Below are 57,121 nucleotides of genomic sequence, written 5' to 3'. Positions count from 1 at the left end.
GCAACCATCCTCAAAGCCAGACATAGTCTGTTCTGCAAATTTTCGGACAAGTCTATTTTAACCATGCCTGAAAAATAATTAATGACTATCCAGTCGTTTAGTATGATGAATGGCTCTACCGTAAGCGGACGGACTATCACTTCGCTATGCTTCGCGGCTCGGTTTCACTCATCAGCGCCCATTCGGACTGCTGTACCTCATGAGTCTCAAGGGTGGGGAATTGACCCGTAGCGATTAAGAAGCTTGAATTAATGTTAATTCTTCAAGGCATTGTCGCTGATATCTCAGATGGTTCCTTAACTCAAGCTTCAGCTCAGTAAAAAGCTTAAGCAACTGACCTAAACAAGAATTCAAGCAGCCTAACCACATATTCAACGTTATATGTGCTGGATAAACACCTATCTTGTCAGGATTTATCCAGTGCATTTGCGTGTTAACACCTGCTTCTTAGGGAATTAAATAGAAAATTTGCGGTCTAAGTCTGGGTTTTGGGGCGTTATTTGTCATACGTGAGGGTTAATCCTGGAGAGTGGGGTGCTTATTTGTTATTTGCACAATAGCACCTCAAATGTCGGCATTCTCCCTCACTTGCCAATACCGCAACCTCCCTCCCCGTTTACCCGATCGCCCCTTCCCCAACTCTCTATCCCAAAAACACAAACAAACTTGTGCCAGAAAGAGCTTGACGATCGCCCCTTCTCTCCTATATTCTTATCCGCTAAGGTTGCTTTCTCGTATTCCTGCGCCAGCAGCCTTAAGTCACCCAAAAACCTCTGGCGAGGTATGAAGTAGTGCCACCTACAACATACCTCTAACCTTACAGACCGTACAGGCAGTCCGTAGGGCTTAAGTTAGTGTAGCTTTCTGGTTACACTCCTTGGCGCTACTTGTTAATCGATCGTGAGTAGCCATGTTTTTGGGGTTCCTTCTCGTTTCGCTTTGCAAACGAGATCTCTACAAGCGAACCCAAAACACAAAGGAGTAAATAACATGACCGGAGAATTCAATTTCTTCCAGCATCCCGCGTTGCAGCCCGAAGATAATCCCAGTCCCGAACGAGAACTCATTCGTGTGATTATCTTTGCTTCACGCGACGCGGTAAGAGCGACGATTCACGAATCCCATGTGCGAGGATTTCGGACGATCGATACTTGGAGTCCCTTGTTACCTACCCCTGACCCACTGAAATTTATGGCGATCAGCACCCACTATCGCCCGACCAACGACTAAGAAAGGGCGATCGCCCAGATGTAGCGGATGGATGACAGCACCCGTCCTCCGCTACTTACTCAATTTTCAGGATATTTTACTCGATCGCACCCCACAAAAACTTCCTGCTCCCGCCGTCTAGGCTGGGTTTTATTGGGTTTCGTTAGACTCAGCCCACTGTTTGTCTGCAAGTTCCTATAGAGTTGGTACAAGCAAACTGGCGATCGCTACAAGTACCGCTACCGCGAAACTATTTAAGGTTAGCTAAGTCTCGGTTCAGGTAATTCTACTTCGTCATAAATTGCTGCTAGAGAACACTGAAAGTCAATGCTGGTGAAGTGAACCAAAACTGATTCAGCATCCTGAATAATATCATCGGCAAAGTAAGCCGTTAATTCCCACTTATTTTGACTATTTAATTGAAAGCTCTCCACCCCCATTGTCTCAGCATTGACTAACACATACTCTTTGAGGGTTTCTAGTCGCCGATATTGCCTAAATTTCTCTCCGCGATCGTAGCCTTCTGTCCCTGGCAAGAGTACCTCAATAATTAGACAGGGATACTGCACCATCGTCTTAGCTTTGACATCGCGATCATCACAAGTCACCAAGACATCTGGGTAGAAGAATGGGCCGCTCTCACTCAGTCCCACTTTCGCATCCGCCATACGAACTTTACAGCCTCGACCTTTAAGGTAGCTTTTCAGGAGCGTGGTCAAGTTGACAGCTAAATCGTTATGCGGCAAAGTCCCTCCTGTCATAGCATAGGCTTCGCCATGGAGATATTCATGGCGAAATGCCTGTTGCTCTTCCCACGCAAGGTACTCATCGGCTGACATAAATAGGCGATCGGTGCTGGCGAGCATTGGGGAACCTCTCGACTAGGATAGGATTCTATTTCCAGTGTATGGGGTGAGGGAAAGGCTAAGCTCAAGTCTAATATTGCTCATGCGCTGGCGATCGGCCTATCTATAAAAGCTGCATACCCCTGAGTGAAGATTGTTTACCCACAGACGTGCTTCTGTGGAAAAAGCGGCACCTTAGTTTTAAATCCTGTTAGCTTAGAAGAACACAGTGTCCAGGCAAGATTAAAAGATATACTTCTTCAAGGATTTATTAGCGTTCTGTGGCAATGTTGCATCTGGCTCAGGTAAAGAAAAACCTTGAGGGCAAGGTAATGTTACGGTTGCTTGCTCAGCAAAAAGCCGAGTATGCATGGCTTTTATTGCCTGAAGAAAGCGATGTTCTTTGGGCAAATGCGGCAGACTGCATTGAAGGGGCGCTGGTTCTCGCTGAGATTTCTCCAACTCAACAAGTTCAAGACATTCAGGACGTAACCTCCTGGGTTTTAGATATTGTTAAGAAATATCTCAGTACGGGCATCACGCCTGAATTTTTGCAAGAAGAGGTTCAACGTGCCGAACAGTGGCGGCAGTCTCTCACCCTACAGAGCCAGGAACTAGGTAGGCGCGCGCTGGAAATGGAGGCTCGTCGAGACCAGATTCAGGAACTCGAAGAAAACTTAAAGCAGGAAAGGAAAAAGCTGGAGCTAATGGAACATCAGCTTAAGGCAGATATTGCCGGGGAGCTGTCAGAGGATGTCTGAGAAGTGTAATTTGCTACCCGAACCGCCCCCTAAATCCCCCAATTCTGGGGGACTTTGAATAAGAACTGGTTCGAAAGTCCCCCAGAATTGGGGGGTTGGGGGGCGAATGCAGAACATTTGATACTTTTCAGATATCCTCTCAGACCCAGATGCACTTGCCTGAATCAACGATCCGGTGCAGAAGCCCGATAGACAGTAACTTGATGAAGAGCTGTAAGCAGCTTGGCTGGGTAGCAGGCTGCTTTAGCGATCGCTTAATCAAGCACTAGCCCAAAGCCTTACTTAAAGCCCTACTTATTGATCCTTACCTTCACTGCTGATGAAGCCTCGTTTCACACGATCTCGTTCTGTTCAACCTCGATTTTTCAAGACATTGAAGCGATCTGCTGTTTTGGGGGTAGGGGCGATCGCCCTTATTTTCTGTAGCCTCATTTATGCCTACAAAATTGAGCCGAATTGGACGCAGATTGCCTATGTTCCTATAGAGATGCCTCGGCTGGCACCCGCCTTTCAAGGCTACCAAATTGCTCAAATCAGCGATGTTCATGCCGATCGCTGGATGACTCAAGATCGCTTGCAGCGTATCGTCAGGCTGATCAATTCTCTTCAGCCGGATGCGGTTGCCCTCACGGGTGATTTTGTGACGCGCGATGCCGATGTTTATGAATCTAGCTTAGTTGCAGCCTTTAAGGAGCTAAAGCCCAAAGACCTGACTGTTGCTGTCTTGGGCAACCATGATCAGTGGACAAGCCCGGAGGTGATTCGCAGAATGCTGAAGCGCAGCAATATCGTGGATGTCAGTAACTCTGTTGCGACTGTTCAACGCCAAGGCAGCCTCCTGCATCTGGCGGGCGTAGATGATGTCTGGACACAGCACGATCGCCTTGACCTAGTGCTCAACCAGCTTCCCGCCGCAGGAGCCGCCGTTCTCTTGGCACATGAGCCAGACTTTGCAGACACCAGCGCTGCCACCGGACGGTTTGATCTGCAAATTTCAGGTCACTCTCACGGCGGACAGGTGACATTGCCCTTTTGGGGCGCACCTCAACTGCCCCCCTATGGCAAAAAATATCCTTCGGGATACTATCGGGTCGGCAATATGGTGCAGTATACAAACCGAGGGATTGGTATGGTGAGTCCACGGGTGCGGTTTAACTGCCGCCCTGAAATTACAGTTTTTGTGCTGCAAACGAGTCGCGCCAAAGCCTAAATTGCCTTGTATGGCGCGACGCGCTCAGATCCAATGAGTTATTTTTTGAGAGCCGCGTGGAGCGCGGCTCTCAAAAAATAACTCGTCCTAACTCAATTACGTCATGCTACGGAAACTATTGCAGACACTATCGATAAGCTTGAATAGACTCCACCTGAAGCTGAAAAAATCCGGGTTGAAAATGCGGGTTGAGCGCACCGTCATATTCAAATTTGCTTAGCATCAGCTGCATGGCCGTGATGTGATTGGGAGCGATCGCCCTCCCCTCCACCGTCTTGGCGCGAAATACGGGAATCATAGCCGAGAAGGGAGCCTGAATCGTCACCCACTGATCGACTGAAGTATCAAATGAATAACAGTAGGCGATGCCATCCCAGCGATCTTCTGTCCGCAGCATAAATTTGTAGCGATTGCCATCGCCTTTGACTCGAAGTTCAATCCCTGTGTATTCAGACAAATCCAGAGGCGGCTCAAAGTTGCGAGTGCGGACGGATGCAAACCCCCCGGAGTTGGCGATCGAAACTTGCCCTGAGAAAGAGGCGGCTGTGGAATCAAACTGAATGCCGCTCTGGCTCACGCCCCCCATTACCACATCATCCAGTGCGCCCCACACCTGTGATAGTTGATCATGTGACTGATTAGCAGATTGCGTAAAATCAAAAATCAGGCGATGGGTGTCCGAACGATTCATCATAGGAAATAGGGCTTCAAGGTTGACTTGAGGATTGGGACGATTGCCAAACCACTGCTGGAACCAATCTATATTGCTGAGAAAGGGAATGGCGCCAAAATAGGAAAGCGTCTGAACAAACCTGCCCAGATCCCACTGACCTGAAGGGCGCGGGTTGAGATCACGCTGGCTAGGGGTTGGCTGAGAGTTTTGTTGACTCATGAGGAATAATGGATGTGAGGTTGTCTCTGAATAGTGCGGGTAAATTTGCTGATGCATCACCCCCTGAGACACTATTATCTAATTCTGGAATATTTAGCTCTGGAATATCTAGTTCTGGAATCATATCCATTCTTAGACTGACTTCCAAAAATATCCGAAATGCAATTCTCAGCTCAAGATCTAGGCAGGGCAAGATCTATGACCTCATCACAGAAGCTGTCGGCAGGTCTAGCGGCGCTCAAGCAGAAAGATTACGCAACAGCGATCGCCCAACTGGAGTCGGTCGATCCGTCTGAGCCTCACACCGTCCAGGAAAAAGCTCAGGCAGCACTGGTCAAGGCTTATGCTCAGACGGGGCAGGTGAATCGCGCGATCGCCCTCTGTCAAACCCTAGCCCAAAGCCCTAATCCACAGGTTCGCGATTGGGCTTCGCAAACCCTGAGTCATCTTTCTCAGCATTACTCCAGCAAGACGGAAGATGAAACCGGGTTTGTGCCGCTCAATTCTACGCCAGGGCGATCGCTCGATCAGCATGACCCAACTGGATTTGTGCCGTCACAAACTTCTCAGGATCGAACTTCTGAAGGCTCGAATCACCCTCGTAGCCAAACTCCTAGAGAAGTGATTCGGCGTAGCGTGGCGCTTCCAGCCGTCCAGTCTTCAGAAGCCCAGTCTTCAGAAGCCCAGTCTTCAGAAGCGCAGCCGCCAGAAGCTCAAACTGTCGTAGAATCGCTGTCTATTCCCTCAGAAGCTCTGGTTCTTCGATCGTCGCTGCCTGTGCCACCGCCCGCTACAACCTGGAAAAATGCTGCTAGAGCGCAAAAATGGGGTAGCTTAGGCACTGTCGATCGCTCCACCCTATGGGCTGTTACTGCCGGGACAGCGCTTGCCCTAATGTGGGTAATTCGCACCCTGCCCATGATGATGCAGGACAGCCTCTACTGGATTTGCTTCCAACTTGCGGCAATGACTCCGCTGAAGCAGTTTGTCTTTTGGGTGACTCCGGCTAGCGACCCGTGGCTGGGGGTCGCGATCGCCCTCCTCCTCTTATTTGCCGTCTCTCCCTGGCTATTGGATAAGCTATTGCAGCAGTTTTATGAGCTGCGATCGCTGAGGCTTTCAGCACTGGAATCCCATAGCCCTGAAGCCGTGAGGCTGCTCAAGCGCGTTTGCCAGCAGCGTCGTCAGCCGTTGCCTACGCTGGGCCTGCTGCCTACCGATGCCCCTCTGGCGCTGACCTATGGCTATCTGCCCCGCAATGCACGGATTGTCGTCAGTCAGGGATTGCTCAGTCAACTAGAAGATGAGGAAATTGCCGTCATCTATGCGGCTGAACTCGCCCATATTGCCCACTGGAACTTTGGGGTCATGTCCTGGCTGACGCTTGCGGCTCAGCTCCCGTATCTGCTCTATTGGCAAGCCTCAAATTGGGGAGATCGCCAGAGCGATCGCGTTCTACAAAGCCTTGCTGTCTTGGCTTCTGCCTTCGGCTACGGGCTTTTCTGGATCTGCCGCCTCCCTGGACTGTGGCTGTCTCGACTGCGGCTTTACCACAGCGATCGCACCGCATCAGAGCTTACGGGCAATCCCAATGGGCTGACGAGAGCGCTGCTAAAAGTGGCGATCGGCACAGCTCAAGTCATTCAGCGTTGGGAACACACGAGCTTTTTGTTGGAAAGCTTTGAGCCACTGACTCCCGTTGGATATCGCAGTGCCTTAACCGTGGGCAGTCTGTATTTGCGGCAGTCGGCATCGCTGGAGTGGGATCGCAGCAATCCCTATCGCCGCTGGCTGTCTTTACTCAATGCCCATCCGCCGCTGGGCGATCGGCTTCAGCTTTTGGCGCTCTATGCCAAGCACTGGCGGCTGACCCCAGAGCTAGATGCACAGACCCAAAACCAGCAGACCCAAAACCAGCAGACCCAAAAACCAGAGGCGAAAGCACCTTCAAATTCTCAACGCAGATTTTTGCTGCAAGCCGCTCCATTTGTGGGCAGTTTGGCAGGGCTGGCGATCGCGCTCATCCTTTGGCTGTTGGGCGGGCTGGCAGCTCGACTCAACTGGCTAGAGTTGAGCTGGCTCTGGGGCGATCGATCGGTGTTAATTGGCTCGATGCTGATCGGCTTCAGTATCGGTATGTTCACTCGAATTAATCTCTTTTTCCCAGACATCAAGCGATCGAATCTCTCAGTTAATCCCTCTCTTGTAGACCTGTTGCAATCTGATGCTAGCTTGCCCATAGACAGTCAGCCGCTACGTTTGCAAGGCAAGCTTTTGGGGCGGCGGGGTTTTGCCAACTGGCTACATCAAGACTTAATGCTGCTGACTGAAACAGGTCTGATTCGATTGCACCACACCTCGCGCTGGGGATTTCTGGGAGATCTGCTGCCTCAAAAACTGCGTCCTCTAGCTCTTATGAAGCATCCGGTGACGGTGACGGGCTGGTTTCGGCGAGGCGCAACGCCCTGGATCGATGTCGATACGATTCAGGGAAAAGGAGCTTTCTTGCAAAGCCAGCACCCGCTCTGGTCAACAGCTTTGGCGATCGCCTCAGCTTTGCTGGGTGCCTTTATTATCGTCCGGGGTGGTGCTTAAGCAGAGCTTCTCTACCTTTAGAGTGATTTTACCTTCGGTAAAACTAATTACATTTCACTCCTCAGATTGATTTGCTCGGTAATCGTCTGGCGGTAAAACTGTAGAGTGAAAAGCAGAAGAGTATGGTTGGGTTAAGAAATTAGCTCGACGAAATCTCGGTCAAATATGGTATCAGCCAAACAGTGGAGCGAATCGATGAAGCTCAGAAGCATATTAAAAAGAGCAGCCCTAATCGGCTGTGCTTTACTGGCGTTCTTAGGTCTACAGACAACATCTTTAACGGGCGGAGTTGCGATCGCGTCTCCTCTAAGCCAAATAGTTGCAGATAATCACATCAGCGGCAATGCTCCTAACGACAGAGCAATGGTGAACAAAGTTAAAGAGGATGTTAAATCAGCATTCGATAATGTTGCTGGCTCTGGTTCAGCAAACAGAATTGAAGGAAAGGCTCAGAAGGACTACGGTACCGCCCAGAGAAACTTGGGTAACGCCAAGAATCAAGTTCAGGGCGCTGCTAAGCAAATCCAAGGCAATGCTAAGCAGGCTACTGGCAAAGCTCAAAATGCTGTAGAGAACGCAACTGAAAGCGTTCAGGATAAAGCCAGTGACGCAATTGATGCGGTCAAAGATTTTTTCAATAAGTAGTAGTTCAAAATAAATTCTGGAGTAGTAGAAATGAATTTCACCAAAGTCAAATCAATTTTTTCTAGCTCGATCCGCTTTGTGGCGATCGCCTTTGCCTGCACGCTCATTCTGTTTTCCAACGGGGTTCCTGCTTTCGCGGGTGGCACACCTACCGATCCTCGTGAAGGCTCTGCTCGTCTAGATAGCCTCCAGCAGAAAGCTGAAGAGATTCTCCAGAAGCCCCCCATTGGCATGAAGGAAACGCAAGCTGAGGCAAACAAAGGTATTAACGAGATTCAAGGAGACTCCGACGCAAATGACATGAGCCGTCCTAGCAACTCTCGTCAAGTTAAGTCTGCCGCAGAGAGAGTTACGGAAGCGTTGGAAAAGGTGACTGGCAAAGAGTAGGTTATTACTGAAATCTGCAAGGTCTATTGGGTTGGATTTAATAATTAGCTCATAACGGAGAGACATAGCCTAGCTATGTCTCTCCGTTATTTTTAGCTACAGCAGCCTTGCTGAGAGGGCGGCACATCCAGCGCCGGATTGGCGGTGAAAAAGCCTACTGGCTTTAGCATGAAGCCAGAATAGGCAGTCGGCATTACCGGGTGATCTTCAGGACGAGGAATATGGTGATGTCCAAAGACGTACCAAACCACGACATCCCTATCGGCAATGGGGCGATCGGCTGCTGTCCACTTGGGCAACCCTTCACCTCCAGGGTGCTGATTGGGGTAATCTCCTGCCGGATAGCGTTCCGAGGCTTCATAGGGTGTTACCCACAGGTGCTTGGTCATAAAGCGGGCGCGATTGAGGATAGGGGAATCCGGGTGGGCGAAGGGCAAAACGTTTTCACCCGGAATGATTTTGTAGCCGACAGGTTGCCCCAAGCGATTATGAACAGCAGGGTTGACGACTTTCCAGTAGCGTGCCGAGAGCGGATTAACGATTCTCTGTGCCGATCGCTCGGTTTCTAGCAGCTCAGATTTGGCGAAGAATGCATTGCCGTAAGGATTTGTTTCTCCCATAGGTTCTGCTTCTGAGTTGACTTCGTATACCGAGTTGTTCACGCCATCGATATCAAAGTCGAGTCGCATTCCAAAGAAATGCTGGTGGTTAATAGCATTCAGTTCTGGAGCAACCACGGTACCAAATTTGGGGAAATCGGACAGCGCTCCGCACAGCAAAATTCCTGTTAGCTTGATTTCATATTGAATTGTGCCATCCTGATAGAAGTACCAGAAAAAGCCGTACTCATAGTTATCCACCGTGGCAATGAAGGAGAGGACAAGCCGACGCGATCGTCTCACCTCCACCGCATCAATCCGCCAGTCCGTATGCTTCCAAAGCATGCCATAGTCTTCTTCATGCAGGCAAATCGCGTTTTCTGTGACCGATACCTCTCCCCGACTGTTGGTGAGAACGCCATCAAAGTAGTGGATCTCCCCCACACAATCGCAGCCCAATGTCAGGGAATTGGCTAAAACGCCTACGCCATGTTCGCCCAGGTCAAAGGCATTTTTGCGGAAGTGCTGCACGCGCGGATCGCCGTAGGGCACCACCATTTCTGCCATAGAAGCCCGGTAGAGAATCGGACGCACTTTACCTTGCTCTTGCCCCTGATCTTCGTAGCCTACCTGATAGAGAACTAGCCCTTCGCGGGGTGTAAAGCCAACCCGCAAATCCCACTTTTGCCAGCGAATGTGATGTCCGTCTACCTGGAAGCTGGTGCCCTGCGGCTGTGTGATCTGTAGCAGCTTGATGTCTTGCCGCATTTCTGATGCAAACTTCTCGCCATATTCGCTAGGTTCGGGCGGGATGGGCACCACGCCCAAGTCTTCAATACGCAACACCTGCATGGTGTTGAGGTCTACAACTGGAACTAAGCCATCGATCGGACGAGCGTAGAAATTGCCGTCGGGTGTTGCTCTCAAATAACACAAGCAGCGCGACAGTCGAATGCCTTTTTCGTCCTCAAAGCCAAAGTTGCCGATCGCCCAGGGATCGACCACGACTAGCGCTAAATCTGTAATCCCCCGCTTGTTTATGGCTTTCACAAACTCTGGATGCGCCTTGACTGCCGCCTCGCACTCCACCAACTCATCCGGCATGATGTTGGGCTGCACGTTGGGAATATGTGTCCAGGACACCCCCTGCTGCCGAGTTAGAGAGACGATCGCCTCATAGGTGTTGCCCGTGGCATTGTCTAGCAAGATTAGGAAGGCTTGGCGATCGATCGCATCACCGGGCTGAAAGCTCAAGACTTCTGCCTTGGGCGGTTCATGCAGCGTAACGCAGGGAAAGCGAAACTGATTGCTAACATTTTTTTCGCGCCGGATAATTGCTACAGCAGCTTCCACTTCGGCGACGGTCAACGGTTCTAGAGGATGGGTTGGCTGAGAGTGGGGCGATCGGAATAGCTCAGGAGTAGTCATAATCAGGGATTATTAGAATCAAGGGTCGTTATCAGCGCTCTGGTGCAGGAGGCATAAACTTTACCATGGCACATGAAGGCGCTCATGATATTACAAACTGTAATATTTCATGCCTACCTCTGGGGCATCGCGTTCAATAGGAGAACAGTAGGAAAACGGCTCAGAATCAGAACAATTTAGGAATAATCTGGGTTCTCTTCCGTAACCCCGCCGTTCTGTTATGGCTGTCGCCAGTTTGCTTAGGACATTTATTTATGCGGAGCGTTCTCGCCCCGCACAAATATCCCCGTCCTAGCCGCCTTGGCGGTTGCTATATGTCATAATCTCCTGAGATTACTCTGGGAGATTCGTTTAGTGTCAGACATCTTCGTTATGCTTCGCAATCAAGACAACATTGCGTTAACGTCGATCGACGGCATCCCGTTTGTTACTTTATTGAGGCAAAATGAGTGGACTGTTGCTGAAGAAATTGTTGAGCTAATTTATGCCGATGCTGGCTTTGATGACTTACCGTTAGGGAAATACATTGTGGTTGTACGGCATAAATCTGTGGAGCCGCTAGAGGTGAAGTATGAAGTGACGATCGCAGATGAAGATGAGGTCGTTTTCTTGACGTTCGTGTATCTGGAGCCAGAGCGCGTTTTTCTTAAAGTTAGTGCTTCCACAGAAATGAGGTTGTAACGCATGACAGCTAAGGTGATTCCGTCTAGTTCCATTAAGGCATTTCGCTATCGGGTTCATGCCTTAGAGCAGCATCTCTGGAACGAGAAAGACCCCACCCGCCGCGCCAATTTGGCTCTCCAACTCGCCGATGCGGCTACAACGCTGGCACGGCTAGAAATGTGTGCTTCTCAAAAATCTCAGCAAGAAGATTTGCCCTGCTAGGTAATGCCCTGCTAGGTAATGCTAGCTGTCCACCAGCATCCTGCTTTGCAACTGATGCAGGAGTCGGGTTACTTTCGCCAAATCCTTGTCACCTGCCGATTTCTCTACGCCACTTGAGACATCAATGCCGTCAGGATGGATCTGACTCACAGCCTCCAAGACGTTATCGGGTGTGATGCCTCCAGCTAGCAGCCAAGGGCAAAAAGGGCGAAAGTGCTTGAGACTGAGCCAATCTAGCGTTCTTCCGGTACCGCCATACATTCCAGCATGGGAGGCTTGAGGATCGAATGCATCTAGCAGCAAGGCATCGATCGCCCCTTCATAGCTCTGGGTTTGCTGCAAAGTTTCGGCGCTCTGCACCCGCAGGGCTTTGATGATTTCCGTATGGGGGAGCGCCTCACGCAATTTCCGGCAAAACTGAGGCGACTCGCTGCCATGAAGCTGGACGGCGCTGAGCTGACCGATCGCCGCTGTCCCAACAATTTCCTCGATCGCGGCATCCACGAATACTCCAACGCGATCGATCGGACTCGTCGGCAGATTTTCCACCACAGCTCGAATTTGTTCTGGGGTGACGTAGCGGGAAGACTGCCGTACACAGATAAATCCCAGAGCGGTTGCACCCAGTTGGGCGATCGATCGTCCTTGGTCAGGCTGAGTAATTCCGCAAATTTTAATCCGCATGAGTTAGAGAGTTTGTGAAGATTTCACCATAGCGCGATCGGTAGCTTATTGTGTTGATCCATCTTCTCCCAAGACTATCAAACAGTCCAATTTTCTAGCGCTAATCCTGGCACTTTTTCAAAGTCGCTGATATTTCGAGTGAGAAGCACCAAATTTCTTGAAAGCGCGATCGATGCAATTCTTAAATCCATGGTTGAGACGCGCACTCGTTGCTCTCGTAATTCATTGAAAATTGCGATCGCCTCTGCATCAAGCTGTAAAACTGGAGCCGCTGAAAAGCCTTGGAGCGTCTCTAGTAAAAGCGTGTATCCACGGATTACGTCAACTCTTGTCCGGGCGCGATTGATGAAATTGTGAGCACCCAATATCTGTTCATGAAAGCTGATAATAGACAAACCAAAATCTGCGGCTGGAAGTTGAGAAATTCGAGCTGCCAGATTCTTAAAATCTGAACCAGAACGGCGCTGTAGAGCACTGATGTGGTCAGTGTCTAGTAGATATCTCACGTCAGATTATTATGCTCATCCATGGGTTTGTCAGCTTGACGAAAAGAACGCCCATACTCTGAAGCCTCCAGAAAGGCAGACTCATCAGAGATAGAGCCAATCAGGTGATCAAACCAGTTGATGGAAGTGGGCTTAGCAGCAGATTTCTGCTTAAGGTCAGCAACTTCCTCTTCAAGCATTGCCAAACGCCGTTCAAGCGTTGCTTCATCTAGCATGATTGTTTTCTTTAACACTACGTATGGCAACCGCCAAGGCGGTTGGGACGGGGACATTTTTGGTGGGGCGCACAGCGCCCCACCAAAAATGTCCTAAGCAAACTGGCAAAAATTGAACAAAGAAGACTATGTACAAGAATGAGTTGAATATTTGTATATATTACCTTAGCTGAGCAAACTTCTAGCTCCTCTTTCAGGTGTGAATTTTTTGAAAGGGTTGCTCAGCAACCCTTTCAAAAAAATTCATACTCAGATTATGCAATGTCAAAAGTTACTCCGGTAGCTTGTACTGTCCGACAATGCGCTTGGCGTATTCGGGCACATGCGCCTCTAGCTTCTCTGGATGGTGACGCTTGACGTACAGGTAGTTGCGGGTGAAGTGAGAGTCGATCGAAAAACGCGCATATTCCAAGCCTTTAGGGCCAATTTTTTCGATGACCACGCCCATGAGTTGAGCTGCCCACATGGGTAAAGTTACGCCTTTGTCGTAAGCGGGAATGCTCTGCTGCACAGCGTTTTTACGATTGCCCTTCGACATTACAGGCTGGGTTTCAATCTGATCCATTGCCAGATCCAACATTTCCTGACCGCGATCGTTTCTCACGACAATCCATTGCCAGCCAAAGGGTGCGCCCATGTATCCTACGACGAGGTCAGCGAGAGAATTAACGTAGTCAAAACAGCTCATACAGGAAGGCGCGAATACATCCTTAAGCTGATTTGTTTTTAGTCCAAAGAAAGGCACCGTTTCCGTCGAGCCATCTTCGTGTTTGAAATGCACTCGAAAGTCCTGCATGAATTCATAGTGAACTACCGTAGAGGGCGATCGGCTAGTGGTGTCTAGAAACTTTTGTAGTCCTGCACGGGTAACATTATCGACGCAGGGCGTTCCCAAAACATAGAGCTTCTCTAAGCCTAGCTCTTTCTCAACTGCCCTCAACGCCTGAATTTGGCAACCCACGCCAATCACCAGTAGCCGCTTTAAGCCCGATCGCTCAATCTCTTCCAGCACCGACAGATTGGGCGAGAGGGTCGGCTTGTTCACCTTTGCCGCCAAAATTTCCTCTGGAGTGCGGGCGATGACTGGCATCGGCTGAAAGCGATCATCCTCAGTGTTCTGGACGCAAACGACTCCTTCTACCAGACCGCGATTCAGCATCTCAATGGCGATCGAGCTAACGATGCCCGTCCATTGCGCCCCAGCGATCGGCTCCGTTTTTCGAGCGGCAATCATGGTCTGACTCACGCCAAAATACCAGTCGTCTTCACTCGCCAAATCGCGGCTACGCCCGTGAGTCTGCTCCTCTAGCTCCGGAATCTGCTGGTTGAGAAAAGCGCAGGCTTCCTTCACGTAATGCACGTAGTAGGTATCGCACAGCCCACACTCGCTGCACAGCTCTTTGGCAGGGCGACGGCTGCTAGGCTTCAAGGCTTTGGCTTTTCTATGTCCTAGCTGGGGGTTATTCGGAGAATTAGGCAGTGCAGAGGTCATGCGGGTAAGGGAATTTGCGATCGGCTCCTGCTAATCACCATACCGCAATTGGGGGAGGGTGTGAGGATCAGTTTTTACCTGTGCGCCCTACCCTAGCAAGCGAATCTTAGTTTGCGTCCTGCACCGGAATTTCAACGACAAATTCCGTTCCCTTTCCTGGTTCAGACTGAAAATATAGTTTGCCTTGATGTCGCTCTGTCACGATTTGATGGCTAATGGACAATCCTAAGCCTGTTCCTTTGCCAACAGGCTTAGTTGTAAAAAATGGATCAAAGAGTTTGGCTTGAGTGGATTCTATAATGCCCGATCCATTATCCGAAATTGAGACTTTAATCCGATTGGACTGGATGCGATCGGTATGAATCTGAATTTTAGGGTTGAGTTTCGCCTGTCCGGCTGAACGAGGTCTTCTCGCCCCTTCTTCTAGCGCATCGATCGCATTTGCCAGAATATTCATAAACACCTGATTGAGCTGCCCCGGATAGCATTTGACGAGTGGAAGTTCACCATAATTTTTAATAATTTCAATATCAGGACAGCGATCGCCTAGCTTCAAGCGATGCTGCAAAATCAGCAGCGTACTATCCAATCCATCATGTATATTTACTTCCTTATATTCCGCTTCATCTAGTCGGGAGAAATTCCGTAGACTTAAGACAATTTCCCGAATTCGCGTTGTGCCAACCTCCATAGATTGCAGAGTTTTTTTGAAATCTTTCGTCAGGAAATCTAGATCGAGTGCATCAATTTTATCTTGAATAGCGGGTGAAGGCTGAGGGTAGGAGTTCTGATACAAATCAACCAGATCAAGCAACCCGTTCGCATATTGATTCGCAAACTGAAGATTTCCATGAATGAAGTTCACTGGATTGTTAATTTCATGAGCCACACCTGCCACCATTTTTCCCAAGCCCGACATTTTCTCAGTTTGAATCAGCTGAGTTTGTGCTTGCTTTAATTCCTGTAGCGCTGCTTCCAGCTGTTGAGCTTGCACCTTAAATTGGCGTTGTGATGCTTGCAGAGTTTCTGTATCTTCCTGAATGGTGGCTGCCATCCGATCGAATGCCGTTGCAATCTGTGCCAGTTCATCTGAGCCTTGTAGCTCTACTCTGGTGTTTAGCTCTCCTTGGGCAAATTTCTCGCTGCCCAAAACAAGCTGCTTTGCCCGACGAGTCACAATTTGATCGAGTAAAATTCCTACGACAATGCATAACAGCGTTAGGATACCAATCAGTTCGGTTGATTGATTCAGGGCATCTGCAATCGATCGCTGGACTAGCTGCTGCAAATCATAGTCCAAAATGATCACCCCCACATTGCTAGAGCGCAGTTCCCCCGGTTTGCCCGGTAGCTGAACCGGATACACAGCCCGAATCCGGGTTTGATCTGAGCTGACGATCGCTTCCCCTGCCAGCTTTTGGCGGACTTGCTCAGCAACCGGAACTAGCTCGGCAAGTTGGGTCATGCTGAGGGACTGCTGGCGAAGTTCATAGCGCGACGCATTGCGAATGCGATTAGTGGAATCGCAAAACAAGGCTAAGTCTAGGTTAGTATCCCCTGCCAAGCGACTAATCACCAGCGAAATTCCTTCTGCCTGAGCATCTTGGATATCCGATCGGCGATAAAGATATTCCAGGAGCTGAGCCGTAGTTGATGCAGTCAATCTGGCATTGTGAGTCAGTTCGATTTCTGCACGCTGCCGAGCCAGATCAACTTGTCGTTGAAAGGAAAAGCTGCCCATCACACATCCCATAATTAATAGAATGCCGGGAAGAGTTAGGCGCAGCGAAAAGGGAAAAGCTTTCATCGCAAAGGATCTACTTTCAGTAAATTGTAAAGCGTTCCATCACTCATTTGTTCCATTACTAATTTATTGATTGAATGCGTATAGATTTTATTGAACGTAATATAGCTCAAATGTTTGAAAAGGATCAGCTCTCCATTGACCGCTTAGATTTCCCAGAGTAAAGGAATTTAGGCGGCAGTTTGGGTGGCAATGGGCACTGTGCAATCTTCTACCTATCGATTCAGTCTATTCGACAGATTTAACAAATTCATCGTTCAACAATTGCTCAAGAGATGGAAGCCGTTTCAGAAGCTTTTTACTGATCATGAATTTACCTAGCTGCTCTGTTCTTTTAAGTAAAGAAGCATCCGTTTGACCGAGTAGAGTCAGGTTAGCTTGCAGATCTGGAATTTCTATTAGCTTTAGAGACTCAGTGAATTGTTCTGGGGTAACTTGTTCTCGCAGTGCCATGCGGCGATCGGCATCTTCAGGATGCTGCTTGCGATACTCTAGCGCCCGGAACCAGCCTTGAATGAGTTTTTCCATCGTAGCCTTGTGAGGCTTGAGCAAGTCTCGACGAGTCACCAGTACATCCACCACTTCACCTGGGATTTTCGAGCTGTCAAATAGGATTTTCGCTCCGAGTTTGAGCAGGTTCGATCGCACTGGTTCAAACGTAACCACTGCATCTACTACACCCTGTTTGAAAGCTTGCTCATGCTCTGAAACACCCAATGACACAATTTGAACATCGCTTAGCTGTAGTCCAGCTTTCTCTAAGACACGGGTGAGAATGTAGCCGCCCAGCGCGCTAGATTCAACGCCAATTCTATGCCCTTTCAGCGCTTGTAGGGTTGAAATTTCGGGTCGAGCCATTACCACATCAGCACCGCTGGAGAAATCCATGACGAGCACCGCCTGAATATCTGGATTGGTTTCGGACAGCAGCAACGCCTCATCCATTGTCAACCCAGCCGATTCAATGTCTCCATTGCGGAGCGCTTGAGTCACCTCTGTCGCAGAAGGGTAATCCCGCAGTTTAATCAACTGATCTGGATAGTAGCCCAAATCTCGCGCTAAAAACAGAGGCTCATATCCCGGCCAAATGACTGCACCAACGCGCATAGGAGCTTGCGGCTGCTGAGAGCAACTGATCAAGATGGCAACTAAACAGGTGGCGATCGCTGTTAAGACAGGTTTAGCAGATTGCCTCACCCAGCCAAGAAACCCAGAGCAAGAGCGTTTCATAGCGACTTAAAAATAATGAGATACGGTTAATATTCCCAAACCTGAGCAAATTAGCCAATTGCTTCATCAGCAGTTTGGATTGCAGCAGTTTAGATTGCGCTGCTGCGATCGCAGCGGAGATCCGCTCCGTATGGACAGCTGACAACAATCTGCACTACGTCCTAGACCTTTATTCCAATCCTGCCCGAATGGTTCAGGACGGGTTAGGATTATACGAATATCAAATTTTCATCCAAAACATTGAGGCGAGTTGATAGCACTTCTCAAAGCCGACTTTTCCCCGTTTGATGACTTTCCTGCCCACGAGTATCGGTTAGCTAACGGGCTGACGCTGATTTATCAACAACTGCCCGCCTCGCCCGCAGTCGTGGTGGATGTCTGGGTACGTGCTGGAGCGATCGCTGAACCTGATGCCTGGTCAGGTATGGCACATTTTCTAGAGCACATGATTTTCAAGGGAACCGATCGCCTACCGCCCGGTAAGTTTGATCAAATCATTGAGAATCGCGGTGGCTTGACGAATGCCGCTACGAGCTACGACTATGCCCACTACTACATCAATACGGCAGCTTCTGATCTGCCTGAAACGCTGCCTTGCCTTGCCGATCTGCTGGTGAATGCCGCCATCCCTGATGAAGAATTTGGGCTAGAGCGCGAGGTCGTCTTAGAGGAAATTCGCCAGTCGCAGGATGATCCGGACGGGCTGGGCTTTCAGGCTTTGATGGAAAGTGTTTATCGACAGCACCCTTATGGTCGTCCGATCTTGGGTGATCCCGAAACTTTGATGGCGCGATCGCCCGAAGAAATGCGCTGCTTCCATCGCGCCCATTATCAACCCGAAAATATGACGGTGGTGGTGGTCGGGGATGTGGGTTGGGAATCGGTACGAGAGGAAGTGGAGAAATCCTTTAGCTTCGGTTCACCTGCCGTCTGTCCTCGTCCCACGATCTGGGCAGAGCCGCCGATGACCGAGATCCGGCGACAGGAGCTTGCTTTGCCTCGCCTAGAGCAAGCCCGACTGCTGATGGCTTGGGTGGCACCCGGAGTTGAAGACATGCGAACTGCCTACGGGCTAGATCTGCTGTCAGTGCTGCTGGCTGGAGGGCGTACGTCGCGCCTAGTGCGGGAACTGCGAGAAGCGCGACAGCTAGTGCAGGATGTCGGCAGCGGCTTCTCGCTGCAACGAGACTCTAGCCTATTTACAATCACCGCATGGCTGGAACCACAGCATTTGGGGCAAGTGGAGGCAATTATTGGCGATCGCCTCGCTGAGCTTGCCGCCGTTGCCGTTAGCGAAACTGAGCTAAACCGCTACAAGCGGCTGTTGTGCAACGATTACGCCTTTTCGACTGAGACAGCAGGTCAAGTTGCCGGACTCTATGGCTACTACAGTACGATCGCCCAAGCCCGTCTATCAGTTCGCTATCCTGGAGTGATTCAGTCATTTCAGCCGGAAGAACTGCGGCAGTTGGCTTGTCAATACCTTTCGCCACTGCGCTATGCTGCCACGGTGCTGCTGCCATCCCTTCACTAATTTTTTATTGAATCCATGCCTGTAAAGCATAGCGTCGCTCATTTGTTGCAAAATCGCACGGTTCATCGAGCGGTTCTTGAAAACGGTATTGTCATACTGACGGTGGAGAATCCGGCAGCCGATATTGTTGCCGGACGGATCTTCGTTCAGGCGGGTGGACGCTATGAGTCGCCTGAGCAAGCCGGACTCTCGCACCTGATGGCTTCGGTGATCACCAAGGGCACCGATCGCCTCTCTTCTCAGGAAATTGCCGAGCGGGTAGAATCCGTAGGGGCAAGTCTGGGAGCCGATGCCGCCTCCGACTACTGCCTGATGAGCCTGAAGACCGTTTCTGCCGACTTCGCCGAAATGCTGGAGCTGATGGCAGAAATCATGCGATCGCCCTCTTTCCCCACCGCCGAAGTTGAGCTAGAGCGCCGTCTGACGCTGCAAGGCATTCGCTCAATGCAGGAACAGCCCTTTTCGATCGCCAATAGCCAGCTCCGGCAGATGATGTACCAAAATCATCCCTATGCTTTGCCCAGTCTGGGCACTGAAGAAACGGCAAGCCAGCTGACTCAAGCAGATCTACAGCGCTATCACGCCACTTATTTTCGTCCAGAGAACTTAGTCTTTAGCATTGTTGGACGCATTGCCTCTGAGGAGGCGATTGGTTTAGTCGATCGCTTCTTTGGCGATTGGCAGCCCTTGCAGCTCAACGCACCTGTACCGCCGCCGCACTTGCCTACCCTCATGCCTTACCCCGATCGAGTTGTGACGGTGCAAGAGACTCAGCAGGCGATCGTCATGTTGGGATATTTGGCGGTAGCGGTCAATAGCCCCGATCATATGGCGCTAAAGCTGCTGAATACCTATCTAGGCAACGGTTTATCCAGTCGGCTGTTTGTCGAACTGCGAGAAAAGCGGGGCTTAGCCTACGAAGTTTCTGCCTTTTACCCGACTCGTGCGGATGTGTCGCATTTCGTCGCCTACATGGGCACTGCGCCTGAGAATGCAGCGATCGCCCTAGAGGGGTTGCGGCATGAGGTCGATCGGCTGCGCACCACACCTCTGACTGACGACGAGCTGCAATCGACCAAAAATAAGCTCTTGGGGCAGTACGCGCTTGGCAAACAAACAAATGCCCAGATTGCTCAAATCTTCGGCTGGTATGAAACGCTGGGGCTGGGTATCGACTTTGATGAGCGGTTCCAGCAGCAGGTCGCCGATGTCACGGTAGAAATTGCCCAAGAAGTCGCCGATCGCTATTTCATTGAGCCGTATGTGTCGCTCGTTGGCTCCGAAAAAGCAGCAGAACTGGCGGCAAAAGCAGCTATTTAGCTTCTTGTTATCTTAGCCCTGCGATCGCAGTAGAAATTCTCTACTTGCTAGGCGCACCTGACAAAGCCGTTGTCACACCCAGACCCATGTACGTGCTTCCGGCAAAATACTTCTGGAAGCGCAGAAATTTTGTGCTGCGCTTGAGCCACTGCCCGATCGTCCCAGCCACCAGCGCATACATGCCATCGCTACAGCTTGCAACCCCGGTAAAAATGCAGCCCAGCAGGATTGCCTGTAGCGCCACAGATCCTTTGGCGGGGTCAATGAACTGAGGCAGAAATGCCATAAAGAACAGAGCTGGTTTAGGATTGAGCGCATTAACGATAAATCCCTGGAGAAAGATGCGCTTTAAGCTGGCAGTCCGTAGAGTTGCGGTGAATTGAAGATGGGAGCGATCGCACAGCTGGCAAATTCCTAGATAAATTAGGTAAGCGGCTCCCAAATATTTGACGATGTTGAAGGCCAGCACTGAGGAGAGGAGTAGAGCTGAGAGGCCCAAAGCAGCAGCGAGAATGTGAACTAAATCGCCGCTGGCAATACCTAACACGGAGACAATGCCCGCCGTGCGTCCTTGATTGATGCTGCGCGTGACAATGTAGAGGACTGCGGAACCCGGCGTGACAGCCAGCGCCCAAGATGCAAACATAAACAGAAGTAGGCTGGACGGTTCGGGTAGCAGCATATGATGTTCAAGGAGAATATCAGGCATGATCAGCGAACTACAGAGTTTAATGGACGATCGCTTGAAGGTGACTTCATCTCAAATCGCCGCATTCTGCCAGCGGTGGAACATTACGGAGTTGGCTCTGTTTGGCTCTGTACTGCGAGATGACTTTCGTCCCGATAGCGACATTGATCTTTTGGTCACTTTTGCGCCTGATCCAGTTTGGAGCCTGTTTGACTGGGTGGATATGAAGGAAGAGCTTGAGGCAATGTTGGATAGGAAAGTAGACATTGCAGATAAGGAAAAGCTGAAAAATCCTTATCGGCGCTACGAGATCTTGAGAACCTGTCAGGTGCTCTATGAAAGCAAATAATCGTGACGCTGGCTCGCTATGGGATATGCGGCAAGCTATAGAGAGAATTCAGGAATTCACAAAGGAGCTCTCCTATGAATCTTATCTAGAGAGCCTGCTGATTCAAAGCGCAGTTGAGAGGCAGCTTGAGATTTTGGGTGAAGCCGCTCGTAGAATATCAGACGAATTTCGACGATCGCATCCAGAAATCGACTGGCGGAGAATCATTGGGTTACGCAATATCTTAATTCATCGCTACGATGAAATTCGTCAAAATGCAGTTTGGGCTGTTATTGTCGCAGAACTCAAACCGCTTTTGTCTCATTTGAATCCTCTGATCGTGTCTTTACCAGATACTGAGATATCAGATAGTGAGCAACCTAATGCCCCGCCATGCTGTGGCTAATGGCGGAGAAATCGGCTTTATCAATATCGCTCTCGTAGGAGAACTTGCCGCCGCTGATCACGAGCAAGCGATCGCTCAACTTTAAGAGTTCATCTAAATCTTCGCTGACCAGCAGCACCGCCACGCCGCGATTGCGAGCTTCAACAATCTGCCCATGAATGAATTCTACGGCTGCAAAGTCTAAGCCGAAGCAGGGGTTTGCCGCAATCAGCAAATTAATGTGTTCAGAGGAAAGCTCGCGCGCCAAGACGGCTCTTTGAACATTGCCACCCGAAAGGTTGCTGATGGGAGTTTCGGGCGAGGGCGTTTTGACAGAGAACTGCTTGATCAATCCCTGCGCCGTATTGCGGATAGCGTTGAGAATCAGCATCACCCCTTTTGCCTGAGGGGGGCGATCGAACGTCCTTAGCGCCATATTTTCAGCAACGCTCATGTGGGGCACACAGGCGTTGCGGAGCGGCTCTTCAGGGAGGGCAAACACCTTGTGGCTAAACATCTCGCCACGCGTGGCGGTGTAGGGTTTGCCGTTCACTAGGATTTGTCCTGAAGTGGGCGATCGCTGTCCGGCAAGCACCTCTACCAGCTCTTTCTGTCCGTTCCCAGAGATTCCGGCAATCCCGACAATCTCGCCGCTCCGAACCGTCAGACTCAGCCCATTGACGGCAGGTAGCCCGCTGTCTTTAATGGCGTGAATATCCTGCACCTCTAGGACGGGGGCAGCGTTCTGGTGTGCCACCTTGGAGACGGGTTGAGCCTCTCTCCGCTCGCCCATCATCATTTCCGCCATGTCGGATATGCTCAGATCTGTGACAGAGCCACTTCCGGCAAACTTACCTTTGCGAAGGACAGTGACTTCATCGGCGAACCTTGTCACCTCGCGAAATTTGTGGGTGATGATTAGCACGCTAAGTTTACCTGCCGTCACCTGCTGCCGGATAAGCCCCAGCACCTCGTCAGCTTCATCGGGGGTGAGGACAGAGGTGGGTTCGTCGAGAATTAAGATTTTGCTCTTGAGATAGAGCTGTTTCAGGATCTCCAGCTTTTGCTTTTGTCCAGCAGCCAGCTGCGAAATCGGCAGTTCTAGCGGCACCTGAAAAGGGGCGTTCGCCATAAAGGCGCTCAGCTTATCCTGTTCGTCTTTCCAGTTAATTAACGCGGGGCTATCAATGCGGGACAACACCAGGTTCTCTGCAACCGTCATTGCCGGAACAGAGGTGAAATGCTGATATACCATGCCTACCCCGTAGCGCTGTGCGTCTCTGGGGCTGTCGATCGTCCGAGAATGCTTGTCAATCAACACATCGCCGCGATCGGGTCGGTAGAAGCCCATGATGCACTTTACCAGGGTGCTTTTTCCGGCACCGTTTTCTCCGAGCAAGGCGTGAAAGGTGCCGGGTTTGAGCAGCATGGAAACGTTGTCTAGGGCGACTAATTTGCCGAACTGCTTAGTCATGTTGACAACTTCGAGTTCGGGAGGAGCTTCGGTTTCGATGATGAGGGGGGTGGTGACGGTGGTCATAGTGGGTGAATAAGGGGATGGGTGGATGGGTAAAGGAGGGGATGAGAGGGAAGGAGGGGGAGGGTGACTATAGGGTTTGTAGGGCTTTGAGGACGGCAGGAGAATCGGCGACAGCTCCAAATACGCCGCCCTGCATCGTGACCATTTTGAGGGCAGCGAGGTGGTTGCCCAGATCGGTGGCGGCAGTGCAGTCGGAGAGGATGAGGCATTCGTAGCCGCGATCGTTCGCATCTCGCATCGTGGTGTGGACGCAAACATCGGTGGTGATGCCCGTGAGAATGATGTTTTGGATGCCTTTGCCCTTGAGCAGCAGATCGAGATCGGTCGCGTAGAAAGAGCCTTTACCGGGCTTGTCGATGATTGCCTCGCCGGGGAGGGGAGCCAATTCTGGGATAATCTCCCAGCCCGGTTCGCCGCGCACCAGAATCTTGCCGCAGGGACCAGGGTCGCCAATGCCAGCCCCCATCTGCCGCGATCGCCAGCGCTTGTTTTCCGGCAGGTCGGCGAGGTCGGGTCGGTGCCCTTCGCGGGTGTGCATGATGGGGAAGCCGTGGGAGCGCATGGCTGCCAGCAGGATTTGGAGGGGAGCGATCGGCGATCGGGTCAGCGACAGGTCATAGCCCATCTTGTCTACATAGCCACCTTCGCCGCAAAAGTCGATCTGCATGTCAATAATCAGCAGGACGGTGTTTTGCGGTCGCAGATCGCCGTTGTAGGGATAGGGGTAGGGATCGGCTTTGATGAATAGTCCCATTTAGCTCCAGGTTGCTCTAGTGATGAGTCAAAGACTCTAGTGAATTTAGTCGAATAAGAGTTGGCGGGTGGATGGGTATGGATGGGTGGATGGGTGTGGATGGGTGGATGGGTGTGGATGGGTGGATGGGTGTGGATGGGTGGATGGGAAACCCTCATCCCTTCATCCACCCATCCCCTCATCCACCCATCCCCCTAATTCGCCACGTCCACTACATGTAATGCCTCTCCTTCGTAGGTGCGATCGGGAGCCGGAAACCCGCAGGAGGTGCCGTCCTTGTAAATGACCTGATCTTCCCAGGGCAAGCGATAGTGGCCCTGTACCAGATCTTTCATATAGGTGTAGGGGCAGTCTTGGGCGCCGCCACTGACTGCCGTGTAGCCGCGATGTCCAAACTGGTAGATATTGTTCTCAACGCTCCAGTGATTCCGAGCTTCGCGCACCAGATCGGGGCGCAGCTCGGCAGTAATGATTTCGTCGGGGCGGTGGCTGCCCATGACCAGCGGCACGCCATCAAAGTTGACGAACATACCCTCGCCCATGGAGTCGAAGCTGCCGTCAGAGCCGCACATACAGACGGAGGCAGTGTAGATCAAGTTACAGAAAGCGTTTGCCTGGTTGGTAATTTGCCAAGAGTGCCGAATGGGCGCGGTGTAGCCCGCCGTGCGGATCATGATTTCGGCTCCCTTATAGGCGCATTCTCGCGCCATTTCGGGGAACATGCCATCATGGCAGATAATCAGGGCGATCGTGCTGCCGTTTGGGCCTTCGCAGACCGGAATCCCCAGATTTCCCGGCTCCCAGGGTTCTACGGGCACCCAGGGATGCAGCTTGCGATAGTACAGCTTCAGTTCGCCCTGGTCGTCAATAATGATGCCGCTGTTGTAGGGATAGCCATGGGGATTGTACTCCATGATCGAGAAGCAGCCCCAGATACGGTTATCGCGGCAAGCCTGCTGAAAGGCGCTGACTTCTGCCCCTTCCAGCCGACACATAATATCTGGATTGGTATCCATGGACAGCCCATGCAGGGAATATTCTGGAAATACCACCAGATCCATAGTCGGCATATTGCGCCTTGCCTTGGCAACCATGGCGCAAATGCGATCGGTCTGAGCGGCTAGGTCATCGGGCGTGACAACCGTAGGCAACTGTAACTGTACTAGCCCCAGCACCACGCCGTTGGGGGATTTATTGAGTCCGCCGAGTCCGCTCACAGTTTTTCTCTCCCGTTAAACCTAGCGTTGTTCTTCACTGTTGACTGTTTGTCTCGCAACTCTGATGTTCTGATATTCACCGTTTCACCTTTAAGCTTCGCCGTTGATACTTTGAGTTTCGTCGCCGATACTTTGAGCTTCGCCGTTGATGCTCTGAGTCTCGTCGCTGATACTTAAAGGCTCACCGTTGATGCTTTAAGACACATGATGCCATAACACATATTGCAGAGGCTCTAAGATTCACTGCTGACCTCTTCGTAGCCCTTCAGGTATCTGTACCCAAGGCTCCAGGGGCACCTGTGAGCGATCGCTTCGGTGAACAGGTAAAAATCATGATCATCAGCGTCAGAATGTAGGGCGCAGCGTTGAACAGATAGTAGCCCTCTTTCAGCCCGACCGACTGAAGAGCTGGCCCTAGCGCCTGTGCTCCGCCAAACAGCAGCGAAGCCCAAAGGCACTGAATCGGATTCCAGCGGGCAAAAATCACCAGCGCCACCGCCATCAAGCCCTGACCGCTAGAGATCCGCTCTGTCCATAGCCCTGGATAGTAGAGCGAGAGCGACGCACCGCCGATACCTGCCAAAAAGCTGCCCGCAATCACGCTGAGCAGGCGCACCTTAAAGATAGATACCCCCATGGCTTTGGCAGCATCGGGGCTATCCCCCACCGCCCGGATAAACAGTCCCCAGCGGGTAGATTTAAAGAACCACTGCATCAGCGGCGCAAGAATTACTCCCAGAATAAATAGCGGACTAATTTGCAACGCCGCTTCTACTGCCGGGATACCGCTCCAGGCTCCTAGATCGATCGTGGGTAGCTGCGCGGCTTTGGGCTGAATAAAGGGTTTTCCAAAGAAGAAAGCCACGCCGCTGCCGAAGATAATCATGGCGATGCCTACCGCCACGTCGTTCACGCGAAACTGCTGCGACAGCCAGCCGTGAATGACCCCCAGTGCCGCTCCAGCCAATCCGGCAGCCAGCACGCCCACCCAGGGCGATCCGGTTAGGTAAGACACACCATAAGCTGCCATTGCGCCCGTCAACAACGTTCCTTCCAAACCCAGGTTGATTTTGCCGCTCTTCTCCGTCAAGCATTCGCCCAAGCTAACGAACAGGAACGGCGTACCGCCCCGCATGGTGCCCGCCAGAATCGCCAACGGCACACCCCACCATCCCAATGCTGCTTCAGTTGCCATAATTCAGTTGCTTTACTCAGTGGATTGTTTAGGTTCTGGCTACCCGTTTAAGCCAGGAGCCAGGAGCCAGGATTCAGCATGAACTTCATAACTCCTGACTCCTGACTGCCTTTAGCTAATCACAACAGGCTCTTGTCCAGGGCTAGAGGGCGGGCTAGGCGGACTGACCACCAGCGGCTTTTCCTTAAACCAGGGAATCTTGCCATAGAGTGAATCGCTATACAGCACCGCCAAAAAGACGATGCCCTCAAACATCAGCACGGTGGCATCAGGCAAATTGTGCGCCCGCTGCAAAATGCCGCCGCTTGCCAGAATGCCGCCCACCAGTAGAGAAATGAAGATCGCCGCCAGCGGATTATGCCGAGCTGCAAACGCCACCAAAATACCGCCGTAGCCATAGCCGACGTTTAGCGACTCATTAGCACTGCCCTGAATTGCAGCAACTTCCACCATGCCCGCCAGTCCAGCGCAAGAACCCGCCAAAAAGCAAACGGTTAGAGTGAGCTGACCTACGGGCAGCCCTGCAATCCGCGCCGCTCGAATATTGCCCCCTGCTGTCCTTGCCGCAAAGCCAAAGGTGGTGCGCTGAATCAGAAAATAGGCGATCGCGCAAGCCACAATGCCATATAGCAAGCCCCAATGCACCCGCGTACCGGGAATTTGACCCAACATAACTGCCTCTGACAGAGGAAAAGTTGAAGGCTTATTCAGGGAGCTGGGGTCACGCATGGGGCCACCCACCAGATGGTTGAGCAGGGCGATCGCCACATAGTTCAATAGCAGACTGCTAATGGTTTCATTCACGGCGCGGTAATGTTTCAAGGCTCCCGCCGCCATGATCCAAAGACCACCCGCAATCATCCCGGCGATCGCCATCGCGATTTGCGACAGAACCGGAGGCAACGCCGTACCCATTGCCAAACCGATCGAGATTGCCGCCAATCCGCCTACCACCAGTGCTCCCTCATTGCCAATAATCACCAGACCCAACCGGGCGGGCAGGGCAGTGCAAAGCGCCGTCAGCATCAGCGGAGCCGCCCGAATCAGCGTATTCTGAAATGTCTGCCAGCTTCCAAACGCCGACTTCCAGATAGAGCCATAGACGGCAAACGGGTTCTGCCCCACCGCCGCACAAAAAATTCCAAATAGCAGCAATCCTGCCAAGATTGCGCCAAAAGACAAACTAATCGATTCAAAACTTCTACGCCAGCTACTCATAAGACTTATCCTCTAGCCGCTCTCTAGCTCCCGTTAGCTCCCGATCGATCCCAATACACCCTCAACTAGATAGTTCATCGTTTCCAGCTTGGGGTCTTCCTGCTTCATGGATTGTCCCGCAGGAATGATTACCGCGCCTTTGTTGTCCTTCAGTTCGCCCTTATAGATCACCAAGCTGCCGTCCTTCAGCTTTGCCTGCGCCGCATCTGCTGCTTTTTTGGCTTCTGCACCGACCGCAGGGCCATAGGGCGAGATTTTGCAGAACCCATCTTTTAGGCCGCCTCGCAAGATATGAGGGATGCCGCCATCCGACAGTTTCTTACCCGCATGAACTTCTTCAGCCACCTTAGAGTAGATGTTTGTCCAATCCCACTCAGCTCCGGTCAAATAGCCTTTCGGAGCCAAAGCCGACTGGTTGGCATGATAGCCAGAGGAGTAAATACCGCGCTTTTCTGCCGTTTCCATCACCACCTTGGGACTGTCTACATGGCAGGTGACCACATCAATGCCCTGATCTGCCATGCTGTTAGTCGCCTCTGCTTCTTTGATTGGCTCGGCCCAGTTGCCTGTAAACACCACTTGAGTCGTGATGCTGGGCTTGACGCTGCGTGCGCCTAGGGTAAAGGCATTGATGTTGCGGAGCACCTGTGGGATTGGCTTGGCTCCGACGAAGCCCAGCTTGCCGCTCTTGGAAGTTAGCGCGGCAACAATGCCAGCAATATACTGAGATTCGTCAATATAGCCAAAGTAGCTGCCAATGTTTTTCGGCGTTTTGCCCTCCTGATACAGCCCACCCGCATGGAAGAACTGGACGTCAGGATACTCAGCCGCCATCTTGAGAATATGGGGGTCAAAATAGCCGAAGGAGGTAGGGAAAAGCGCCACTGCGCCATCAATGTCAATCATGCTGCGCATGGACTCAGCAACGGCAGAGGTTTCGGGCACATTTGCCTCCTCGACCAGCTTTGCCCAAGGAAATTTCTTTGCCATGCCAGCCGCACCTTCCGCATGAGCCTGGTTGTAGCCATAGTCATCTTTAGGCCCAACATAAATGAAGCCCAAGGTCGTTTGACCTCCCCCAGCAGCGGGGCTGCTCGCGCTCCCTTCAGGACTGGCGCTAGTGCTAGGTGTAGAGGCGCAGCCTGTCCCGTACTTGGCGATGCCAAAGGCACTGGTAGCGAGCAGACCTCTAAGAATTTGGCGACGTGACAGGCGAACAAACCTTCTTTGACTCACTTCCTCTACTCCCTTATGTTGATTAACAATTTGTTATGGAATAATTAAGCTCTATGCAGAAATTATCGGATTAATTGAGCGATCGCCCCTTTCTTAAATGGCTGCATTAGCTTAACTTTTGTGTCGTTTTTGTCTGTCAGCTTTGCTGCTTTAACAACGACCTGCCTTAGAGGCACGAGATAAGGCATCTAAACCATGCCTCATGACTGAAACCGTTCAGATTTTTAAGCCTTAACTTTTACTCCTGTACCAAGGTGTACTAAAGAGATTTTTTTATCCGTAACTGACAATACTCTTTTAGCAGGATGACAGTCTTCTAAATTTAAGTTATGTACCTTTTCACGGTTTCCAGACCTACTAAAATTTAGACCGCCCAGGCAGCAGACATTTTCAAAGTATCGGGGTTCAAATCTGTAAAAAGACGAGATTGTGGTGTAAGATTTTTGTCATTGAACTCAATGCTGCCTTTTCTCGTGAGCAGCAAATAGTTAGGGCACTAATTTGTGGGCTTGCCGCTGTAGCCACTGAAATAGTTAACTCTTCAGGGTTTCGATTATCAACTGCTTTTGTGGATCAGAATGTCTCAAAGACTTGAAAACCTCCACTGCTCGTAACGCAAGGTTCAAAAACAATGCCTGGATTGCTGTAGAAACACCGTTTTGCACTAGGTTCCCTTGAAGTGGCTTGCAGTGAGATAGGCATCTCTTCATGAACCTGCGGCAAGCTGTGTCTTTAAAAATCGCGGCAGAGCGATTGCTCTCCCCTTCCCAGAACAACCGCTTCCTGATTTCGACTACATTTTGCTTCTACTGAAGTTTGAAACTCTTAATTCCTGGAACCTCGTTACCAGAATCCTCCTACCCAATTGTGGCTAATGGCGAAACCTAGCATTCCTCTGTCCAGTAACAGTCAACCCAATAGTCAACCCAATAGTCAATCCAATAGTCAATCCACTCGCCTCATGCCAAGACTGTCTGCCCCGCTGATTAGCACAACGCTTTTGCTTTCAGTCTTGGTGGGCTGTGGTAGTGCACCCACTGCCCAAGCTCCTCCGCCTACCTCAGTGCAGCTTCAGGCAGTTGAGACCAGCACAGTGCAAGAAAGCTCTGAATTTGTAGGCGCTTTGGAAGCCCAAAACCGAGTCGATCTGCGTCCAGAGGTAGACGGTCGAATTGTTCAAATTCTCGTTTCGCCCGGACAGGCTGTGGCTGCGGGTGAGCCGATCGCTGAACTAAAGAGCGATCGCACTGAGGCTCAGGTCAGCGGCGCGACTGCTGACGTCGGTGCTGCCGCAGCGGCTCGCGGTACGGCGGCAGCTCAGTTACAGGCTGCCCAAGCTGACGTAGAAAAAGCTGAGGCAGATGTGGCGCTACAAAACACGCAATATCGACGAACGGCGGCTCTGGTGAGCGAGGGCGCACAGGCGCAGCAAACGCTTGACCAGGCTGCTAATCAGCGAGCTACGGCGCTTGCAGCCCTCAAGGCAGCTCAAGAACAGGTGCGAGCCTATCAGGCGGCGCTGGCTGAATCAGATGCCAGACTTTCTAGCAGTCAAGCAGCTCAAGATGTTGCTACAACCGACCTGAACAACAACTTGGTGAGAGCGCCGATCGCCGGAATTGTAGGCAACGTCCCGGCAAAAGTGGGGGATTATGCCCAGACAGACACCACCATTACCAGCATTATTCAGAATGGTGCGTTAGACCTGAATCTCTCTGTGCCGATCGAGCGCACGGTTGATCTGCGGACAGGTCTGCCTGTAGAGCTACTCGATCAGAACGGTAAAGCTCTGACAACGGGGCGCATTACCTTCGTCTCTCCAGAAGTGAATGCTACCGACCAAGCGGTGCTGGCAAAAGCTACTTTTCCCAATAACGGTCGGTTAAAAGACGGTCAGCTCGTCCGGGCAAAACTTATTTGGCAAACGGCTCCAGGTATCTTAGTGCCGACTAATGCCGTGACGCGAATTGCCGGACAGACTTTTGTTTATGTTGCAGGAACTAGCGCCGCCGAGGCACCCGCAGGAGAAGCAGCTCCACAGCAGTCGCCTACAGGCGAACCGCAGCAGGTGGCGCAGCAGCGGCTCGTTCGTCTAGGCGATATTCAGGGCAATAGCTATCAGGTGCTAGAAGGTCTCAAGCCGGGAGAGCAAATCGTGGTTTCCGGAATTCTCAATCTCCAGGATGGTTCCCCGATTGCGGTAGCGCAGGCTCAACCCGCAGGGGCGCAAAAGGCTCAGTAGAAGGCTCAGTAGATCGACTCACAATCCTCTATCATTCCCCCTTTGCCCATGTTCGCCGATTTTTTCATCAAGCGACCGATTTTTACCTCGGTCTGTTCCATCATCATTCTGCTGTTGGGAGTCATTGCTGGACTGACGCTGCCGATCGCCCAATTCCCCGACATTTCGCCCAAGCAGGTGGTTGTGACCGCCAACTATGCCGGAGCCGATGCCGAAACGGTGGAGAGTGGCATCACTAACCTGCTAGAGCAGGAAATCAACGGCGTGAAAGGTCTGCGGTATATGAGTTCTGCCAGCAGCAGCGACGGCACCAGCCAGATTACCGTCACCTTTGATGCTGCCCAAGACCCGGATATTGCCACCGTCAACGTCCAGAACCGTGTGTCTCGCGCACAGGCTCGACTGCCCGGACAGGTGGTACAAACCGGAGTCACCGTTAGTCAACAGGAAAGCAACTTTCTGATGGCGGTGGCGCTCTACACGGACAATGGCGAGTACGACAACCTGTTTCTCAGCAACTATGCCGACCTCTACATTCTCAACAATCTGAAGCGGCTGAATGGGGTAGGCGGTATCCAAATTTTTGGAGAACGCAAATACGCCATGCGCATCTGGCTAGATCCGAACCGTCTAGCTAGCCGAGGGCTAACGGCGCAGGATGTCAGTCAGGCAATCCAAGAGCAAAATATTCAGGTGGGGGCTGGACAGCTGGGTCAGGAGCCTTCAGCTAGCGATCAGGACTATCAGCTCAGTCTACGAGCCGTCAGCCGCCTTAAGGATGCCTCAGAGTTTGAAAATATTGTCCTCAAGACCGGGGAAAGCGGCTCTCTGGTGCGGCTCAAGGATGTCGGTCGAGTGGAGCTAGGCGCTGAGAACTACGGCACCGACTTGACCTACAACAACCTAGAGGCCGTGGGTCTAGGGGTGACTCAGCGCCCCGGCAGTAACGCTTTGCAAACCAGTGAAGCGATTCGGGAAGAAATGGAGCGGCTAAGCGAAACCTTTCCACCCGGCATGAAGTATGCGATCGCTTTCGATACCACCATGTTTGTGGAAGCTTCGTTAGAAGAGGTTGTCATTACGCTGATCACCTCTTTTTTGTTGGTGGTGCTGGTAATGTACATCTTTTTGCAGGACTGGCGGGCAACGCTAATTCCGACGGCTGCCATTCCAGTTTCGCTGCTGGGGGTGTTTTTGTTCACTAAGCTGTTTGGGTTTTCTATTAATACCCTGACGCTGTTTGGCCTGACCCTAGGAACCGGGATCGTCGTGGATGATGCCATCGTCGTCGTGGAAGCCGTTGCCTCAAAAGTTCAAGATCGGGGGATGCATCCGCTTCCGGCGGCCATTGAAGCAATGCGAGAGCTTTCGGGCGCGGTGATTGCCACTTCGCTGGTGCTAATGGCAGTGTTTATTCCGGTCGCATTCTTCCCTGGCACCACGGGCGCAATTTACCAGCAGTTCGCCCTGACGATCGCCTTTTCGATCGCCATTTCCACCTTTAATGCCCTCACCCTGTCCCCGATGATGTCAGCGTTGCTGCTGCGCCCTCGGCAGGAAAGCCATTCTTTCCTGGGCAGATTCTTTGACGGCTTCAACCGAGTTTTCGATAGAATTCGGCGCGCCTATGAGCGATCGCTCGGCTTTTTAGGGGGAATCCGATACATCATTTTGGCAATCTTCATCGCGTCTTTGGGTCTGACGGCGTGGCTGTACGGCGTTGTCCCTTCAGCCTTCTTGCCAGAAGAAGATCAGGGCTATTTCATTACGATCGTTCAGGCTCCCGAAGGCTCTTCTTTGAGCTACACCAAGAAAATTCTGGATGAGGCTTCCGAAACCGTGCGAACGCTGCCTGAAGTGGCATCTAATTTTGCGATCACGGGCTTTAGCTTCACAGGCATTTCGCCCAATCAGGGGATTATGTTTACGTTGCTGCAACCTTGGGGCGATCGCAAACAGGCGGCTCAGGAAGTGAAGGCGCTGATCGGGCAGATTCAAATGAAATACTTTGGCGATACCCGCGCCCGCATCTTTGCCGTGAACCCTCCCGCGATTCAAGGTCTGGGCAACTTTGGCGGCTTCCAGATGGAAATGCAGGATCGGCGGGGCAACTTGCCGCTCGATCAGTTTGTCGGCTATCTCTATCAGCTCATGGGAGCCTCGAACCAAAATCCTAACCTCAGCGGGGTCTTTAGCACCTACTCGGCTGGCTCACCGCAGTTGCTCGTGGAGGTGAACCGCAACCGTGCCAAAGCCCTGAATGTGGGCGTAGATACCGTATTTGAGACCTTGCAGACTTTTCTCGGTTCTCAATATGTCAATGACTTTAGCCTCGATCAGCGCAACTACCGGGTATATATTCAGGCGGATCAGCAGTTCCGGTCTAAGCCCGATGATATTCAGCAGCTTTACGTGCGATCGGCTGATGACCAGATGATTCCGTTGAGCAATCTGGTGACCATTACCCCGGCAACCAGCGCTCAGACTATTACCCACTACAACCTCTACCGCTCGATTTCGGTGCAGGGCGCAGCGGCTCCCGGCAAGAGTTCGGGGCAAGCTTTACAGGCGATGGAGGAAACTGCCAGACAGATCTTTCCGCCCGGCTTGGGCTATGAGTGGACAGGCACGGCGCTAGAAGAAGTGGAATCGGGTGGTCAGGCGGCGCTGATTTTCGGCATTGGATTGCTGATGGTGTTTCTGGTGTTGGCAGCTCAGTATGAGAGCTATGTTGATCCGATCATTATTATGCTGACGGTGCCCTTAGCGGTTCTGGGTGCCCTGATCGGACAGTATTTTCGAGGCTTTGCCAACGATGCCTACTGTCAGATTGGTTTGGTAATGCTGATTGGCTTGGCGAGTAAAAACGCCATTCTGATCGTCGAGTATGCCAATCAGCTCCGAGAAAAAGGCTTGAGCATTACGCAGGCGGCGATCGAGGCTTCTCAAGATCGCTTGCGTCCCATTCTGATGACGGCGATTTCGGGTCTAGTGGGCTTCTTTCCGTTGGCGATCGCTACGGGTGCTGGAGCTGCCAGCCGTCAGTCTTTGGGAACTACCGTCTTTGGAGGATACCTGTTTTCCACATTCCTCAGCCTGTTTTTAGTTCCTATTCTGTACATCATTATTAAGGGTCTGAACGATCGCTTCTTTCCGCCTAACAAAGATCGCCAAGAACAGGAGCGACTCATGGAACACGCAAAGTAAATTTCCTACTCTACGGAATCTGAAGCGTGGCTCATCTCAGCGTGCTAGATTCGAGTGGGCTGAATTTGGGGCAACCTAAACAATCCCTTAGAATCGCGTAAAAAATAAAGCCCAAGAGTTTTTTGGAAGTGTCGCGCGGAGTGCGACACTTCCAAAAAACTCTTACAGGTTAATTAATTTGTGCTCCTTAAAGAGTTGAGTGGCAGAGAAATTAGCCAAAAGACGGATGGTGGAATTTTAAGAACAGCCAAACAATAGCTAAAGCTCAATTTTTTCTGTCGCACAACCCTGACCCACTCGTCCCTCTTACTTTTTTATGCCCTTTCCCAGAGCTAGCGGTATTCTGCTGCACCCCACCTCTTTCCCCAGTCGGTTTGGCATTGGCGATTTGGGCACTGAAGCCTATCGTTTTATAGACTTCTTAGCTGCCAGCGGACAGCAAATCTGGCAGATTTTGCCGCTAGGTCCTACAGCTTACGGCGATTCGCCCTACCAATGTTTCTCGGCGATCGCAGGTAATCCCATGCTGATTAGCCCTGAAATTCTCTGCGGCAAAGGGCTATTGACCGAAGAAGATTTCAATGACTTCCCAGAGCTGCCTCTGCGGGTTGACTTTGGCTGGGTGATCCATGTCAAAACCCTGCTATTGCGCAAAGCTTCCGACAACTTCAAGGTTCAGGCAACGCCCGAATGGCACCAGGCGTTTGAGGAATTTTGTCAGGGTGCTGCGGACTGGCTGGATGACTATGCGCTATTTCGTGCGGTCAAAGATGCCCACGGCGGCGCGAGTTGGAATACTTGGGATGAGACGATCGCCCACCGCAAGCCGGAGGCTCTGGAGCAGTGGCAGCAGCAGCTTGTTCCTCAAGTCTTCTTCCACAAATTTCTGCAATTTGAGTTTGCTCAGCAGTGGGCAGATGTAAAGCGCTATGCCAACGAGAAGGGCATCCAGATTCTGGGAGATCTGCCCATTTACGTAGCGCATGACAGTGCTGAAGTTTGGGCACATCCAGAATATTTTTGCCTTGACTCAGAATTGGGTACTCCTTCGCTGATGGCAGGTGTGCCGCCTGATTATTTCAGTCCCACCGGACAGCTATGGGGTAACCCAATCTATGACTGGGAGCGGCTCCAGCAGGACAACTTTAAATGGTGGGTGCAGCGATTTCAGGCAATGCTTGACTGTGTAGACCTGATTCGCATTGACCATTTCCGAGGCTTTGAATCTTACTGGGCGATCAAAGGGGGGGAAACGACCGCCATGGATGGTGAATGGATGGTGGCTCCGGGCGAGGCGCTGTTCCAAGTTTTGGCGGAGCAGCTTGGCGTGTTGCCCATCATTGCCGAAGATTTAGGCTTTATTACGCCCGAAGTCGAGGCGCTGCGAGACCAGTTTGAGTTTCCAGGGATGAAGATTCTTCAGTTTGCCTTTGACTCTGATGCAGCGAATCCCTATTTGCCGTTTCATTACCTTGCCAACACGGTTGTTTATACCGGAACGCATGATAATGACACGACAGTGGGTTGGTTTAATGCCCGTAGCTCTGAGGAGCAGCACAAAGTCTGGCGATATCTGGGCTGTGGCGATACGCAGGAAATTCATTGGGAGCTAGTTCGCCTTGCCTTCAGCTCTGTTTCTAATCAGGCAATTGTCCCTCTTCAGGATATTCTCGGCTTAGATACCCGATCGCGAATGAATGCGCCGGGTCAAGCGATTGGTAATTGGGGCTGGCGCTATGAACAGGGTGCCTTGACCGCAGAAGTGGGCGATCGCCTCCGAGATCTGACTGAGCTGTATGGGCGATCGAGGCAGCCCCATCTGCACAGTTGAAGTCATAGCTGTCGCCAGTTTGCTTATGACATTTTGGTGGGGCGCGAAGCGCCCCACCAAAATGTCCCTGTCCTAACCGCCAAGGCGGTTGCTATATCTGTTGCGTCCAATATCAGGATCGTGACGCTCCAAATTACGGCGTGTGAATTACTATAGTTTCCACGGCTCACCTGTAAGATGCGGCTGAGCGATCGCTGCTCTAGCTCATTTTTTTCGTTCCTCAATCCTCGATATCTACCTCCTACGCTACATATAGGAAATTTAATACAAAAGAACCTAGCCGAATCCTACATCTAGTGCCATCATAGTAGCGTCATGCCCGACAGACCGCACCCACAGATCTTGTATCCGTGGGTGCATCTCTAAACAGGGGATGGCTCAACGCTTCAGAAGTCAATCGCCGGGTTCAGAGACTATGCCTTATTTTTTGTCCGCTGCTAAGCTTCAAAGCTACTATCGCTGTCCTCAAGCCTACTACTTCCGATACGAGCGTAAGGTAGAAGGGGCAGCGTTCTATGGCTCAGCCATTATGGGCACTTCTCTGCATCAGGCTTTGGCGCAGATCTACCAGGATTGGCACTACCAAGATGCAATTCCCCGGATGGACTGGATCGAATACTGTTGGAGTCAGCAGACGAAGGATCTCACCAGCACCCAAATTAATGAAGGTCGGGGTATTCTGCGGCGCTACTATTACGCCTACATCGCCAATCAGTCGGCAATGCGCAAGCCTGTAGCGGTGGAGGGCAAAATTCAGGGAACGCTGCGCACTGAAAATTTAGAGTTTGTGTTGTCAGGACGATACGATCGCCTCGACTATCTAGACGATGGGCTAGAGCTAATCGACTATAAATCTGCCAAAGAGGTCGAGTCGATGGAGCCTGACGAAGTGGATTTGCAGATTGGTCTGTATTACTTAGCGCTAGAGCAACGCTACCAGCGGAATTTGAAGCAGTTGAGCTTACTCTATCTGCGGACAGGCGAAAAGATTTGCTTTCCGGCAACTGTCGAGCATCGCCAGCGCGTCGAAGCCGTGATTAGCGACCTTGCTGTGGAATTGCGCCAGGATCAGCGTTGGCTTCCCTTTCCGGGTGGACAGTGCGATCGCTGTGCCTATGCCCGATATTGTCCTGCAATGCGTGCTGAACCTGAACCTTTGCCAGAGGATGCCAAGCCTGAAGCAGGGCTACAGTTGGTGCTGAGCATCTAGAGAATTTAACTTAGAGAGGGCTTCAGCTATGTGCGGCAGATTTACCCTGACCCAATCTCCTAGCGCGATCGCCTCCGCCCTCGGTTTGCCGGATCTCCCAGCCTTTGCGCCTCGCTATAACATTGCACCGACTCAGCCCATTGTGGCAGCCCGCATGGCTCCTAACAAAGCTGAACCAGAGATGACCCATCTAACCTGGGGCTTGATTCCCAGTTGGGCAAAGGACTCAAAAATAGGGGCAAAGCTGATTAATGCTAGAGCCGAAACCTTGAGTGAAAAGCCTTCATTTCGTTCTGCTTTTAAGCGGCGGCGCTGTCTGGTGATAGCAGATGGGTTTTATGAATGGCAAAAGCTGACGATAGGCAAGCAGCCCATGTACTTGTCTTTAGATCGGCAGCCCTTTAGCTTTGCCGGACTTTGGGAGCATTGGCAAAGTGCTGACGGCAGCGAAGTGGAGTCTTGCACGATTATCACCACTGAAGCCAATGATTTGATGCGTCCGATTCACGATCGTATGCCTGTGATTCTTGCTCCGCAGGACTACGATCTATGGCTTGATCCTCAGAGTGGTAGCGATCGGCTCCAAAGTCTGTTGCGTCCTTACCCGGCTGCAGAAATGAACGTCTATCCGGTGAGTGCTCAAGTTAACAATCCGCGCAACGAGGATGCTAACTGCATTGTGCCAATGGCATCTCAGGATTCTGGAGTGATTGTCTCTTCTGTTGCCCCGATTCAAAATTCCAAATGACAAAAGTCCTGCTAAAGCAAGTGGTGTCTTGGCGACGGGCAATATTCTCTTATCTTTCAGTTGAAAACCATCAGACTGGCTCTGATGATTTTGGTAATGAAATTGGCAGCCAAGTAGCGCGATCGCTAATCCTAAAAATCCTAGCGCTTTACCTTTGCGAACAGAAAGGCATTACTACAGCAGGTCAACTGCAAGCTATGCAGCAAAGTGACTCCGGTTTTATTGGACTTGTCCAGCTTTGGCAGAACACAGAAATTCCGTTTGGCTTTCCAGAAGAATATGAGATTGTCAACCGCCTGCCCAATCACCTCCTGAGTCAGATATTGGGTAGCTTATCCGTACAGCGAGATCTTCCGATCGCTTTTTTGGGACAGGTTTACGAAGCGCTGTTACAGGAAGATTCGCTAGGACTTTCCTCTCATGATCGCAAGCTAAGCGATCGAAAATCGGGTGGGATCTACTACACGCCTGAGGCGATCGTCAGCTACGTTTTGCAGATGACGTTAGGTAATGTGCTGCATACCAACCCTACAGCAGCGATTACCCTACTCGATCCAAGCTGTGGCTGCGGTGCATTCTTGCTGTCTGCTTATCAATTTTTGCTGGATTGGCATCTGCAAATTTATTGCTCAGCGATCGAGCGCCGGGGAGAAAATCACAATTTGCCCGTTGAGCAAGGGCTAGAGGGTCAGTGGCATCTGACGCGATCCGAGCGAGAGCGACTTTTGCTGACGCATATCTACGGCGTTGATCTTGATCCACAGGCGGTCGAGATCACTAAACTAGGGCTGTATCTTTTGCTGTTGAAGGGCTTACCCGATCGCGCCCCTTTACCCGATTTAAGCGACAACATTCAGTGTGGTAATGCCCTGATAGAGTCTGAAGGGCATTCAGAAAATTCTGGTTTAGAGCAATCAATCCTCTGCGATCGCCCATTCAACTGGCAGCATACCTTTCCAGAAATTCTGCGATCGGGGGGCTTCGACTTGGTAATTGGGAATCCGCCTTATCTGGATTCGGAGAGCATGACGGCTCACCTGCCCAGATGGAGAAAATACTGCACCGCAAATTACCAGACTGCCACCGGAAATTGGGATCTGTTTTGCGTCTTTATTGAAAAAGCTTTAGCACTCTGCAAACCGGGCGGATTCACAAGTTTAGTGGTGCCCAACAAGCTGGCTTCGGCAAACTACGCGGCAGGGGCGCGATCGCTCCTGGTGCAGCAAACTAGCCTCCTGACCATTCGGGATTACTCCAACGTTTCTGCCTTTCGGGCTGCGGTGTATCCGCTGGTTTATGTGGCTCAGAAGCTCGATGCTCTACAGAACGCTACACCGACAAAATCGATCGCCTATGAGCGAATGCAAAGCCTAAATCAGATTGGCTTAGTCGGAAAACTCTTGCTTAAATATGCCACGCAGCCTTGGCAAATTGGCGGCATGGGACAGCAAGATTGGATCGATCGTCTCCAAATCTTGCCATCGCTTGGAGCCATTGCCCAAGTCACTGGAGCTGCCACCGTTGCAGAGGCATATGCACTTCAGCCCTGGATTCAAGACAGCGCCGCGATCGTTTCCGGAGATCTACGCTTGGTGAACAGCGGCACGATCGATCGCTACTGCTTCCTGTGGGGCAAAAAGCCGTTGCGCTACCTAGGGCAGATCTACCGCCATCCCATTCTGGCGGCATCCCAGATTTCGCACCTCTCTGCTCAGCGAAAACAGCAGGCGCAGCAGCCCAAAATTATTGTGGCAGGTCTATCTCAGGTGCTGGAGTCTGGACTAGATGAAGTTGGCTCAGTTTTGGCGGGCAAGTCTACTTCAGTCATTCGGACAGTTCAGTCCAGTTTTCTGGATTTACGCTATCTCTTGGGCTTACTCAACAGCCATTTGCTCAGTCTGTACTTTCAGAGCTGTTTTGCTGGAAACTGTCTTCATGGCGGATATCTGCGGATCGGCGTACCCCAACTGCGGCAGTTGCCCATCTGGGTTCCTGATCTGGCAGACATGAGCGATCGCCAGAGCTATAACCAGCTGATCGATTGGGTGAGCGATCGCCTATTTCTACAGGCTCAGTTCTATACCTGTGAGGCACCTAATTCGGTGAAAATTCAGGCTGAAATTGATGGCTTAGATGATGAAATCGATCATCACGTCTATAAGCTATATCAGTTGAAAGATGCTGAGATTGATTGCTTAATACAATCTAAAAAGCACTTAATACAGTCCAAAAAATGCTTAATACAGTCCAAAAAACACGCAAAAATTTGACTATGAACTTCCTTCGCAGACTGGCGATCGCTCTCTATCGTATCTTTGTTGGCTCTCCGGCTCGTCTTAGACCTAGGGTAAGGCGATCGCAATTCTATGAGCCTAAGTTTGAATTAAATAAGACCTATGAATATGATAGTTTTGATGACCAAAATGAGTTTGATAGCCAGGATGACTTTAATACAAAAGCGATCACTAGCTATTTAATGACGCACCCCTATCCGTTGCAAACTACCCATTACACCTCATCATATAAACCTGGCTATTGCCCACAGATGCTGCAGTGGAGAGGTGGATATGATGAAGATTATCAAGATGAGTATGAAGATGAGTACGACGAATATGAGCTAGATGACAGCTACGGAACTGTTGAATACCGCTTTGAAACCTTTGGCGGCGATACGTTTATTGAATATAGCTATGAAGGAGACTTAGACGAGCAAGAAATTGTTCAAGCCCTGAACTGGCTATGGACATCTTCTGTCGATCGCTCCAACCTCGATCGCTCCAGTGTCTTGACCGGAACCCTCCGAATGCCCATGCTGCCCGGTCGACCGATTGGCTTACCTTACCTTAGATAAAGCTCACCAGAAGATAAAACTCACCAGACCACGCTCAGTGTGCCTTACTCCCGCGCCGGACGATCCAGTAACTAATGGACAGGGTGAGAATGGCGATCGCCAATGCCATCAGCTCATTGCCCGTTGATTTGCTGAAGTCAAAAATAATGATTTTTCGCGCCACCGCCGTCAATGACGTAACCACCACTAGCTCTAGCTGCACTCCATGTTGCTTGAGATAGGCAGTGATATTTTCCAGCACTTCAAGAGCAATCAAAACATTCAAAAACAGCCCAAAGATTTTAATTAACGTCACTGTCGAGAATTTATCGGGGTCTGCCAGCACATTATTGAGCAAAATTTCCTGTCCAATGAATAGACAGAGTTCCACGACCGCTATTAAAAGAATGGCAACCATGGCGATCGACAGCACCTTGGCAACCAAGGTCTCAATCTTTTTCAGCACAGCCAAAAAACTCTCGTCACTGCCCGTTTGGGTAATCGATCGCAAGAAGTTTCGCACGGTATTGTAGAAATACAGGTCAAATCAAAGCCTGACTCAGGCAATCTTGAGCAATAATATATCTGCTAGAGCTGCCTCAATTCACCCGTCCCTAGAAAACTCCAACGATACCAGGATCGCTCCCTCCATGCTTGAAACCCTCGATATTAAGCGCGAAGTTGAATTGCTCTCTCATCGCCTGGGTAAAACTCAGGAGTATCTTTGACGTTCCGGCTCTAACCGCAAAAATTCAGGATCTAGAGGAGCAGGCGGCTCAGCCTGAGTTTTGGAATCATCAAGAAACTGCCCAGAAAACGCTGCAAGAGCTAAATGACCTGAAATCTAATCTGGAACAGTTAGACCAGTGGCGATCGCGGCTAGAGGATGCCAGAGCCGTGCTGGAGCTTTTGGAGCTAGAAGCCGATGAATCGCTGCTCCAGGAAGCCGAATCTGACCTCAGCAGTCTGGGACGCGAACTCGATCAGTGGGAACTACAGCAGCTCCTATCAGGAATTTATGACCAAGGCGGCGCGGTTTTAACCATCAATGCCGGGGCAGGTGGCACCGATGCCCAAGACTGGACAGAAATGCTGCTACGCATGTACACCCGCTGGGCAGAGCGGCAGGGCTACAAAGTCCAGATGGCAGAAATTTCTGAGGGTGACGAAGCCGGAATCAAGTCCGTGACGATCGAAATTGAGGGCAAGTACGCCTATGGCTACCTTAAAGCCGAGAAAGGCACCCATCGACTCGTGCGCATCTCGCCCTTCAACGCCAACGACAAGCGCCAAACCAGCTTTGCAGGGGTGGAAATTATGCCCATCCTCGACAACACGATCGATCTGGTGATTCCCGACAAGGATCTAGAGATTACCACGACACGATCGGGCGGCAAGGGCGGTCAAAACGTCAACAAAGTCGAAACAGCGGTCTTAATCAAACACATCCCGACCGGGCTTGCTGTGCGCTGTACCGAAGAGCGATCGCAGCTTCAAAACAAAGAAAAGGCTCTGGCGCGCCTCAAAGCCAAGCTTTTGGTGATTGCCCAAGAGCAACGCGCTAAAGAAATTGCCGATATTCGAGGCGACATGGTGGAAGCCGCCTGGGGCAACCAGATTCGCAACTATGTTTTTCACCCGTACCAATTGGTGAAAGATCTGCGCACGGGCACCGAAACTACGGCGATCGGCGATGTCATGAATGGCGAAATCGATTTGTTCATCGAAAGCTGTTTGCGCCAGGAAAATCACATGGTGGATAGTCCATAGAAGCGGACAGTCCATAGAATCAGCCTAACTTTTGTGATTCATAGCCTTCAAAAATGCTGATAGCGCCTGATCTTCACCCGCGTTGACCTCTCGGTCGAGTAGCGCAATGCCTACTGCCTTGGATAGGGCGATCGCCGCCACATCAGCATCTAGCTCTTCCGTCAGCAGATCTAGAGACTGTGGCACCTTAGCAGCTGATTTGATGCCCAGCAGCATCGGCTCCTCAAAGCCTAACGACTGCAACTGAGGGTAAAGCCCTTCCCAGTCCAAATCATGCTCTGGATCTCCTACCTGCACCATATAAGCCATCAGCCTTTGCAGCTTCCGCTCTTGCTGCGGGGTTAGGGCGGTCGCCTGAGATTTTTCAGGCAAAGATTCTGTTTCCTCCAGATTAGAGAGAATCTGCTCCCAGTCATGACCATCACAGGCATCAGGCTTGCCAACGGTCAAAGAGAGCTGAATTTGATTAGAGGTGGTGCCCAAGTCAGTCACCTTCGCCTGCACGCCCAGAAAGCCAAGCCACTGGGCAACTGTAGCAATCAAAGTCGATCGCGTTGCCTGACTATTTGCCAATAATCGCAACTGTGTACGAACCATCGGACGCACAATTTGTGAAAGCATAGCAGTAAGAAGTTAGATAACGTGATTAGAGAACAAAAGCCATAGCCTACACCTTAGAATACTGGAGCGATCACCGTTGACAGTTTTGCTACCAGAAGATTTCGCAATTGATCTAGATTGTGTCTCCTCAGCAAATTTCTGTCAGCCTTATTTACTAGCCTCACCCACTAGCCTCAAAGAGAGGCACCGCTTACAATGACCATACCGTTTGCCGCATGATATCTTTGACCACGATATATTCTTATCGACCTGTGGTAGCGTCTGCCTTTGTTTCTGGGAACAATCTAATTTGTAAGGCAACTTTCTGAATCAGCTATGGCTAACTCCTCGTCCAGACGCGCCCTAGTCGTCCAAAACAACTTTTCCCCCTTCAGCAACAAGCTGGTTCAGGCTGGCATCGTCAATGTCGAGCAGATGCAGCAGGCGCTGGTTGAAAGCCGAAAAACAGGCAGACCGCTAACTGATGTGTTAGCGATGATGACAGGTCAGCAATTGCCGCCCGATCTGCTTCGTCAGTATAAGAAACAGCAGCTATTCGAGCTAAAGATTCTCTACGGCGTTGAATCACTCGATCCGGAAATTAGCGAGATTAACGGCAATCAGCTCAACCAACTCATTGAAACGCTGATTCCGGTCGATATCTGCCGTCGCTATCGCCTCATTCCGCTCTCTCGCACGGACACCGACCCGGCATTTGTGCTAGTCGCCATGGTCGATCCAGATGATCTGGCAGCACAGGATGATCTTAACCGTATCTTGCGTCCTCAAAAACTCGCGCTTCAGCGGATGGTCATCACTGCAGAAGACTACCAGCGGCTCATCTCCCAGTATCTAGATGACCAGGTTGAACTTCAAAAGCAGGCGGATCAGCAAGCCAAAGTTGATGTTAAGGGCGACATTGAGAACCTAGAATATCTGGAGCTAGAGGAAGAAAGTGAAGATCTAGAAGCCAACCTAGATGCTGCGCTCCAAGATGCAGATGCTGCGCCGATCGTCGCTTTGGCTAACAAAATTTTGGCTAAAGCCCTCCAGGAAGGCGTATCTGATATTCATATTGAGCCACAAGAAGAGTATCTGCGCATTCGCTTCCGCAAAGATGGCGTTCTCCGCGAAGGGCTGGAATCCCTACCCAAGAAAATTATTCCAGCTGTCACGGCTCGCTTCAAAATCATGGCAAACCTGGACATCGCAGAACGCCGGATGCCTCAAGACGGACGGATTCGCCGCCTGTTTGATGCCCGTAAAGTAGACTTCCGGGTCAACACTCTGCCCAGCCGCTACGGCGAAAAAGTCGTGCTGCGGATTCTAGACAACTCTGCCACCCAGCTTGGTTTAGATAAGCTGATTACCGATCCTGAAACTCTGCAAATTGTTCAAGACATGGTGGCGCGTCCTTTCGGTCTGATCCTGGTGACAGGACCGACGGGTTCCGGAAAAACCACTACCCTCTACTCAGCGCTGGCAGAACGCAACGATCCGGGGGTCAATATCAGCACCGCTGAAGACCCGATCGAATATTCTCTGCCCGGTCTGACCCAGGTACAGGTAATTCGCGAAAAAGGCATGGACTTTGCCTCGATTCTGCGGGCTTTTCTGCGGCAAGATCCAGACGTGATTCTGGTGGGTGAAACCCGCGATCGAGAAACCGCTAAAACGGCGATCGAAGCGGCTCTCACCGGACACTTGGTCTTAACCACGCTGCATACAAACGATGCCGCTAGCGCCATTGCCCGTCTGGATGAAATGGGCGTAGAGTCCTTCATGGTGTCCAGTTCTCTCCTCGGCGTACTGGCACAGCGGTTAATGCGGCGAGTATGCAGTGAGTGTCGCATCCCCTATTCTCCCACTCTAGAAGAGTTGGGACGCTTTGGTATGTCCGCTTCTGGAGAAGCAGACGTCACTTTCTACAAAGCCAACACCCTGAGCAACGATGAAATTCAGGCTGCAAAAGAGAGCAATTCGCTCTGCTCAACCTGCAAAGGAGTAGGCTACAAAGGGCGCTCTGGGGTCTACGAAGTGATGCGAGTCACCGAACGTCTACAAACTCTGATTACTGAAGGCGCACCCACCGAGCGCATTAAGGAAGCAGCCGTCGAAGAGGGCATGAAGACTCTGCTTGCCTATAGCCTCAATCTGGTGCGCCAAGGGGCAACGACTCTAGAAGAAGTGGAACGCGTTACGTTTACCGATACAGGACTGGAAGCGGAGCTGAAAGCAAAGCGGAAAACCTCGCTGACCTGCCGCTGCTGTGGTGCAGAGCTAAAGCAAGATTGGCTGGACTGTCCCTACTGCACAACTCCCCGATTCCAAGATTAGGCAACCGCCAATCGTTCGCGCCAGCATTAATCTATTTCAATCAAGACCCCGCTTAAGGAGACAGCAACATGGAGATGATGATCGAAGACTTGATGGAGCAGCTAATCGAGATGGGTGGCTCCGATTTGCACCTGTCTGCGGGGTTGCCGCCCTACTTCCGAATTAGCGGTCATCTCACTCCGATCGGCGATGAACCTATGACTTCAGAGCAGTGTCAGCGGCTGATCTTCAGTATGCTCAACAACACGCAGCGGAAGAACCTGGAGCAAAACTGGGAGTTAGACTGCTCCTACGGCGTGAAAGGACTGGCGCGGTTCCGGGTCAACGTCTACAAAGACCGAGGTACCTATGCTGCCTGCCTACGGGCGCTCAGCTCCAAGATTCCTAACTTTGACAAGCTGGGCTTACCGGACGTGGTTCGAGAGATGTCTGAGAAACCCAGAGGTCTGATTCTGGTGACAGGACCGACGGGTTCGGGTAAAACCACGACGCTAGCCGCCATGATCGACCTGATTAACCGCACTCGCGCCGAGCATATTCTCACCGTTGAAGATCCGATCGAATTTGTCTATGAACCCGTCAAGAGCCTCATTCACCAGCGTCAGCTCGGCGAGGACACCAAGAGCTTTGCCAACGCGCTGAAGGCGGCTTTGCGGGAAGATCCAGATATCATTCTGGTGGGTGAAATGCGAGATTTGGAGACGATCGCCCTTGCCATCTCTGCCGCTGAAACCGGACACTTGGTGTTTGGTACGCTGCACACCAGCTCGGCTTCCCAGACCGTTGACCGGATTATTGACGTGTTCCCTTCAGAACGACAAACTCAGGTACGGGTGCAGCTCTCTAACTCCTTGGTTGCGGTATTTAGCCAAACGCTGGTTTCTCGCAAAAACCCCAAGCCCAACGAATTTGGTCGGATTATGGCGCAAGAAATTATGGTGATCACGCCTGCTATTTCTAACCTGATTCGGGAAGGCAAAACCTCTCAGATTTACTCAGCAATTCAAACAGGCGGCAAGTTGGGGATGCAGACCCTCGAAAAAGTGCTAGCTGATCTGTATAAGGCAGGGACGATCTCTTTTGAATCTGCCATGTCTAAAACCTCTCGCCCTGACGAGTTGCAGCGTCTCATTGGCGGTGCTCCTGTTCCGCAGGGCAAACCCGGTGCTACTGCCGCCCGATAAATTCTCCCGATAATCTTCCTAATGTCTCAGTTGAGATCAGGTGAGATAGGATGAACGGCAGGGTTACAAGCCAAGATTGCTGCAACGGATTTGAACAACGGGTCTAAGAAACGGGTTTAAAGTATGCCTACCTATCTTGTTCGCGCTAGAGACACCAAAGGAAATGCTCGCCGGGAGCGAGTCACCGCCAATACGACCTCTGAAGCACGGGCAGCTCTGCGGGAGCAGGGGCTGTTTGTGCAGGAAATCACCGAGGATATGGGGTTGCTGGATCGCCTCAGCAAATTCGACCTCAGCGAAATTTCGATGGCGATGACGAGTGTGTCGATTAAAGACAAAGCCATTTTCTCTCGCCAGTTTGCAGTGCTGATCAATGCAGGCGTAGCCATGGTTAGAGGGCTGGGGGTATTGTCCGATCAGTGCCCTAACCCCAAGATGAAGAAAGCGCTTCAGGAAATCAGTGCGGATGTGCAGCAGGGCACGAACCTGTCAGATGCTATGCGCAAACATCCAAAGTGCTTTGATGCTCTTTACGTCAGTATGGTGCAGGCGGGTGAAGTGGGTGGGGTACTAGATGAGGTCATGAACCGTCTGGCAAAGCTGATGGAAGACGTGGCTCGTCTGCAAAACCAAATTAAGTCTGCACTGACTTATCCTGTCGTGGTGGGATCAATCGCCGTTCTGATCTTCTTAGGCATGACCGTTTTTCTATTGCCCATCTTCGCGGATATTTTTGACAAGCTGAATGCGCCTTTGCCCGCATTTACGCAGCTGATGATTACCATCAGCAAGTTTCTTAGAAGCTTTTACGTGGTATTTTTGGTGGCGGCTGTTGTCATAGTTGTGTTTGCCTATAACCGCTTCTACAGCACTGATGTGGGTCGGCTAACGATGGATGGTGTCTTCCTGAAAATGCCGCTGTTTGGCGATCTGATTCAAAAAACCGCAACGGCTCGATTCTGCCGTACTTTTGGAGCCTTGTCGCGATCGGGCGTACCGATTCTGACGGCTTTGGAGATCGTGCGAGATACTGCCGGAAATCAGGTGATTGCTAATGCCGTGGATGAAGCCCGCAAAGAAGTTCAGACGGGCGGCATGATCAGCTTAGCGCTGCAAAAGGAGCAGGTGTTTCCTGGAATGGCGATTCAAATGATTAGTATTGGCGAGGAAACAGGTGAAATTGACACCATGCTCATGAAAGTTGCCGATTTCTATGAAGATGAGGTGGAGCAAGCCGTGAAGTCTCTGACTAGCATCATGGAACCACTCATGATTGTCGTGTTAGGGGGGATGGTTGGTTCGATTCTGGTGGCGATGTACCTACCTATTTTCTCCATCATGGATGCTATCAAGTAGGGCTGCATCTTTATCGATCCGCTTACAGCGCTTTGCGCTCGGTTAAGTATGGGTTATTTTTGTAGAAGCCGCGCGGAGCGCGGCTTCTACAAAAATAACTGTGGTTTATGCAATTGAAAATTGCTGTATGACTCCTCAAAAATCTCACTACGAAGAAATTCTCGCCGATTGTAGTGATCATCTAGGGGCGATCGCTCTGCTAAAACAGTATCGCTCCTATCTGGAAATGATTCCTAGTATGCGTCGCCCTAGCGAGAGCGTCATTACGATTCCGCTGCCTCTAATTCGCGTTCGCCAGGTGCCTCCTAGCGGGGTTGGTATTTCTACGGGAGAAATGATTCGTCTGCCCTGTGATGTTGCCGTTCTGATGTGCGATCCGGAATGGAAGATCAAGACGGGTGCGGAGATATTTGTGTTCATTCACCGTCCCGACGAAGATTTTTCTGATTTGCTTAGCCGCTGGCGACAAACCCAGATGCATCTGGATAGAGGCTACGAATGGATGATGCCTGATCGCCATCGTCACATTCTCAGCGAAGGTTCAGATGAGGTGCATCCGCTCTTTGTGCTGTTTGCCGAGACACCTGAGCGAATTCAGCGAGGGTTGCGGGGAGCTTGCCTACCGTTTGTTGTTCAGATGGCTATGGAGGGTGACAGCGAAGAGAACCCTTTTGGTCTAACGGATGCGCTCTCATCAGAAATCTTTGGTCTAGATGAAATTTGACAAAGTTTGAGGCAGAATGCTTCAGATCTGGATCAAGTGCATAAATTAATAAAATGTAACAACACCATCTTGTGGAATTTGTAGAAAATTTCTACTGTAGGAGACAAGAATTCCATTTGTCCAAAAGCCTGTATTTGGCGCAAGGCTGAGCTTTGAGGGGTAAAATCAGCCCTGAGCCTGGTCTTTTTCTCTCTCCACCCTAAGAAATAAACTTGAAACTCATAAGGTGAATAACTCAAAACTTGCCTTGACTGCTTCGTGAAGTTAAGCGAAACTAACTGAATAACTGGAGTCTAGCCTCACTATTACACTAAGTTTGTTTACGTTTTGACACGGATTGACTCATTAGATTGAGTTCGATTACGCGATCGAACAGTAAATAGAGCTTTGGTTCCGGGCGATCGATGCTCAGTTAGATGATGAGTTAGTGGACTGGTAAAACTTTTGAGAGCTAGTCGAGAAGCATGGAAACGCTAGAGTTCATCATTTATCCCGATGGTCGAGTTCAGGAAAAAGTCACAGGCATTGTAGGTGCCTCCTGCGCCGAGGTGACGGCGGCGATCGAAGCCCAGTTGGGTCAGGTCGTCAGTCAAGAACCCACTTCTGAATACTTTACTCAGCCGCTTCAACAAGCTGCATCGGTTCAGTCCATAGCCGCTCAGGTTCAGACTAGCTACAGCGATTGGTCATCTCAGTAACCCACCTGATTTTTAGTTCTTTTAATTTTTAGTCCTTTTATAAGACCCAACCATGTCTCACTTTAGCCAGATTAAAACTCAAATTCGGGATCTCACCGCTCTTCAATCTGCTCTCACCGATTTAGGTATTCAGTGGAAGTCCGGGCCTCAGGCTGTGCGGGGCTATCGTGGGCAGACTCACATGGCAGAGATTTTGATTGAGCAGGAAAACGGCTACGACATTGGATTTAGCCATAACAACCAGTCCTATGAGCTGGTTGCAGACTTGCAATACTGGCAGCAGCCTTTGTCGGTTCAAGGTTTTCTCAATAGCATTACCCAGCGCTATGCCTACCATACCGTGATGCAGGAAACGGGTCGTCAAGGCTTCCAATTGGCGGAGCAACAGCAGCAGCAGGATGGTTCAATTCGTTTAGTGCTGCAACGCTGGGCGGCATAAATTTCCTCTGCTACTTTACTGAGAGATGGGATTGAGGGTAGTCCTCAAAAAGTAATAATTTATTGTTGTGGGGCTTCGTCCCCACAACAATAAATTATTACCCCAATACCACTACCGGGTCGGGAACTGAGTAAATGCGGCTCAGCTTCCGACCTTCTATTTAGCTAATCAAAAATATTTGCTGAATCTAAGCCCATGAACAGTTTTTCACCTTCTCCCAGTGCATTCCCAGAGCCGACGGGCTTTGAGCCAGAGTTAGGGGGTAGCTTTCGGGACGCGCCAGAGCGGACGGGTTTTGAGCCAGAGCTAGGGGGCATCGTTCGTCAGAAAGGGGTTTATGTGGATGAGCCGACCTGTATTGGGTGCAAACACTGTGCACACGTGGCACGCAACACGTTTTACATTGAGCCAGACTACGGTCGTTCGCGGGTGATTCGTCAGGATGGAGACGTAGAAGATACGATTCAGGAGGCGATCGATACCTGTCCGGTAGACTGCATTTACTGGCTAGATTACACTGACCTGAAGCGGCAGGAAGAAGAGCGCAAGTATCAGGTGATTCCGATCGCAGGTTTCCCTGTGGACAAAGCGATGATTGCTGCAGAACAACGGCGACAAAGGCGATCGCAGCAGAGTAAGTAGTTTCAGTGGATCGCAAATTAGGGTTTAGTGGCGCGCTCCACGCGCCACTAAACCCTAAAAGCTATATTTCAAAGGCGCTCTGCGCCTTTGAAATATAGCTTTTAGGAAAAATAAGAAGACTGCTTTAGGACAAGTTCAGCGGATCGACATCGATTGTTAGGCTAACCGCCATTGGACAGTAGGATCGTAGCTCCGTTAAAGGGGGGAATGAGGGGCGATCGCTCAAGCCTTTTAGGAGAATTTGCCAGCGATAGCGACGAGCCACTCTGCCGATGGCAGCCGCAGCAGGTCCCAGCACTTCGTAGCCCGCTTCAGGGTTTGAATGTTGGCGCAGGTGAGCCGCGATCGCCTCTGCGGTTTGGCGAACCGTTTGCAAATCCATTCCGCTTAGCCGCAGCAGCACCAAACGTCCATAGGGCGGATAGTGGAGCGCCTCACGATACTGCAATTCTGACTCTGCAAATTTGGCGTAGTCCTGGCGCACAACTGCCTCAATCACTGGATGCTGGGGCGAGTAGGTTTGCAGAATTACCCGACCGGGTGCTTCGCCCCGTCCGGCACGTCCTGCCACCTGAAGCAAGGTTTGAAACGCCCGTTCGCTGGCGCGGTAGTCGGCAAGGTGCAGCAAGCCGTCAGCAGACACTGCGCCCACTAGCGTTACCTGCGGTAGATCAATGCCTTTGGTCAGCATCTGTGTGCCCACCAACAGATTTGCTTCCCCAGCGGCAAATCGCGTCAGCAGCGCTCGGTGGGAGCCTTTGGCGCGGGTTGTATCGCTGTCAAACCGCAGGCAGCGCAACTCTGGCAACTGTTGACTTAGCTCTTCCATAACGCGCTGTGTGCCGCTACCAAAATGCTTCAGGTAGGGCGAAGCGCAGACTGGGCAGGTTTCGGGGTGCGTCTGTCCGTAGCCGCAGTAATGGCAGCGCAGCGATTCATATCCCCCCGATCGCGGCTGATGGTAGGTCAACGACACATCGCAATGGGGGCATTCCATGACGTGACCGCAGCTCCGGCAAGAGACAAAAGTGCTGTGTCCCCGCCGATGAATGAATAAAATTCCCTGTTTCTGATTCTCTTGTAGTTCTGTTAAGGCTTCCTGGAGCGATCGGCTAAAGATCGATCGGTTGCCCTGGCGTAGCTCTTGGCGCATGTCCACAACCTCGATCGGCGGCATGGGGCGATCCTGCACCCGGTGCGGCAGAGAGACAAGCAAATGAGGCGCTGCTCTTCTCTCTAGATCTGCTGTTCCAGCCGCCACCCAGCTTTCTAAAGACGGCGTGGCGGAACCCAAAATTAGCGGACAGTTGGCAAGCGCGGCGCGCCATTGGGCAACCGTGCGGGCGTGATAGCAGGGCATGGGCTGATCCTGCTTAAAGCTGCTGTCATGCTCCTCATCTAGGACAATTAGCCCTAGGTTTGCCAGCGGTGCAAAGATGGCAGAGCGAGTGCCAATCACCACCTGCGGGGTAGCACTCAGCATTTGTCGCCAGGTGTCGTAGCGTTCACCCTCTGAAAGGGCGCTGTGATAAACACACACATGCTTGCCAAATCTTGCTCGAAAGCGATCGGTCAACTGTGGTGTTAGCCCAATTTCTGGCACCAACACCAGCGCCGATTTGCCTGCCTGAAGCAGGGGAGCAATTGCCTGTAGGTACACTTCAGTTTTGCCCGATCCCGTCACTCCATGCAGCAGCACTTGCGTAAAGCTCGTCAGCGCCTGAATGGTTTCCAGGGCGTGAGCTTGGTCAGGCGTTAGGGCTTTGGGACGATCGGATTGAGGTGCTAAACTTGATTCCAGCCGCAGAACTTCGCGGGGCTGTAGGGTGACACAGCCCTTTTGCTCCAGCCCTTTCAGCACTGAGGAACTCACCTGGCAGAGTTGCAATAGCTCCTGAAGCCACAGCTCGCCGCCCTGCCGTTTCAAAACCTCTAGAATTTCGCTCTGGCGTGGGGTGAGGCTAACCGAGGCATCACCGGGATGCGCTACTAGCGTAACTGCCTGTCTCTGCTTAGGTTTGACGGCAGTTGGAGGCTCCAAATAGCTTTCGACCCACTGCCGCTGGATTAAATCTCGCAGACCTCGACTGGCTCCCATCACCTGCCGCTGAAGATATTGCCAGGAATAATTGCCCTGCTTCTGCGATCGCAACAGCTCTAAAATTTTCTGGGCAGCGGGCTGGAGAAACAGATGCGCCTCAGCCGGAATTGCCTCTGGCTTCAGCCGGATACGACGCTGCGATCGTCCCAGAAGCCCTGGCGGCAGCGCTACCCGAATCACCTGCATTAGCGAGGTGTGGTAATGGTCGGCTACCTGATGCAACACCGTCCAGTAATCAGGCGGGAAAAACCCGCGACTCACGACCTCTTCGACTAAGCGAATTTTTTGGGATGCTAGGGATATGGGCAGCTGGGTCAGGATGCGAATGGCGATCGCGCCCACCTGCTGCGTTCCAAACGGCACGCTCAGAATATCTCCGGGCTGAAGGGCAAGTTCTTTGGGCGACTCATAGGTATAGAGATCTTGCACACCGCCGCAGTCTACCAAAACCTCAACCCACTGAGCGGGAGGCGACTGAGCTGGAAGCGTTGCCATAGGATAAGCGCGATCGGGTTCGGCAGCGATCGGCGAAATGTGCGTTGAAGAGCGGTGAGTCAGAACTAGCGAATCAAAATACATCTTGAATCAAGACCGTGGATCAAAATCGGAGGTCAAAGCTGGCGAATTGGGCGAATGCAATAGCTGTCAGGAGAATGAGTACATTCGATCGATCGTTAATGTCCCAAGAGTGTAGCCTGTCTTTGCCACAACTGCCAGGTTGATTTTGCCAAGGCATGGTTAAGTTAAGTTAATTTCTCTAGACGATCGGCTGATGATGTGGATAATCTTCATTACCTCACTATTCTGTTTTTCACCTCTGCTTTCTGTCTTTCAGCTTTTGACAGAGTTAGCAAAGATGAAACGATGGAAATGAGATCAGGTGTTCCTGCACGGTTACAGGTTGCAAAGCTTTGCTCTTTGAAGGAGTGCTGCTTCCAAGATGGAAGTTCTTCTCTCTGACATTTGGCTATGCGCTGCTACATTATAAATGCTGTTTTGGCTAACACAGCCGAAATTAGGATTTGCTCAAGCAGTGCAAGCCATGGCTTCTGGCAAATTGAAGGGATAAGTCAATCCAATTTGCATTTCTATCTCAGATAGATTGCATTTAATGGAATGATGCATTACTCTTTAGCTGGATTACCGAAGGCTGAAGTATTTAGGGCATGACAAGGTTACTTAGGGCATATCAGAACTAATCAACTCGTGATCCCATTAGGTCAGTCGGGGATGGCGTTTTATTGACTTATTTCAGCTGCACATCTCGTTTGAGAGCAGTTAAATCTGTGGGTTCAACCAGAGGCTAGACGAGGTTCACTTAAGCCAACTTTTAGGCTGGCTTAAGTATGTTGATCTTTGAAAAATCGTCAACGAACGCTAAGTCTAGCAAGTGAATTGTCTGAAGATAGAGTTGAGATACTCAACTGGATAATGCTTGGGTTCAAAGGCTGAACATCAGGCTGCTTTAGGCATGGGACGTTTTATTTGAATGGATTGATTAGGACTTCAGGTGTGCGTCAGATTTTTAGGCAAACAATTCTAAAGAAATTCAGTGATTTAAGTTTTTGCAAGTAATTCCAGACAGCCCTGTGCTAAATTCCGCGGTGTGTTCCTGATATTTTGATTAACAGCTCATTGACAGTTTATTGATTATCTGTTTACTTATTAGCAATTCGATAGCAATCGATCGGCTACAGGGCGCAACCTAGTCTTTATAACTGCTCAACGAACATTATTAACAATCGTAAAACTGTAGAAAATGAAAAGTAATTCCCTCATAGATTCAACAGATCCGGTTCACTTGATGTCTTTGTCTGAAGACAATTTGTTTAACCTATCTGATTCAGATTTTCAGGGCAATCGCAACTCAGGCGATCGCACTGATAGCGATATGGGTGTCATGGCAGAGTTTGGCTTAGATAGCGAACTTGCAGACTTAATGGCAAGCCGAGATTCAGGCTACCGAAAAACAATTACAGATGATGCAGTAGGCGCGTTCTTTAAAGAAATGGCGCGATATCCGCTCCTGAAAGCAGACGAAGAGGTTGAGCTTGCCCGTCGCGTCAAGTTTCTCGCTGAAATTGAAAGACTTCGAGAACGTCTTGCGCAAGAACTCGATCGCCCTCCCATTAAAGCCGATCTGGCTAAAGCTCTGGAACTTAACGAGCGGCAGCTAGAGCATCGGCTCTATCTTAGCCGTGTCGCCAAGCGGAAAATGATTCGCTCAAATCTGCGGCTGGTGGTGTCGATCGCCAAACGCTATCTCAATCGCGGCGTCCCGTTCCTGGATTTGATCCAAGAAGGGGCACTAGGGCTAAACCGCGCTACCGAAAAGTTTGATCCAGACAAGGGATATAAGTTTTCCACCTATGCCTACTGGTGGATTCGTCAAGGTATCACCCGAACGATCGCTAACGATGCCCGCACGATTCGTCTGCCGATTCACATTGTCGAAAAGCTGAATAAGCTGAAGAAAGCCCATCGGGAACTACGCAAAGACCTCAACCGTAACCCAACTGAGGATGAATTAGCTGCGTCGCTGGATATGACAGCTGAGCAACTCCGGAACCTGCAACAGGTACGACGGCGATCGCTCTCCCTCAATCACCGCGTCGGCAAAGGCGAAGACACTGAACTCATGGAGCTGCTAGAGGATCACAGCACGCAGTCGCCTGAAGCTCAGATGAGTGAAACGATGATGCGTCAAGAGATCTACGCGGTTTTGGGTGAAGTGCTGACTGAGCGTGAAAGAGATATTATGGCGCTCCGCTATGGTCTGACCACAGGCGAAACCCACACCTTGGAAGAAGTGGGCGGTATCTTTAACCTTTCGCGTGAAAGAGTGCGGCAGATCCAGACTAAAGCCATGCGTAAACTGCGCCGCCCGCAGGTAGCTGCCCGCCTAAAAACATGGCTGCGCTAGGGGAAGCTTTTGTAGAAGACTGCTTAAAGAAAAGCACTCGGACAAAAGTGTTCTACTAGAACTCCTTGCCCGAATGCTAATCGATCGCAACGTAAAATTGCAAAGTCAATGAGACGATCGCCTACAGGGTAGCCATCTCTCGATCTTGAACATCCTGACAGTAGGTTTCAAACACACCATCTAGAAACTTCCACAGCGTATTGGCTGCTGTTGCCGCGACTTCCAGAACTTCAGTCTGCTGCTGTTCTGTCTGCGCAAAAGATTCGATCAGGGTTGCAGTTGATTCAGCGTGGTAAACATCTGCCACCTGATGGACGCTAAAGAACTCGTAGTCAGCAGGATTTTCCATGCCATAGAAGCGCTTCAGGCCATCAATTTTGACAGCAGCAACTTCAGGGATTTGCGATTCATAGACATAAAGCGCTGCCAGACCCGCATAAAAAGGTGAGTTCAAGCAAAGGTGGCGGAAGGTGGAAATCAGCTCAGCCGTAGTTTCAATCTGCGGCGTAGCCTCTAGCTCAGGGGTGCTGCCTAGCGCGATCGCAAAATTCCGCCATAGCGCCGGATGGTTTTTCTCGCCCTGCTCTTCACCGACAAGATTCTCTAGAATTTCTTGCCGTACGGTCAGATGGGGCGTGTTGTAATGAACGGCGCTGATGTAAGTCGGAAACGCCAGCACATGATGAAAATACTGCTCAGCGTAATGTCTGAGATGGTCACGCGTTAGCTTGCCTTCCGTCCAGGCTTGGTAAAACGGATGCGTCAGCAAGTGCTTTTGGGCAACGATCGCATCTAACTGTTGGCGAAGGGTGATCATAAAAACTCCCAGCAAGAAAAAATGGGCTGATTGCATTATCTCAAATTGATCCCGATTGGTGATAGTTCTGTAAACGAGTTTCCTGTGATAATCTCAAAAAACTTTTGAGAGGCTTTTCATGCTGGATACCCCTACTTTCACGCTGCGACCTGCCCAACCCGACGATGTGCCGACGCTGTTTAGCTTAATTAAGGCATTGGCAGACTATGAGAAATTGACCGATCAAGTGACGGGCAGTCAGGCGTTGCTGCACGAGCATTTGTTTGGCGATCGTCCCTGCATTGAGGCAATCCTGGCATTTTCAGCATCAGCTAAACAGCCCATCGGCTTTGCCCTATTTTTTACCAACTACTCAACTTTTTTGACCAAGCCAGGGATTTATTTAGAAGACCTATTCATCTTGCCGGAATACCGCAGTCAAGGCATTGGCAAAGCGCTGTTAGCCTATTTGGCGAAGCTGGCAATCGCGCGAGACTGTGGACGACTGGAATGGAGCGTCTTGGATTGGAATCAGCCTGCGATCGGCTTCTATGAGCGCATGGGCGCCACAGTTTTGCCCGACTGGCGGATTTGTCGCGTCACCGGAGCGGCGATCGCGGCGCTAGCAGAGCGTTAACTAGCCAGAGCGTTAACTAGCCAGAGCGTTAACTAGCCAGAGCG

The 57,121-nt window shown here is 51.0% G+C and carries 51 protein-coding genes; 29 read left to right on the top strand and 22 right to left on the bottom strand.

The genetic code is table 11. The features are described 5' to 3' along the window. The first annotated feature begins 990 nt into the window (after positions 1–990). Positions 991–1,230: a hypothetical protein gene (locus AC5JMP_RS10670; RefSeq protein ID WP_495851442.1), complete on the top strand. Its 240-nt coding sequence runs from the start codon at positions 991–993 to the stop codon at positions 1,228–1,230. 239 nt (positions 1,231–1,469) lie between these two features. Here AC5JMP_RS10670 and AC5JMP_RS10665 read toward each other — a convergent pair whose 3' ends face one another. Continuing rightward, the gene (locus tag AC5JMP_RS10665; protein ID WP_495851441.1) at positions 1,470–2,075 is read right to left on the bottom strand and encodes a Uma2 family endonuclease; all 606 of its coding nucleotides are present in this window, start codon (positions 2,073–2,075) and stop codon (positions 1,470–1,472) included. Positions 2,076–2,341: 266 nt separating this feature from the next. Between AC5JMP_RS10665 and AC5JMP_RS10660 the strand changes: the two genes are divergently transcribed. Next, positions 2,342–2,815: an HmpF-related protein gene (locus AC5JMP_RS10660; RefSeq protein ID WP_495851443.1), complete on the top strand. Its 474-nt coding sequence runs from the start codon at positions 2,342–2,344 to the stop codon at positions 2,813–2,815. A gap of 373 nt (positions 2,816–3,188) precedes the next feature. Continuing rightward, positions 3,189–4,025: a metallophosphoesterase gene (locus tag AC5JMP_RS10655; protein WP_495851440.1), complete on the top strand. Its 837-nt coding sequence runs from the start codon at positions 3,189–3,191 to the stop codon at positions 4,023–4,025. 127 nt (positions 4,026–4,152) lie between these two features. Here the strand turns inward: AC5JMP_RS10655 and AC5JMP_RS10650 are convergent, their stop codons facing one another. Beyond that, positions 4,153–4,917: a CIA30 family protein gene (locus AC5JMP_RS10650; protein ID WP_495851439.1), complete on the bottom strand. Its 765-nt coding sequence runs from the start codon at positions 4,915–4,917 to the stop codon at positions 4,153–4,155. 198 nt (positions 4,918–5,115) lie between these two features. Here AC5JMP_RS10650 and AC5JMP_RS10645 point away from each other — a divergent pair, with 198 nt between their 5' ends. From AC5JMP_RS10645 to AC5JMP_RS10635, 3 genes are all read left to right on the top strand, one after another. Next, positions 5,116–7,512 (top strand): M48 family metalloprotease, encoded by a 2,397-nt coding sequence (locus AC5JMP_RS10645; RefSeq protein ID WP_495851438.1) that lies wholly within the window; start codon positions 5,116–5,118, stop codon positions 7,510–7,512. A gap of 363 nt (positions 7,513–7,875) precedes the next feature. Continuing rightward, positions 7,876–8,157 carry a hypothetical protein gene (locus AC5JMP_RS10640; RefSeq protein WP_495851437.1) on the top strand — a complete coding sequence of 94 codons (282 nt, stop codon included), beginning with the start codon at positions 7,876–7,878 and terminating at the stop codon, positions 8,155–8,157. Between the two features lie 30 nt (positions 8,158–8,187). Further along, positions 8,188–8,544, top strand: coding sequence for a hypothetical protein (locus AC5JMP_RS10635; RefSeq protein ID WP_495851436.1), 357 nt, complete (start codon positions 8,188–8,190; stop codon positions 8,542–8,544). A 92-nt stretch (positions 8,545–8,636) separates the two neighbouring features. Here AC5JMP_RS10635 and AC5JMP_RS10630 read toward each other — a convergent pair whose 3' ends face one another. After that, entirely contained in the window at positions 8,637–10,571 is a 1,935-nt protein-coding gene (locus tag AC5JMP_RS10630; RefSeq protein WP_495851435.1) for a primary-amine oxidase, read from the bottom strand. A gap of 354 nt (positions 10,572–10,925) precedes the next feature. On the opposite strand from AC5JMP_RS10630, the gene AC5JMP_RS10625 reads away from it, so the two are divergent. Then, on the top strand, positions 10,926–11,252 hold the full coding sequence (locus tag AC5JMP_RS10625; RefSeq protein WP_495851434.1) for a hypothetical protein: 327 nt from the start codon (positions 10,926–10,928) through the stop codon (positions 11,250–11,252). Between the two features lie 3 nt (positions 11,253–11,255). After that, positions 11,256–11,456 carry a hypothetical protein gene (locus tag AC5JMP_RS10620; RefSeq protein ID WP_495851433.1) on the top strand — a complete coding sequence of 67 codons (201 nt, stop codon included), beginning with the start codon at positions 11,256–11,258 and terminating at the stop codon, positions 11,454–11,456. Positions 11,457–11,477: 21 nt separating this feature from the next. Here AC5JMP_RS10620 and AC5JMP_RS10615 read toward each other — a convergent pair whose 3' ends face one another. From AC5JMP_RS10615 to AC5JMP_RS10590, 6 genes are all read right to left on the bottom strand, one after another. Then, positions 11,478–12,140 (bottom strand): phosphoribosylanthranilate isomerase, encoded by a 663-nt coding sequence (locus tag AC5JMP_RS10615; RefSeq protein WP_495851432.1) that lies wholly within the window; start codon positions 12,138–12,140, stop codon positions 11,478–11,480. 77 nt (positions 12,141–12,217) lie between these two features. Beyond that, positions 12,218–12,646: a type II toxin-antitoxin system VapC family toxin gene (locus AC5JMP_RS10610; protein ID WP_495851431.1), complete on the bottom strand. Its 429-nt coding sequence runs from the start codon at positions 12,644–12,646 to the stop codon at positions 12,218–12,220. Next, entirely contained in the window at positions 12,643–12,861 is a 219-nt protein-coding gene (locus AC5JMP_RS10605) for a transferase hexapeptide repeat containing protein (protein WP_495851430.1), read from the bottom strand. Before AC5JMP_RS10605 ends, AC5JMP_RS10610 begins: the two co-directional genes overlap by 4 nt. A gap of 271 nt (positions 12,862–13,132) precedes the next feature. Continuing rightward, positions 13,133–14,353, bottom strand: coding sequence for a Coenzyme F420 hydrogenase/dehydrogenase, beta subunit C-terminal domain (locus tag AC5JMP_RS10600; RefSeq protein WP_495851429.1), 1,221 nt, complete (start codon positions 14,351–14,353; stop codon positions 13,133–13,135). Positions 14,354–14,459: 106 nt separating this feature from the next. After that, entirely contained in the window at positions 14,460–16,160 is a 1,701-nt protein-coding gene (locus AC5JMP_RS10595) for a sensor histidine kinase (RefSeq protein WP_495851428.1), read from the bottom strand. A gap of 225 nt (positions 16,161–16,385) precedes the next feature. Next, positions 16,386–17,387, bottom strand: coding sequence for an ABC transporter substrate-binding protein (locus tag AC5JMP_RS10590; RefSeq protein ID WP_495851427.1), 1,002 nt, complete (start codon positions 17,385–17,387; stop codon positions 16,386–16,388). Between the two features lie 250 nt (positions 17,388–17,637). On the opposite strand from AC5JMP_RS10590, the gene AC5JMP_RS10585 reads away from it, so the two are divergent. Together AC5JMP_RS10585 and AC5JMP_RS10580 are read left to right on the top strand one after the other, a co-directional pair. Further along, a complete protein-coding gene (locus tag AC5JMP_RS10585) occupies positions 17,638–18,921 on the top strand; it encodes a M16 family metallopeptidase (RefSeq protein ID WP_495851426.1) in 1,284 nt (427 codons plus the stop codon). 15 nt (positions 18,922–18,936) lie between these two features. Beyond that, on the top strand, positions 18,937–20,241 hold the full coding sequence (locus tag AC5JMP_RS10580) for a M16 family metallopeptidase (protein WP_495851425.1): 1,305 nt from the start codon (positions 18,937–18,939) through the stop codon (positions 20,239–20,241). 40 nt (positions 20,242–20,281) lie between these two features. On the opposite strand, the gene AC5JMP_RS10575 is transcribed toward AC5JMP_RS10580, so the two are convergent. Next, positions 20,282–20,950: a LysE family translocator gene (locus tag AC5JMP_RS10575; protein ID WP_495851424.1), complete on the bottom strand. Its 669-nt coding sequence runs from the start codon at positions 20,948–20,950 to the stop codon at positions 20,282–20,284. On the opposite strand from AC5JMP_RS10575, the gene AC5JMP_RS10570 reads away from it, so the two are divergent. Together AC5JMP_RS10570 and AC5JMP_RS10565 are read left to right on the top strand one after the other, a co-directional pair. Next, positions 20,949–21,278 (top strand): nucleotidyltransferase family protein, encoded by a 330-nt coding sequence (locus AC5JMP_RS10570; protein WP_495851423.1) that lies wholly within the window; start codon positions 20,949–20,951, stop codon positions 21,276–21,278. The genes AC5JMP_RS10575 and AC5JMP_RS10570 overlap by 2 nt on opposite strands. Further along, complete coding sequence (locus AC5JMP_RS10565; protein ID WP_495851422.1) at positions 21,265–21,663, top strand: HepT-like ribonuclease domain-containing protein; 399 nt, start codon at positions 21,265–21,267, stop codon at positions 21,661–21,663. The genes AC5JMP_RS10570 and AC5JMP_RS10565 overlap by 14 nt, the downstream gene beginning before the upstream one ends. Here the strand turns inward: AC5JMP_RS10565 and AC5JMP_RS10560 are convergent. The 7 genes from AC5JMP_RS10560 to AC5JMP_RS10530 form a co-directional block, all read right to left on the bottom strand. Further along, positions 21,638–23,182, bottom strand: coding sequence for an ABC transporter ATP-binding protein (locus AC5JMP_RS10560; RefSeq protein ID WP_495851421.1), 1,545 nt, complete (start codon positions 23,180–23,182; stop codon positions 21,638–21,640). The genes AC5JMP_RS10565 and AC5JMP_RS10560 overlap by 26 nt on opposite strands. A gap of 67 nt (positions 23,183–23,249) precedes the next feature. After that, positions 23,250–23,936 (bottom strand): biuret amidohydrolase, encoded by a 687-nt coding sequence (gene biuH / locus AC5JMP_RS10555; RefSeq protein ID WP_495851420.1) that lies wholly within the window; start codon positions 23,934–23,936, stop codon positions 23,250–23,252. A 194-nt stretch (positions 23,937–24,130) separates the two neighbouring features. After that, positions 24,131–25,153, bottom strand: coding sequence for a formamidase (locus AC5JMP_RS10550; protein ID WP_495851419.1), 1,023 nt, complete (start codon positions 25,151–25,153; stop codon positions 24,131–24,133). Between the two features lie 265 nt (positions 25,154–25,418). Then, positions 25,419–26,348, bottom strand: coding sequence for an ABC transporter permease (locus tag AC5JMP_RS10545; RefSeq protein ID WP_495851418.1), 930 nt, complete (start codon positions 26,346–26,348; stop codon positions 25,419–25,421). A gap of 111 nt (positions 26,349–26,459) precedes the next feature. Then, complete coding sequence (locus AC5JMP_RS10540) at positions 26,460–27,566, bottom strand: ABC transporter permease (protein WP_495851417.1); 1,107 nt, start codon at positions 27,564–27,566, stop codon at positions 26,460–26,462. 33 nt (positions 27,567–27,599) lie between these two features. Further along, positions 27,600–28,802 (bottom strand): BMP family ABC transporter substrate-binding protein, encoded by a 1,203-nt coding sequence (locus AC5JMP_RS10535; protein ID WP_495851416.1) that lies wholly within the window; start codon positions 28,800–28,802, stop codon positions 27,600–27,602. A gap of 62 nt (positions 28,803–28,864) precedes the next feature. After that, positions 28,865–28,990, bottom strand: a complete 126-nt coding sequence (locus AC5JMP_RS10530; protein ID WP_495851415.1) for a hypothetical protein — start codon at positions 28,988–28,990, stop codon at positions 28,865–28,867. A gap of 686 nt (positions 28,991–29,676) precedes the next feature. Between AC5JMP_RS10530 and AC5JMP_RS10525 the strand changes: the two genes are divergently transcribed. The 3 genes from AC5JMP_RS10525 to malQ all read left to right on the top strand — a co-directional run bounded on the left by AC5JMP_RS10525 (position 29,677) and on the right by malQ (position 36,082). Continuing rightward, a complete protein-coding gene (locus AC5JMP_RS10525; RefSeq protein WP_495851414.1) occupies positions 29,677–31,044 on the top strand; it encodes an efflux RND transporter periplasmic adaptor subunit in 1,368 nt (455 codons plus the stop codon). A gap of 48 nt (positions 31,045–31,092) precedes the next feature. Further along, entirely contained in the window at positions 31,093–34,251 is a 3,159-nt protein-coding gene (locus AC5JMP_RS10520) for an efflux RND transporter permease subunit (protein WP_495851413.1), read from the top strand. A gap of 316 nt (positions 34,252–34,567) precedes the next feature. Continuing rightward, entirely contained in the window at positions 34,568–36,082 is a 1,515-nt protein-coding gene (gene malQ, locus AC5JMP_RS10515; protein WP_495851412.1) for a 4-alpha-glucanotransferase, read from the top strand. Positions 36,083–36,105: 23 nt separating this feature from the next. Here malQ and AC5JMP_RS10510 read toward each other — a convergent pair whose 3' ends face one another. Continuing rightward, positions 36,106–36,306 carry a hypothetical protein gene (locus tag AC5JMP_RS10510; protein ID WP_495851411.1) on the bottom strand — a complete coding sequence of 67 codons (201 nt, stop codon included), beginning with the start codon at positions 36,304–36,306 and terminating at the stop codon, positions 36,106–36,108. A 191-nt stretch (positions 36,307–36,497) separates the two neighbouring features. On the opposite strand from AC5JMP_RS10510, the gene AC5JMP_RS10505 reads away from it, so the two are divergent. From AC5JMP_RS10505 to AC5JMP_RS10490, 4 genes are read left to right on the top strand one after another with little or no spacing between them, the layout of a single operon-like run. Further along, positions 36,498–37,292 carry a RecB family exonuclease gene (locus tag AC5JMP_RS10505; protein ID WP_495851410.1) on the top strand — a complete coding sequence of 265 codons (795 nt, stop codon included), beginning with the start codon at positions 36,498–36,500 and terminating at the stop codon, positions 37,290–37,292. Between the two features lie 28 nt (positions 37,293–37,320). Then, positions 37,321–38,040 (top strand): SOS response-associated peptidase, encoded by a 720-nt coding sequence (locus AC5JMP_RS10500; RefSeq protein ID WP_495851409.1) that lies wholly within the window; start codon positions 37,321–37,323, stop codon positions 38,038–38,040. After that, complete coding sequence (locus AC5JMP_RS10495) at positions 38,037–40,310, top strand: Eco57I restriction-modification methylase domain-containing protein (protein ID WP_495851408.1); 2,274 nt, start codon at positions 38,037–38,039, stop codon at positions 40,308–40,310. Before AC5JMP_RS10500 ends, AC5JMP_RS10495 begins: the two co-directional genes overlap by 4 nt. A gap of 2 nt (positions 40,311–40,312) precedes the next feature. Next, a complete protein-coding gene (locus AC5JMP_RS10490) occupies positions 40,313–40,891 on the top strand; it encodes a hypothetical protein (protein WP_495851407.1) in 579 nt (192 codons plus the stop codon). Positions 40,892–40,925: 34 nt separating this feature from the next. Here the strand turns inward: AC5JMP_RS10490 and AC5JMP_RS10485 are convergent, their stop codons facing one another. Then, positions 40,926–41,393: a phosphate-starvation-inducible PsiE family protein gene (locus tag AC5JMP_RS10485; RefSeq protein WP_495851406.1), complete on the bottom strand. Its 468-nt coding sequence runs from the start codon at positions 41,391–41,393 to the stop codon at positions 40,926–40,928. A gap of 127 nt (positions 41,394–41,520) precedes the next feature. On the opposite strand from AC5JMP_RS10485, the gene prfB reads away from it, so the two are divergent. Beyond that, positions 41,521–42,640 (top strand): peptide chain release factor 2 gene (gene prfB / locus AC5JMP_RS10480; protein WP_495851405.1). Its coding sequence is split into 2 segments (ribosomal slippage): positions 41,521–41,595 and positions 41,597–42,640, totalling 1,119 coding nucleotides; the frame shifts between segments, so codons are not numbered across the junction. Positions 42,641–42,664: 24 nt separating this feature from the next. Here prfB and AC5JMP_RS10475 read toward each other — a convergent pair. Then, positions 42,665–43,261: a hypothetical protein gene (locus AC5JMP_RS10475; RefSeq protein WP_495851404.1), complete on the bottom strand. Its 597-nt coding sequence runs from the start codon at positions 43,259–43,261 to the stop codon at positions 42,665–42,667. A 315-nt stretch (positions 43,262–43,576) separates the two neighbouring features. Between AC5JMP_RS10475 and AC5JMP_RS10470 the strand changes: the two genes are divergently transcribed. The 7 genes from AC5JMP_RS10470 (at position 43,577) to AC5JMP_RS10440 (ending at position 50,620) form a co-directional block, all read left to right on the top strand. Then, positions 43,577–45,577, top strand: a complete 2,001-nt coding sequence (locus AC5JMP_RS10470) for a GspE/PulE family protein (RefSeq protein WP_495851403.1) — start codon at positions 43,577–43,579, stop codon at positions 45,575–45,577. A 68-nt stretch (positions 45,578–45,645) separates the two neighbouring features. Continuing rightward, complete coding sequence (locus tag AC5JMP_RS10465) at positions 45,646–46,761, top strand: type IV pilus twitching motility protein PilT (RefSeq protein WP_495851402.1); 1,116 nt, start codon at positions 45,646–45,648, stop codon at positions 46,759–46,761. A 123-nt stretch (positions 46,762–46,884) separates the two neighbouring features. Next, positions 46,885–48,117 (top strand): type II secretion system F family protein, encoded by a 1,233-nt coding sequence (locus tag AC5JMP_RS10460; RefSeq protein ID WP_495851401.1) that lies wholly within the window; start codon positions 46,885–46,887, stop codon positions 48,115–48,117. Positions 48,118–48,244: 127 nt separating this feature from the next. After that, the gene (locus AC5JMP_RS10455) at positions 48,245–48,841 is read left to right on the top strand and encodes a hypothetical protein (RefSeq protein ID WP_495851400.1); all 597 of its coding nucleotides are present in this window, start codon (positions 48,245–48,247) and stop codon (positions 48,839–48,841) included. A gap of 464 nt (positions 48,842–49,305) precedes the next feature. Next, positions 49,306–49,539: a DUF2997 domain-containing protein gene (locus tag AC5JMP_RS10450; RefSeq protein ID WP_495851399.1), complete on the top strand. Its 234-nt coding sequence runs from the start codon at positions 49,306–49,308 to the stop codon at positions 49,537–49,539. A 52-nt stretch (positions 49,540–49,591) separates the two neighbouring features. Further along, entirely contained in the window at positions 49,592–49,978 is a 387-nt protein-coding gene (locus tag AC5JMP_RS10445) for a DUF1257 domain-containing protein (RefSeq protein WP_495851398.1), read from the top strand. A gap of 195 nt (positions 49,979–50,173) precedes the next feature. Further along, on the top strand, positions 50,174–50,620 hold the full coding sequence (locus tag AC5JMP_RS10440) for a ferredoxin (protein WP_495851397.1): 447 nt from the start codon (positions 50,174–50,176) through the stop codon (positions 50,618–50,620). A gap of 124 nt (positions 50,621–50,744) precedes the next feature. Here AC5JMP_RS10440 and priA read toward each other — a convergent pair whose 3' ends face one another. Then, positions 50,745–53,300: a primosomal protein N' gene (gene priA / locus AC5JMP_RS10435; protein WP_495851396.1), complete on the bottom strand. Its 2,556-nt coding sequence runs from the start codon at positions 53,298–53,300 to the stop codon at positions 50,745–50,747. Positions 53,301–54,480: 1,180 nt separating this feature from the next. Here priA and AC5JMP_RS10430 point away from each other — a divergent pair. Further along, complete coding sequence (locus tag AC5JMP_RS10430; RefSeq protein WP_495851395.1) at positions 54,481–55,644, top strand: RNA polymerase sigma factor, RpoD/SigA family; 1,164 nt, start codon at positions 54,481–54,483, stop codon at positions 55,642–55,644. A 121-nt stretch (positions 55,645–55,765) separates the two neighbouring features. Here AC5JMP_RS10430 and AC5JMP_RS10425 read toward each other — a convergent pair whose 3' ends face one another. Beyond that, positions 55,766–56,461: a CADD family putative folate metabolism protein gene (locus tag AC5JMP_RS10425; RefSeq protein WP_495851394.1), complete on the bottom strand. Its 696-nt coding sequence runs from the start codon at positions 56,459–56,461 to the stop codon at positions 55,766–55,768. A 118-nt stretch (positions 56,462–56,579) separates the two neighbouring features. Here AC5JMP_RS10425 and AC5JMP_RS10420 point away from each other — a divergent pair, with 118 nt between their 5' ends. Further along, the gene (locus tag AC5JMP_RS10420; protein WP_495851393.1) at positions 56,580–57,077 is read left to right on the top strand and encodes a GNAT family N-acetyltransferase; all 498 of its coding nucleotides are present in this window, start codon (positions 56,580–56,582) and stop codon (positions 57,075–57,077) included. Positions 57,078–57,121: the final 44 nt, after the last annotated feature.

It is taken from the genome of Drouetiella sp. (genome assembly GCF_059504425.1).
The sequence above is the reverse complement of the archived record's forward strand: the minus strand, read 5'-3'. Positions and strand labels throughout refer to the sequence as shown.

Excerpts from the sequence above, each read along its gene's own strand:
- AC5JMP_RS10670 (WP_495851442.1), top strand. The coding sequence starts at position 991 with ATGACCGGAGAATTCAATTTCTTCCAGCATCCCGCGTTGCAGCCCGAA.
- AC5JMP_RS10665 (WP_495851441.1), bottom strand. The coding sequence starts at position 2,075 with ATGCTCGCCAGCACCGATCGCCTATTTATGTCAGCCGATGAGTACCTT.
- AC5JMP_RS10660 (WP_495851443.1), top strand. The coding sequence starts at position 2,342 with ATGTTGCATCTGGCTCAGGTAAAGAAAAACCTTGAGGGCAAGGTAATG.
- AC5JMP_RS10650 (WP_495851439.1), bottom strand. The coding sequence starts at position 4,917 with ATGAGTCAACAAAACTCTCAGCCAACCCCTAGCCAGCGTGATCTCAAC.
- AC5JMP_RS10645 (WP_495851438.1), top strand. The coding sequence starts at position 5,116 with ATGACCTCATCACAGAAGCTGTCGGCAGGTCTAGCGGCGCTCAAGCAG.
- AC5JMP_RS10640 (WP_495851437.1), top strand. The coding sequence starts at position 7,876 with ATGGTGAACAAAGTTAAAGAGGATGTTAAATCAGCATTCGATAATGTT.
- AC5JMP_RS10635 (WP_495851436.1), top strand. The coding sequence starts at position 8,188 with ATGAATTTCACCAAAGTCAAATCAATTTTTTCTAGCTCGATCCGCTTT.
- AC5JMP_RS10630 (WP_495851435.1), bottom strand. The coding sequence starts at position 10,571 with ATGACTACTCCTGAGCTATTCCGATCGCCCCACTCTCAGCCAACCCAT.
- AC5JMP_RS10620 (WP_495851433.1), top strand. The coding sequence starts at position 11,256 with ATGACAGCTAAGGTGATTCCGTCTAGTTCCATTAAGGCATTTCGCTAT.
- AC5JMP_RS10615 (WP_495851432.1), bottom strand. The coding sequence starts at position 12,140 with ATGCGGATTAAAATTTGCGGAATTACTCAGCCTGACCAAGGACGATCG.
- AC5JMP_RS10605 (WP_495851430.1), bottom strand. The coding sequence starts at position 12,861 with ATGCTAGATGAAGCAACGCTTGAACGGCGTTTGGCAATGCTTGAAGAG.
- AC5JMP_RS10600 (WP_495851429.1), bottom strand. The coding sequence starts at position 14,353 with ATGACCTCTGCACTGCCTAATTCTCCGAATAACCCCCAGCTAGGACAT.
- AC5JMP_RS10595 (WP_495851428.1), bottom strand. The coding sequence starts at position 16,160 with ATGAAAGCTTTTCCCTTTTCGCTGCGCCTAACTCTTCCCGGCATTCTA.
- AC5JMP_RS10590 (WP_495851427.1), bottom strand. The coding sequence starts at position 17,387 with ATGAAACGCTCTTGCTCTGGGTTTCTTGGCTGGGTGAGGCAATCTGCT.
- AC5JMP_RS10580 (WP_495851425.1), top strand. The coding sequence starts at position 18,937 with ATGCCTGTAAAGCATAGCGTCGCTCATTTGTTGCAAAATCGCACGGTT.
- AC5JMP_RS10570 (WP_495851423.1), top strand. The coding sequence starts at position 20,949 with ATGATCAGCGAACTACAGAGTTTAATGGACGATCGCTTGAAGGTGACT.
- AC5JMP_RS10575 (WP_495851424.1), bottom strand. The coding sequence starts at position 20,950 with ATGCCTGATATTCTCCTTGAACATCATATGCTGCTACCCGAACCGTCC.
- AC5JMP_RS10565 (WP_495851422.1), top strand. The coding sequence starts at position 21,265 with ATGAAAGCAAATAATCGTGACGCTGGCTCGCTATGGGATATGCGGCAA.
- AC5JMP_RS10560 (WP_495851421.1), bottom strand. The coding sequence starts at position 23,182 with ATGACCACCGTCACCACCCCCCTCATCATCGAAACCGAAGCTCCTCCC.
- biuH (WP_495851420.1), bottom strand. The coding sequence starts at position 23,936 with ATGGGACTATTCATCAAAGCCGATCCCTACCCCTATCCCTACAACGGC.
- AC5JMP_RS10545 (WP_495851418.1), bottom strand. The coding sequence starts at position 26,348 with ATGGCAACTGAAGCAGCATTGGGATGGTGGGGTGTGCCGTTGGCGATT.
- AC5JMP_RS10540 (WP_495851417.1), bottom strand. The coding sequence starts at position 27,566 with ATGAGTAGCTGGCGTAGAAGTTTTGAATCGATTAGTTTGTCTTTTGGC.
- AC5JMP_RS10530 (WP_495851415.1), bottom strand. The coding sequence starts at position 28,990 with ATGCCTTATCTCGTGCCTCTAAGGCAGGTCGTTGTTAAAGCAGCAAAG.
- AC5JMP_RS10525 (WP_495851414.1), top strand. The coding sequence starts at position 29,677 with ATGGCGAAACCTAGCATTCCTCTGTCCAGTAACAGTCAACCCAATAGT.
- AC5JMP_RS10520 (WP_495851413.1), top strand. The coding sequence starts at position 31,093 with ATGTTCGCCGATTTTTTCATCAAGCGACCGATTTTTACCTCGGTCTGT.
- malQ (WP_495851412.1), top strand. The coding sequence starts at position 34,568 with ATGCCCTTTCCCAGAGCTAGCGGTATTCTGCTGCACCCCACCTCTTTC.
- AC5JMP_RS10505 (WP_495851410.1), top strand. The coding sequence starts at position 36,498 with ATGCCTTATTTTTTGTCCGCTGCTAAGCTTCAAAGCTACTATCGCTGT.
- AC5JMP_RS10500 (WP_495851409.1), top strand. The coding sequence starts at position 37,321 with ATGTGCGGCAGATTTACCCTGACCCAATCTCCTAGCGCGATCGCCTCC.
- AC5JMP_RS10495 (WP_495851408.1), top strand. The coding sequence starts at position 38,037 with ATGACAAAAGTCCTGCTAAAGCAAGTGGTGTCTTGGCGACGGGCAATA.
- AC5JMP_RS10490 (WP_495851407.1), top strand. The coding sequence starts at position 40,313 with ATGAACTTCCTTCGCAGACTGGCGATCGCTCTCTATCGTATCTTTGTT.
- AC5JMP_RS10475 (WP_495851404.1), bottom strand. The coding sequence starts at position 43,261 with ATGCTTTCACAAATTGTGCGTCCGATGGTTCGTACACAGTTGCGATTA.
- AC5JMP_RS10470 (WP_495851403.1), top strand. The coding sequence starts at position 43,577 with ATGGCTAACTCCTCGTCCAGACGCGCCCTAGTCGTCCAAAACAACTTT.
- AC5JMP_RS10465 (WP_495851402.1), top strand. The coding sequence starts at position 45,646 with ATGGAGATGATGATCGAAGACTTGATGGAGCAGCTAATCGAGATGGGT.
- AC5JMP_RS10460 (WP_495851401.1), top strand. The coding sequence starts at position 46,885 with ATGCCTACCTATCTTGTTCGCGCTAGAGACACCAAAGGAAATGCTCGC.
- AC5JMP_RS10455 (WP_495851400.1), top strand. The coding sequence starts at position 48,245 with ATGACTCCTCAAAAATCTCACTACGAAGAAATTCTCGCCGATTGTAGT.
- AC5JMP_RS10450 (WP_495851399.1), top strand. The coding sequence starts at position 49,306 with ATGGAAACGCTAGAGTTCATCATTTATCCCGATGGTCGAGTTCAGGAA.
- AC5JMP_RS10445 (WP_495851398.1), top strand. The coding sequence starts at position 49,592 with ATGTCTCACTTTAGCCAGATTAAAACTCAAATTCGGGATCTCACCGCT.
- AC5JMP_RS10440 (WP_495851397.1), top strand. The coding sequence starts at position 50,174 with ATGAACAGTTTTTCACCTTCTCCCAGTGCATTCCCAGAGCCGACGGGC.
- priA (WP_495851396.1), bottom strand. The coding sequence starts at position 53,300 with ATGTATTTTGATTCGCTAGTTCTGACTCACCGCTCTTCAACGCACATT.
- AC5JMP_RS10430 (WP_495851395.1), top strand. The coding sequence starts at position 54,481 with ATGAAAAGTAATTCCCTCATAGATTCAACAGATCCGGTTCACTTGATG.
- AC5JMP_RS10425 (WP_495851394.1), bottom strand. The coding sequence starts at position 56,461 with ATGATCACCCTTCGCCAACAGTTAGATGCGATCGTTGCCCAAAAGCAC.
- AC5JMP_RS10420 (WP_495851393.1), top strand. The coding sequence starts at position 56,580 with ATGCTGGATACCCCTACTTTCACGCTGCGACCTGCCCAACCCGACGAT.